At 67.0% G+C, this 57,671-nt stretch carries 52 protein-coding genes and 3 tRNA genes (1 of these 55 only partly in view); 21 read left to right on the top strand and 34 right to left on the bottom strand.

The window, feature by feature from the left end; translation table 11 throughout:
- Positions 1 to 154 precede the first annotated feature (154 nt).
- A complete protein-coding gene (locus tag CA982_RS00725; protein WP_086533432.1) occupies positions 155 to 829 on the top strand; it encodes a winged helix-turn-helix transcriptional regulator in 675 nt (224 codons plus the stop codon).
- A gap of 16 nt (positions 830 to 845) precedes the next feature.
- Here the strand turns inward: CA982_RS00725 and CA982_RS00730 are convergent, their stop codons facing one another.
- The 3 genes from CA982_RS00730 to CA982_RS00740 all read right to left on the bottom strand — a co-directional run bounded on the left by CA982_RS00730 (position 846) and on the right by CA982_RS00740 (position 3,832).
- Positions 846 to 1,646, bottom strand: coding sequence for an ABC transporter permease subunit (locus CA982_RS00730; RefSeq protein ID WP_086533433.1), 801 nt, complete (start codon positions 1,644 to 1,646; stop codon positions 846 to 848).
- A complete protein-coding gene (locus tag CA982_RS00735) occupies positions 1,643 to 2,611 on the bottom strand; it encodes an ABC transporter ATP-binding protein (protein WP_086533434.1) in 969 nt (322 codons plus the stop codon). The genes CA982_RS00730 and CA982_RS00735 overlap by 4 nt, the downstream gene beginning before the upstream one ends.
- A gap of 132 nt (positions 2,612 to 2,743) precedes the next feature.
- On the bottom strand, positions 2,744 to 3,832 hold the full coding sequence (locus tag CA982_RS00740; RefSeq protein WP_086533435.1) for a magnesium transporter CorA family protein: 1,089 nt from the start codon (positions 3,830 to 3,832) through the stop codon (positions 2,744 to 2,746).
- Between the two features lie 152 nt (positions 3,833 to 3,984).
- Between CA982_RS00740 and CA982_RS00745 the strand changes: the two genes are divergently transcribed.
- A complete protein-coding gene (locus CA982_RS00745; RefSeq protein WP_086533436.1) occupies positions 3,985 to 5,232 on the top strand; it encodes a hypothetical protein in 1,248 nt (415 codons plus the stop codon).
- Here CA982_RS00745 and CA982_RS00750 read toward each other — a convergent pair.
- Positions 5,206 to 5,715, bottom strand: coding sequence for an acyl-CoA thioesterase (locus CA982_RS00750; protein WP_086533437.1), 510 nt, complete (start codon positions 5,713 to 5,715; stop codon positions 5,206 to 5,208). The two genes, CA982_RS00745 and CA982_RS00750, sit on opposite strands and share 27 nt — an antisense overlap.
- A 189-nt stretch (positions 5,716 to 5,904) precedes the next feature.
- On the opposite strand from CA982_RS00750, the gene CA982_RS00755 reads away from it, so the two are divergent.
- Entirely contained in the window at positions 5,905 to 6,882 is a 978-nt protein-coding gene (locus CA982_RS00755) for an alpha/beta hydrolase (protein WP_086533617.1), read from the top strand.
- Positions 6,883 to 6,925: 43 nt separating this feature from the next.
- Here the strand turns inward: CA982_RS00755 and hisC are convergent, their stop codons facing one another.
- Positions 6,926 to 7,993: a histidinol-phosphate transaminase gene (gene hisC / locus CA982_RS00760; RefSeq protein ID WP_086533438.1), complete on the bottom strand. Its 1,068-nt coding sequence runs from the start codon at positions 7,991 to 7,993 to the stop codon at positions 6,926 to 6,928.
- A gap of 118 nt (positions 7,994 to 8,111) precedes the next feature.
- Here hisC and CA982_RS00765 point away from each other — a divergent pair.
- A tRNA-Ser gene (locus CA982_RS00765) sits at positions 8,112 to 8,203 on the top strand.
- A 52-nt stretch (positions 8,204 to 8,255) separates the two neighbouring features.
- Positions 8,256 to 8,331, top strand: a tRNA-Arg gene (locus CA982_RS00770).
- Positions 8,332 to 8,541: 210 nt separating this feature from the next.
- On the opposite strand, the gene helR is transcribed toward CA982_RS00770, so the two are convergent.
- On the bottom strand, positions 8,542 to 10,716 hold the full coding sequence (gene helR, locus CA982_RS00775; protein ID WP_425269016.1) for an RNA polymerase recycling motor ATPase HelR: 2,175 nt from the start codon (positions 10,714 to 10,716) through the stop codon (positions 8,542 to 8,544).
- Positions 10,717 to 11,245: 529 nt separating this feature from the next.
- Between helR and CA982_RS00780 the strand changes: the two genes are divergently transcribed.
- Together CA982_RS00780 and CA982_RS00785 are read left to right on the top strand one after the other, a co-directional pair.
- Positions 11,246 to 12,031, top strand: a complete 786-nt coding sequence (locus CA982_RS00780; RefSeq protein WP_086533618.1) for a hypothetical protein — start codon at positions 11,246 to 11,248, stop codon at positions 12,029 to 12,031.
- Between the two features lie 160 nt (positions 12,032 to 12,191).
- A complete protein-coding gene (locus tag CA982_RS00785) occupies positions 12,192 to 12,746 on the top strand; it encodes a putative glycolipid-binding domain-containing protein (protein WP_086533619.1) in 555 nt (184 codons plus the stop codon).
- A 27-nt stretch (positions 12,747 to 12,773) separates the two neighbouring features.
- Here the strand turns inward: CA982_RS00785 and CA982_RS00790 are convergent, their stop codons facing one another.
- Positions 12,774 to 13,748: a prephenate dehydrogenase gene (locus CA982_RS00790; protein WP_086533440.1), complete on the bottom strand. Its 975-nt coding sequence runs from the start codon at positions 13,746 to 13,748 to the stop codon at positions 12,774 to 12,776.
- Positions 13,749 to 13,826: 78 nt separating this feature from the next.
- On the opposite strand from CA982_RS00790, the gene CA982_RS00795 reads away from it, so the two are divergent.
- The 5 genes from CA982_RS00795 (at position 13,827) to CA982_RS00815 (ending at position 15,911) form a co-directional block, all read left to right on the top strand.
- Positions 13,827 to 14,369, top strand: coding sequence for a tRNA adenosine deaminase-associated protein (locus CA982_RS00795; RefSeq protein ID WP_086533441.1), 543 nt, complete (start codon positions 13,827 to 13,829; stop codon positions 14,367 to 14,369).
- Positions 14,370 to 14,388: 19 nt separating this feature from the next.
- Positions 14,389 to 14,853 carry a nucleoside deaminase gene (locus tag CA982_RS00800; RefSeq protein ID WP_208617845.1) on the top strand — a complete coding sequence of 155 codons (465 nt, stop codon included), beginning with the start codon at positions 14,389 to 14,391 and terminating at the stop codon, positions 14,851 to 14,853.
- A gap of 122 nt (positions 14,854 to 14,975) precedes the next feature.
- Entirely contained in the window at positions 14,976 to 15,245 is a 270-nt protein-coding gene (locus CA982_RS00805; RefSeq protein WP_004021788.1) for a hypothetical protein, read from the top strand.
- A 172-nt stretch (positions 15,246 to 15,417) separates the two neighbouring features.
- A complete protein-coding gene (locus CA982_RS00810; RefSeq protein ID WP_064570850.1) occupies positions 15,418 to 15,627 on the top strand; it encodes a CsbD family protein in 210 nt (69 codons plus the stop codon).
- A 196-nt stretch (positions 15,628 to 15,823) separates the two neighbouring features.
- Positions 15,824 to 15,911, top strand: a tRNA-Ser gene (locus CA982_RS00815).
- A gap of 66 nt (positions 15,912 to 15,977) precedes the next feature.
- On the opposite strand, the gene CA982_RS00820 is transcribed toward CA982_RS00815, so the two are convergent.
- Together CA982_RS00820 and CA982_RS00825 are read right to left on the bottom strand one after the other, a co-directional pair.
- Positions 15,978 to 16,688, bottom strand: coding sequence for an MspA family porin (locus CA982_RS00820; protein WP_086533443.1), 711 nt, complete (start codon positions 16,686 to 16,688; stop codon positions 15,978 to 15,980).
- Positions 16,689 to 16,705: 17 nt separating this feature from the next.
- A complete protein-coding gene (locus CA982_RS00825) occupies positions 16,706 to 17,374 on the bottom strand; it encodes an MspA family porin (protein WP_086533620.1) in 669 nt (222 codons plus the stop codon).
- A gap of 295 nt (positions 17,375 to 17,669) precedes the next feature.
- Between CA982_RS00825 and CA982_RS00830 the strand changes: the two genes are divergently transcribed.
- The gene (locus CA982_RS00830; RefSeq protein ID WP_244176076.1) at positions 17,670 to 18,464 is read left to right on the top strand and encodes an AMP-binding protein; all 795 of its coding nucleotides are present in this window, start codon (positions 17,670 to 17,672) and stop codon (positions 18,462 to 18,464) included.
- Here the strand turns inward: CA982_RS00830 and CA982_RS00835 are convergent.
- On the bottom strand, positions 18,369 to 19,874 hold the full coding sequence (locus CA982_RS00835; protein WP_086533444.1) for a sigma factor-like helix-turn-helix DNA-binding protein: 1,506 nt from the start codon (positions 19,872 to 19,874) through the stop codon (positions 18,369 to 18,371). The genes CA982_RS00830 and CA982_RS00835 overlap by 96 nt on opposite strands.
- 274 nt (positions 19,875 to 20,148) lie before the next feature.
- Between CA982_RS00835 and CA982_RS00840 the strand changes: the two genes are divergently transcribed.
- The 4 genes from CA982_RS00840 to CA982_RS00855 all read left to right on the top strand — a co-directional run bounded on the left by CA982_RS00840 (position 20,149) and on the right by CA982_RS00855 (position 26,360).
- On the top strand, positions 20,149 to 21,615 hold the full coding sequence (locus tag CA982_RS00840) for a class I adenylate-forming enzyme family protein (RefSeq protein ID WP_086533445.1): 1,467 nt from the start codon (positions 20,149 to 20,151) through the stop codon (positions 21,613 to 21,615).
- Positions 21,616 to 21,760: 145 nt separating this feature from the next.
- Complete coding sequence (locus CA982_RS00845; protein WP_086533446.1) at positions 21,761 to 23,623, top strand: DUF3556 domain-containing protein; 1,863 nt, start codon at positions 21,761 to 21,763, stop codon at positions 23,621 to 23,623.
- A complete protein-coding gene (locus tag CA982_RS00850; protein WP_086533447.1) occupies positions 23,620 to 25,041 on the top strand; it encodes a phytoene desaturase family protein in 1,422 nt (473 codons plus the stop codon). Before CA982_RS00845 ends, CA982_RS00850 begins: the two co-directional genes overlap by 4 nt.
- Positions 25,038 to 26,360: a PucR family transcriptional regulator gene (locus CA982_RS00855; protein WP_086533448.1), complete on the top strand. Its 1,323-nt coding sequence runs from the start codon at positions 25,038 to 25,040 to the stop codon at positions 26,358 to 26,360. Before CA982_RS00850 ends, CA982_RS00855 begins: the two co-directional genes overlap by 4 nt.
- Positions 26,361 to 26,384: 24 nt before the next feature.
- On the opposite strand, the gene CA982_RS00860 is transcribed toward CA982_RS00855, so the two are convergent.
- The 3 genes from CA982_RS00860 to CA982_RS00870 form a co-directional block, all read right to left on the bottom strand.
- A complete protein-coding gene (locus CA982_RS00860) occupies positions 26,385 to 28,121 on the bottom strand; it encodes a SulP family inorganic anion transporter (protein ID WP_086533449.1) in 1,737 nt (578 codons plus the stop codon).
- Positions 28,122 to 28,194: 73 nt separating this feature from the next.
- On the bottom strand, positions 28,195 to 28,671 hold the full coding sequence (locus CA982_RS00865) for a hypothetical protein (protein ID WP_244176077.1): 477 nt from the start codon (positions 28,669 to 28,671) through the stop codon (positions 28,195 to 28,197).
- A gap of 101 nt (positions 28,672 to 28,772) precedes the next feature.
- Complete coding sequence (locus CA982_RS00870) at positions 28,773 to 29,369, bottom strand: TetR/AcrR family transcriptional regulator (protein ID WP_244176078.1); 597 nt, start codon at positions 29,367 to 29,369, stop codon at positions 28,773 to 28,775.
- 36 nt (positions 29,370 to 29,405) lie between these two features.
- Between CA982_RS00870 and CA982_RS00875 the strand changes: the two genes are divergently transcribed.
- A complete protein-coding gene (locus tag CA982_RS00875) occupies positions 29,406 to 30,368 on the top strand; it encodes a DMT family transporter (RefSeq protein ID WP_086533451.1) in 963 nt (320 codons plus the stop codon).
- A gap of 309 nt (positions 30,369 to 30,677) precedes the next feature.
- On the opposite strand, the gene CA982_RS00880 is transcribed toward CA982_RS00875, so the two are convergent.
- The gene (locus CA982_RS00880; protein WP_086533452.1) at positions 30,678 to 32,450 is read right to left on the bottom strand and encodes a DUF3556 domain-containing protein; all 1,773 of its coding nucleotides are present in this window, start codon (positions 32,448 to 32,450) and stop codon (positions 30,678 to 30,680) included.
- A gap of 221 nt (positions 32,451 to 32,671) precedes the next feature.
- On the opposite strand from CA982_RS00880, the gene CA982_RS00885 reads away from it, so the two are divergent.
- Positions 32,672 to 33,619 carry a hypothetical protein gene (locus CA982_RS00885; RefSeq protein ID WP_086533453.1) on the top strand — a complete coding sequence of 316 codons (948 nt, stop codon included), beginning with the start codon at positions 32,672 to 32,674 and terminating at the stop codon, positions 33,617 to 33,619.
- 19 nt (positions 33,620 to 33,638) lie between these two features.
- On the opposite strand, the gene CA982_RS00890 is transcribed toward CA982_RS00885, so the two are convergent.
- The 4 genes from CA982_RS00890 to CA982_RS00905 all read right to left on the bottom strand — a co-directional run bounded on the left by CA982_RS00890 (position 33,639) and on the right by CA982_RS00905 (position 35,917).
- A complete protein-coding gene (locus CA982_RS00890) occupies positions 33,639 to 34,364 on the bottom strand; it encodes a GNAT family N-acetyltransferase (protein ID WP_086533454.1) in 726 nt (241 codons plus the stop codon).
- Positions 34,365 to 34,386: 22 nt separating this feature from the next.
- Entirely contained in the window at positions 34,387 to 34,797 is a 411-nt protein-coding gene (locus CA982_RS27145; protein WP_086533455.1) for a DUF3761 domain-containing protein, read from the bottom strand.
- Between the two features lie 84 nt (positions 34,798 to 34,881).
- On the bottom strand, positions 34,882 to 35,400 hold the full coding sequence (locus tag CA982_RS00900) for an OsmC family protein (RefSeq protein WP_086533456.1): 519 nt from the start codon (positions 35,398 to 35,400) through the stop codon (positions 34,882 to 34,884).
- Between the two features lie 292 nt (positions 35,401 to 35,692).
- Entirely contained in the window at positions 35,693 to 35,917 is a 225-nt protein-coding gene (locus CA982_RS00905; protein WP_086533457.1) for an amphi-Trp domain-containing protein, read from the bottom strand.
- A 133-nt stretch (positions 35,918 to 36,050) separates the two neighbouring features.
- On the opposite strand from CA982_RS00905, the gene CA982_RS00910 reads away from it, so the two are divergent.
- Positions 36,051 to 37,646 (top strand): alkaline phosphatase D family protein, encoded by a 1,596-nt coding sequence (locus tag CA982_RS00910; protein ID WP_086533622.1) that lies wholly within the window; start codon positions 36,051 to 36,053, stop codon positions 37,644 to 37,646.
- A 69-nt stretch (positions 37,647 to 37,715) separates the two neighbouring features.
- On the opposite strand, the gene CA982_RS00915 is transcribed toward CA982_RS00910, so the two are convergent.
- The 3 genes from CA982_RS00915 to CA982_RS00925 form a co-directional block, all read right to left on the bottom strand.
- The gene (locus CA982_RS00915) at positions 37,716 to 39,488 is read right to left on the bottom strand and encodes a penicillin-binding transpeptidase domain-containing protein (RefSeq protein ID WP_086533458.1); all 1,773 of its coding nucleotides are present in this window, start codon (positions 39,486 to 39,488) and stop codon (positions 37,716 to 37,718) included.
- Positions 39,489 to 39,588: 100 nt separating this feature from the next.
- On the bottom strand, positions 39,589 to 40,515 hold the full coding sequence (locus CA982_RS00920; protein ID WP_086533459.1) for a serine hydrolase: 927 nt from the start codon (positions 40,513 to 40,515) through the stop codon (positions 39,589 to 39,591).
- Positions 40,512 to 41,390, bottom strand: a complete 879-nt coding sequence (locus CA982_RS00925) for a LysR family transcriptional regulator (RefSeq protein WP_086533460.1) — start codon at positions 41,388 to 41,390, stop codon at positions 40,512 to 40,514. Before CA982_RS00925 ends, CA982_RS00920 begins: the two co-directional genes overlap by 4 nt.
- 55 nt (positions 41,391 to 41,445) lie before the next feature.
- On the opposite strand from CA982_RS00925, the gene CA982_RS00930 reads away from it, so the two are divergent.
- Positions 41,446 to 42,285 (top strand): alpha/beta fold hydrolase, encoded by an 840-nt coding sequence (locus CA982_RS00930; RefSeq protein ID WP_086533461.1) that lies wholly within the window; start codon positions 41,446 to 41,448, stop codon positions 42,283 to 42,285.
- A 350-nt stretch (positions 42,286 to 42,635) separates the two neighbouring features.
- On the opposite strand, the gene CA982_RS00935 is transcribed toward CA982_RS00930, so the two are convergent.
- The 13 genes from CA982_RS00935 to nuoF form a co-directional block, all read right to left on the bottom strand.
- The gene (locus tag CA982_RS00935; RefSeq protein ID WP_244176079.1) at positions 42,636 to 43,124 is read right to left on the bottom strand and encodes an HD domain-containing protein; all 489 of its coding nucleotides are present in this window, start codon (positions 43,122 to 43,124) and stop codon (positions 42,636 to 42,638) included.
- Between the two features lie 91 nt (positions 43,125 to 43,215).
- Positions 43,216 to 43,506 carry a hypothetical protein gene (locus CA982_RS00940; RefSeq protein ID WP_086533463.1) on the bottom strand — a complete coding sequence of 97 codons (291 nt, stop codon included), beginning with the start codon at positions 43,504 to 43,506 and terminating at the stop codon, positions 43,216 to 43,218.
- Positions 43,507 to 43,521: 15 nt separating this feature from the next.
- On the bottom strand, positions 43,522 to 43,968 hold the full coding sequence (locus tag CA982_RS00945) for an LpqN/LpqT family lipoprotein (RefSeq protein ID WP_244176080.1): 447 nt from the start codon (positions 43,966 to 43,968) through the stop codon (positions 43,522 to 43,524).
- 86 nt (positions 43,969 to 44,054) lie between these two features.
- On the bottom strand, positions 44,055 to 45,350 hold the full coding sequence (locus CA982_RS00950; protein WP_086533465.1) for a phage head morphogenesis protein: 1,296 nt from the start codon (positions 45,348 to 45,350) through the stop codon (positions 44,055 to 44,057).
- 537 nt (positions 45,351 to 45,887) lie between these two features.
- A complete protein-coding gene (gene nuoN / locus CA982_RS00960) occupies positions 45,888 to 47,675 on the bottom strand; it encodes an NADH-quinone oxidoreductase subunit NuoN (RefSeq protein ID WP_086533467.1) in 1,788 nt (595 codons plus the stop codon).
- Positions 47,675 to 49,279, bottom strand: coding sequence for an NADH-quinone oxidoreductase subunit M (locus CA982_RS00965; RefSeq protein WP_086533468.1), 1,605 nt, complete (start codon positions 49,277 to 49,279; stop codon positions 47,675 to 47,677). Before CA982_RS00965 ends, nuoN begins: the two co-directional genes overlap by 1 nt.
- Positions 49,276 to 51,189, bottom strand: a complete 1,914-nt coding sequence (gene nuoL, locus CA982_RS00970) for an NADH-quinone oxidoreductase subunit L (RefSeq protein WP_086533469.1) — start codon at positions 51,187 to 51,189, stop codon at positions 49,276 to 49,278. Before nuoL ends, CA982_RS00965 begins: the two co-directional genes overlap by 4 nt.
- Positions 51,190 to 51,199: 10 nt before the next feature.
- The gene (nuoK, locus tag CA982_RS00975) at positions 51,200 to 51,499 is read right to left on the bottom strand and encodes an NADH-quinone oxidoreductase subunit NuoK (protein ID WP_006358927.1); all 300 of its coding nucleotides are present in this window, start codon (positions 51,497 to 51,499) and stop codon (positions 51,200 to 51,202) included.
- Positions 51,496 to 52,284 (bottom strand): NADH-quinone oxidoreductase subunit J, encoded by a 789-nt coding sequence (locus CA982_RS00980; RefSeq protein ID WP_086533470.1) that lies wholly within the window; start codon positions 52,282 to 52,284, stop codon positions 51,496 to 51,498. The genes nuoK and CA982_RS00980 overlap by 4 nt, the downstream gene beginning before the upstream one ends.
- On the bottom strand, positions 52,281 to 52,850 hold the full coding sequence (gene nuoI / locus CA982_RS00985) for an NADH-quinone oxidoreductase subunit NuoI (protein WP_086533471.1): 570 nt from the start codon (positions 52,848 to 52,850) through the stop codon (positions 52,281 to 52,283). Before nuoI ends, CA982_RS00980 begins: the two co-directional genes overlap by 4 nt.
- Positions 52,843 to 54,120: an NADH-quinone oxidoreductase subunit NuoH gene (gene nuoH / locus CA982_RS00990; RefSeq protein WP_086533472.1), complete on the bottom strand. Its 1,278-nt coding sequence runs from the start codon at positions 54,118 to 54,120 to the stop codon at positions 52,843 to 52,845. Before nuoH ends, nuoI begins: the two co-directional genes overlap by 8 nt.
- Positions 54,117 to 56,525 carry an NADH-quinone oxidoreductase subunit G gene (locus tag CA982_RS00995; RefSeq protein WP_086533473.1) on the bottom strand — a complete coding sequence of 803 codons (2,409 nt, stop codon included), beginning with the start codon at positions 56,523 to 56,525 and terminating at the stop codon, positions 54,117 to 54,119. Before CA982_RS00995 ends, nuoH begins: the two co-directional genes overlap by 4 nt.
- A protein-coding gene (nuoF, locus tag CA982_RS01000) for an NADH-quinone oxidoreductase subunit NuoF (protein ID WP_086533474.1) crosses the window boundary here: on the bottom strand, positions 56,522 to 57,671 show its 3' portion. It continues 899 nt past the right edge of the window; only the last 1,150 of its 2,049 coding nucleotides appear in the window; the start codon falls outside the window, past its right edge; its stop codon occupies positions 56,522 to 56,524. The genes CA982_RS00995 and nuoF overlap by 4 nt, the downstream gene beginning before the upstream one ends.

The raw sequence follows: 57,671 nt of genomic DNA on the forward strand, positions 1-57,671 counted from the left end.
CCCGGCCCGCCCTCCAGCCCAAGATCTGTACTGGCGGCAGTTCAGTTTCTGTACTGGTCATCAGCTGACCACGGGTGTGTACTGGGTCGAGGAGGTTTCGACACGGCGCCTCGTTTCGCTCGGGGCCGGCTCGACCAGCAGTGGGGAGGCTGCGATGACATCGTATGGACAGTTCTGTCCGGTTGCCAAGGCGATGGAGCTGCTCGACGAGCGGTGGACGATTCTCATCGTTCGCGAACTCCTCTTGGGCAGTCGGCATTTCAACGAATTGCGACGCGGGGTGCCGAAGATGTCGCCGGCTCTGCTCACCAAGCGCTTACGCAGTCTGGAACGTGCCGGGGTGATCAACCGCAGAGTTGTCGGCGGACGTTCGGTGTACACACTGACGACGATGGGCGCGGAGCTCACCACGGTCGTAGAGGCTTTGAGCGCGTGGGGCATCCGCTGGATCGGCGAGCTCGGCGACGCCGACCTGGACCCTCATCTGCTCATGTGGGACATGCACCGCACCATCCCGATCGACCGGTGGCCGCGTCGACGCACCATGGTGCAGTTCACTTTTCGTGATGTGATCGGCAAGGCGCGTACCTGGTGGCTGGTCGTCGCCGGGGGTGAGGCGCAGGTGTGCGACTTCGACCCCGGTTACGAACTCGACGCCTCGGTGATGACCGATCTGCGGACGCTCACCGAGATCTGGCGCGGCGACATCGACTGGCGTCTCGCGCTCGCCGCCGACCGGGTCGAGATCCTCGGCCCCGCCGAGGTGGCACGGGATGTGCCGTCGTGGATCGGTCAGAGCCTCTCGTCGGCGGTTCCGCGACCGGCGTGAGGGCGCCCGGCCTGGCTCAGGCGATGTCCCGACGGAACGTCGTGTAACGACCGATGATCGCGAACGCGGCGATGTAGGCGAGCATGACGAGCGCGCCTGCCCATTGCGGGAGCAAGTCGTTGCTGCCGCCGCCCATCGTTGCGAAGAAACTCGATCCGACGAGGGCGTCGGCGGCCGACCCGGGCAGGAACTTCGACACCGAGGACGTGACGTCGAAGGTCGCGAGTGCGATGCGTGCGATCGGTTCGACGAGCTGGGTGAACGCCAGCAGGATCACGATCGCGGCGACCTGGTTGGACACCACCGCGCCGAACGCCACGCCCATCGCGGTCCACAGCACCATCACCAGCATCGACAGGCCGATCACCTCGAGGGTCGAGCTGTCGCCGAGGAACGCGCCGTCCCCGACCGTGGCGAGGATCGGTGCCGCCGTCGCGACGACCGCCAGCGTGCCGAGGACGCCGTACAGCAGGCCCATCGGGATACCCGCGATCAGCTTGGCCACCAGGAGAATTCCGCGGCGAGGCTCGACGAGCAGACTCGCGGTGATGGTCTTGTGCCGGAACTCACCGGTCACCGCGAGGCTGCCGATCACCAGGGCGAACACGTAGCCGATCGGGCTGGTGAGTGCGTAGATCGAGCGGGCGAGGTCGGCGCCGACCAGAGTCGTCGGTTGTTGCATCGCGTTCTCGGTGGTCATCGAGAAGGCCAGCGCCGCACCGATGAAACCGAGGTAGACGACCATGGCGACGAGCAGTACCCACCACATCCTGGTGGAGGTGAACTTGCGGTACTCGGCGATCAGCGCGGCCCTCATCGGACGGCCTCCGGCGAAGTCGGGCCCGCGGCCGGAGGACCGGGTGGACCGCTCGGGAAATGGCTCGTCGGTGCGTCCGACGACTTCGTGAGATTCAGGAAGACCGCCTCGAGATCGGCGCCGACGTCGGCGAGCTGGTGGAGTTCGATGCCCGCGGTGAAGGCCGCCGTACCGACCGTGGCGGCGGTCACGCCGGGAATCCGGAAACCGTCGTGGGTGTCCTCGATTTGCCAGCCGCGCTCGCCCGCGAGCGCGACGAACGACGCCCGCGACGGGGTCCGCACCACGACGGCATGTTCGGCCAGTGCCTCGAAATCGGAGAGCGTCGACGCCCGGACCAGCTTGCCGTTGCCGATCACCACGACGTCGTCGACGGTGCTCCGCACCTCGGCGAGCACATGGCTGGAGACGAGGACCGTTCGTCCCTCGTGGGCCAGCGAGCGGAGCAGGCCGCGCAACCACACGATTCCCTGGGGGTCGAGTCCGTTGGCCGGCTCGTCGAGCAGGATGATCTGTGGGTTGCCGAGCAGCGCGGTGGCCAGGCCGAGGCGTTGCCGCATGCCCATCGAGTAACCGCCGACCCGGCGGTCCGCTGCCTGGGAGAGTCCGACGAAGTCGAGCACCTCCCGGCATCGTGACGTCGGGACGCCGACCTGCGGGGCGAGTGCCTTCAGGTGCCCGATCCCGGTGCGCCCGGGGTGGAAGCTGGACGCCTCCAGTGCTGCGCCGACGTGCTGCGCGGGGTGCGGGATCTGCCGGAACGGACGGTCGCCGATCAGCGCCCGGCCGGAGGTCGGTTCGACCAGGCCCAGGAGCATCCGCAGAGTCGTGGTCTTGCCGGAGCCGTTCGGTCCGAGGAACCCGGTGACGCGACCGGGGGCAACGGTGAACGAGAGGTCATCGACCGCGGTCAGGCTGCCGAACCGCTTGGTGAGACCGTCGATCGTGATCGCGGGTGACTCCATCGGTGCCTTCCGTAGGTGGGTTGGGCACCTACGCTATCAAACGTGCACGTGGTCAACCATTTTCGTGCGATGAGTCGAAAATGAAGTCCGTTCGTGTGAGATAGGTTGCGGTACAACATGACAACGCTCTGCTCACAGCCAGTCGCGCTTGCGAAACGACAGGTAGAGGCCGACCACCACCACGACGATCAGCGTCGTGCTGGTGATGAAGCCGAGTAGTCGCTCGAAACCGGGGAACGGCACGTTCTGCCCGTAGAAGCCGGTGATCGCCGTCGGTACGGCGATGATCGCGGCCCACGCGGTCAGCTTCTTCATGACGGTGTTGAGTCGCGCGTCGGCGAGGGTCAGGTTGGTCTCGAAGACGGTGGTGATCATGTCCCGCAACGACTCCGTCCACTCCGATGCCCGCAGCGCGTGGTCGTAGAGGTCGGAGAAATGCGGGTCGAGTTCCGGTGGCGCGTGGTTGTCGAACCGCCGTCGTTGGATGCCGGCGATCACCTCGCGCATCGGCAGGACCACCCGTCGAAGGACGACGAGGTCCTTGCGCAGGTCGTAGGTTCGGCGCTGGAGTTCGCGGCCGGGGATGCGCTCGTCGAAGAGCAACGCCTCGAGATCCTCGATCTCGTCGTCGAGGCGCTGCACGGCGTCGAAATGCCCGTCGACGACGACGTCGAGCAGTCCGTGCACGAGCGCGCCGATCCCGTACTGCATGGCCCCGCTGTCCGACCACCGCCGCATGACCTCGTCGATGTCGAGCGCCGGGGTCGGTCGCACGGTGATGAGCGCATTGCGTTTGACGAAGATCGAGATGCGGTGCAGGTCGAACATCCGCGCCCGACCGTTCGCGGAGGCGCGGAAGTCGGTCGCCGCGGAGCCGTCATCATCGTCGTCCTGGTTTTCGGACGGTGTGTCGCCGTCGTGCAGCGAGACCGCGTAGACCATCACGAAGGTGTGGCCGGTGTAGGTGACGGTCTTGACCCGTTCGGCCGCCGCGACCGTGTCCTCCATCGCGAACGGGTCGAGTTCGAGTTCGGCGGCGAGCCGGGCCAGCGTCTCGTGCGTCGGGCATTCCAGGTCCGCCCAGATCAACTTCTCCGGGTCCTCGAGACAGGAAGAGATCTCCCCGAGGTCGAAACCGTCCACCGGGTCGCCGTTCCGCCAGATCTGACCGCGGATGCGTTCGACGCCGCGAGGTTCCGACACATCCGAGGGCACTGTCATGTGGCCATCGTGACACCGCCGGACGGTTTGGGGCGGCGCGACAGGCAGGCGCGATGTCGGCCACACCGGGCGGTCGTCGGCCGCGGGTAGCATCGAAACCGGTGTCTGTGGACGGGCGCGGACACCGATTCTCCAGGTAAGGCGGCGGCAACATGGTCGACAGCAGTTCCCGCGGACATCGGTTGATGCCCGCGCGCACGAGCGAACAGATCCGCGAGTGGTGCGATCGGTCGGCGGTGCCGGGCGAACGGCGCGAATTGTCGGACACCGCGGCGCTGCTCATCGCCTCCGGATATCTCACCCCGGGCGGGCGTGCGATCGTGGTGCGCCGGATCTCCACCGGCCGGCCGATGCCGTCGATGTCCTCGGGTTTCGGCGATCTCCGCCGCATGCAGCGCGCGATCGTCCAGATCGAACATCAGCTGTCGAGTCCGGTGGTGCCCGGCGTGGTCGGCGCTGTCATGCGCAACCGGCTCAACGGCCTGCAGCGCCGCCGCGAGGACGCCCGGAAGCAGCTCGTCGCCGCCAAGGGGGTGTTCGCGTCGGGGACCAGGGCGATCCGGCGCGAGCGGCGGGAGAACGTCTACCTCGAGATCGAGGAACGGGACCGGCTGTTCGCCGGTCTGCTGTGCACCCCGACCCCCAACGTCAACACGTCGAGCTACGTCCGTCGCGCCGGAACCGCCGCCTTCGACCGGATCGCCGGCGTCGTCGGGCAGGTGGCCGCGAAATCGGGCAACTCGCAGGCGGGGCAGTGGGCGGACCAGTTCCTGTCTGGCGTGCGCGAGGCGCCGGGCGGTGCCTCCCAGGCCGGTGCGCCGCGTGCCGCGGCCTTCGTCGACGGCTACGAGACCCTGCTGTTCATCACCGGCCATTACTACGACCGCATCCTCGGCAACCCCGCGTGGCGCTCCGACCACTTCGAGGTCCAGCGCACCCAGGTGAACCTGCATGCCGAGGTCGCCGAGATCGCCGCCGACGTCATCGCGCTGCGAGCCGTCCGCATCGACCTCGACCGGGCCAAGCGCAACGGCGGCTTCGACCGCACCTTCGCCGCGCAGATCGATCAGCGTGAGACGACGCTGCGGCCGGTGTGGTCCGAGCTCATCGACCGTGTCCAGGCGCTCGGCGAAGTCGCGCACGTCGTGGAGTCCGCGGCCGTCGAGCTCCAGGTCCTCGCCGAGTACAACAAAGCGGCCACACTGGACGACCGCATCGACGCGCTGATTGCGAGATCGGGCGACCGGGAGATCTCCGTCGACAACGCCAAGCGACTCACCGAGCAGGTGCGCAGCGGCGAAGAGCAACTGCGGATCTATCGAGATGTGTTGCAGGGCAACATCGCGCGCATCTCGCCGGCTGTGCCCCGCGAGCTACCCGCCCGCTACGAGCCCTCGTGACCACGTGCTGAGGTAGTCCTTCTCGGTGGGGGTCAGCCTCCGCAGGGTGTGCTTCTCGATGTCGACGACGGCCATCTGTGTGCTGGCCACGCACGCCGGACGGCTGGCGGCGTCGGCGCCGGCACCACGGATCTCGTATCCGATGGTGAAGTCCACCGAACGAAAGTCCTTGATCCACATCCCGATTCGCAGTGGCGAGTCGTCGTGGCGCAGCTGGGCCCGGTATCGGATGTCGACGTGCACGATCATCGCGCTCGTGATCAGCGGGGCGTAGTCCTCGCCGGCGCTCAACAGCCACGCGATGCGCGCCTCCTCCATGAGGGTGACCATCCGCGCGTGGTTGATGTGGCCGAAGGCGTCCATATCCGACCATCGCACCCCTATTTCGGCGGCGAACGCGAAGTCGTGCCGGCCGAGCCTCTCGGTGGACGCGGTCTCGTCTCGATCGGGACGCTGGGGGTGAACAGAAGGTGAACTGGGCATCGTCGACTTTCCTCGGCGGTCCCGGTGACCGTGAGACGCCGTGGTCACGGCCTTCCACTCCGCTGGACGCCGGGTAGTCTGTGAGTCTAGATGTCCGCGTCGCTCCGATCCGATCGGCGCGGGCGCGCACGTGGGGACACGACGGGTCCGGGTGCGCTCGGGGGGACTGTCGGCGAGGGAGTGGGCTGGATGTCGAGGCGATTGATCGCGGGTCTCGTGTGCCTGATGGTGGGGATTCTGTCGACCCCGGCCATCGCCGACGCGGCTCCCCGGCAGGTGGCGCGTATCGCCAAGTCCGAGAAACTGAGTGCCCTGCGCACCGATATCTGGGTGTTCTCGCCGGCGATGAACGAGCGGATCAAGCTCTCGGTCCTCACGCCGGTCGGCGGTTCGGCGCCGCGTTCGACGGTCTACATGCTCGACGGCGCGGGTGCCGAGGGCGAGGTCAGCGACTGGATCACCAAGGGTCGGGCCGGCCGCTTCTTCGCGGACAAGAACGTGAACGTCGTGCTGCCCACGGGCGGCAAGGGCACCTTCTACACCGACTGGCAGAAGAAGGACGCGGCGCTCGGCAAGCCGATGTGGGAGACCTTCCTGACCAAGGAACTGCCGCCGCTGATCGACGCGAGGTTCGACGGCAACGGGCGCAACGCCGTCATCGGTCTGTCGATGGGCGGCCAGGCCGCCTTCTCGCTGGCGATCCGTCACCCCGAGATGTACACCGGTGTCGCCTCGCTCAGCGGTTGTCCGCCGGTGTCCGGACCGGTCAACGAGGCCTACGTCCGGGGCACCGTCGGCCGCGACGGCGGCGACGCCACCAACATGTGGGGCCCGTTCGGGTCCGCGGGCTGGCGGGCACACGACCCGAGCCTGCATCTGGACCGGTTGCGGGGTAAGAACATCTTCATCTCGGCCGGGTCGGGTGCGGTCGGCCCTCTCGACCTCCAGCGACAGATCGAACCGGAAGAGGGTCCGCGCGAGGTGGTGACCGCGTCGTCGTCGGCGCTCGAACTGGGTGCGTACCGGTGCTCGCTCGAGTTCGCCATCACGCTGCGCGCCGCGGGGGTGCGATACACCGACGGGTTCCGGCTCATCGGGACCCACACGTGGGCGTACTGGGAGCGTGATCTCGAGGTCCTCTGGCCGACCATCGGCCGCGGGCTGTAGTCGACCGCGAGCCCACGGTCACGCGACGGACCGTCGAGAACCGTCAGCTCCGCGGACCGTCCCAGCTCTCGGCGAACCGCAGGAACACGTCGTCCTCGGCGGTGTTGGTGACGGTCACCCGCACGCCGTCACCGTCGAAGGGGCGGACCACCACCCCGGCGTCGACGCAGGCGCGTGCGAACTCCATCGACGCCGCCCCCAGGTCGAGCCAGACGAAGTTCGCCTGTGAGTCGGGCACCCGATATCCGGCGTCGCGTAGTCGCGCGGTGACGCGGGCGCGTTCGGCGACGACCGCGTCCGTGCGGGCCAGCAGTTGCTCGCCGGCGTCCAGGCTGGCGAGTGCGGCGGCCTGTGCCACGCTGCTGACCGAGAACGGGATGTGGACCTTGCCGAGGGCGGTGATGACCTCCGGATCACCGATCGCGTAGCCCACGCGCAACCCGGCCAGTCCGTACGCCTTGGAGAAGGTGCGCAGCACCACCAGGTTCGAGAACTCACGCCGGAGCTCGAGTGCATCGTAGGCCTGGTTCGACGGCAGACGCAGATACTCGAAGTACGCCTCGTCGAGAGCGACGACGACGTCCGACGGGACGCTCTGCAGGAAGTCACGAAGGTCGGTCGCCTCGACCACCGTGCCGGTCGGGTTGTTCGGGTTGCACACGAAGATCAGGCGCGTGCGGTCGGTGACGGCGTCGGCCATCGCGCGCAGATCGTAGGTCAGGTCGCCGGTGAGCGGGACCTGTACCGGTGTCGCGCCCGCGACCCGGGTCGCGAGGGGATAGGTCTCGAAGGACCGCCACCCGAAGACCACCTCGTCGCCCGGTCCGCTGGTGATGAGGATGAGGTTCTGGCAGAGGATGACCGACCCGCATCCCACCTGGACCTCGTCCTCGGTGACACCGAGGCTCTTGGCCAGTGCGGCGGTCAGCTCGACCATCCCGTTGTCGGGGTAGCGGTTCACCGCTGCGGCGGCGGCGCCGATGGCGTCGACGACGCTCGGCAGCGGACCCTCGGTGACCTCGTTGCTCGCGAGTTTCACCGCTCCCGGAAACGTCTTGCCCGGCACGTATACGGGAAGGTCGTCCAGGTCGGGGCGGATTCGCAAGCTCACCCGACCAATGTAGGCCGCGGCCCCGAACAGGCAGAAACCGGCTCTGACCAAACGGTTTGCTTGTGGACGCGAAGGGTGTGTAACCTTTCGACTCGGCAGTTCGAAAGGACTCCGCCAAGGAGGCGTGCCAGAGCGGCCGAATGGGACTCACTGCTAATGAGTTGTCTCGCTAAAACGGGACCGGAGGTTCAAATCCTCTCGCCTCCGCCACCGCAGTCGGCCGACGGCGGTACAACTGAAGAGCTGTACAACTGAATAGCACGCGCCCGTAGCTCAACGGATAGAGCATCTGACTACGGATCAGAAGGTTTGGGGTTCGAATCCCTACGGGCGCACCACAGAGGCCCGTCACCGATTCCGGTGGCGGGCCTCTTCTGTGTGCGCCGGAACCCTGGGTGGGTGGACGAGGCGCCGGCACACACGATCTGGGTCGCGACGGTCACCGGGAGGACTCGATGCGCCGATGGTCCGTCGTGATGTCCTCCATCCTCGTCGGCGTCAGTGGTGTCGACACGAGTACGGCACTACCCCACTCGGCGAGGGGGTGACTACCCGCGGAGGATCACCAGCTGCTGGGTCGCCCGGGTCATCGACACGTAGCGGTCGACCGCGCCCTCGATGCCCGCGCCGAAGGAGTCGGGGTCGACGAGCACCACGAGATCGAACTCGAGACCCTTGGCGAGGGTCGGAGTGAGCGACCGGACGCGGTCGGTCCCGGCGAACCCCGGTTCCCCGATCACGCACGCGATCCCGTCTCGATGCGTCGACGTCCACTCGTCGACCACGGTGCCGAGGTCCGCGCGATCACCGTAGGTGACCGGAATCCCCGCCCGTCGAACCGACGTCGGCACATTCGCGTCGGGGAGCGCGGCACGGATGACGGGTGCCGCGGCAGCCATGATCTCTTCGGGTGTCCGGTAGTTGATCGTCAATCCCGCCTCGGCGACGTCACCCAATCCGACCCGCCGCAGTCGCTCGGCCCAGGATTCGCCGAATCCTCGCCGGGCCTGCGCGCGGTCGCCGACGACGGTGAAGCTCTTCGACGGGCAACGGTCGATCAGCATATGCCACTGGGCGTCGGTCAGTTCCTGGGCCTCGTCGACGACGATGTGCGCGAACGGCCCGTCCAACGGGCCGGCGGTCGCACCGACGAGTTCGTCCCCGAGGTTGTGGCGTAGGTTCTCGTGCCGGAGCATCGCCATCACTCCCTCGCCGTCGTCGTGGACCTCGGCGGCGATCAGGTCGTCGACCACCTGGTCGATCTTCTCGCGCTCCGCCTCCCGGTCGGCGCGCTGCCTGCGACGACGGGCCGACGCCGCCGGGTCGCCGATCCGGCGGTGGGCGCGGTCGAGGATCGGTAGGTCGGCATCGGTCCAGGCGTCCGGGATGCTGCGCTGGAGTGCGCGTACCTCGGCGGGAGTCAGCCAGGGCGCGCACATGCGGAGAAAGGCCGGCACCGACCACAGGTCACCGACGATCTCCGCGGCGTCGAGCACCGGCCACGCCCGCGAGAATGCCGTCACGAGTTCGTTGTTCGCCGCCAGCGCACGACGCAGTGCGTGGTGCGGCACGTCGTCGTCGTGCCGCGACGCGATGATCGACACCAGTTCCTCCCAGACCTCGTCACGGGCATCGTTGTGCGCCGTGCCGCGTTCCGGTACGTCGAAGGCCTCCGCCCAGTCGGTCGGGGTCAGAGTTGTCTCCGCCCAGGGTGTTTCGACGACGAAGGGTGCTGTGGGTGGTTGTTCGTAGAACCGGACCGCCGGTTCGACGGCCTCGACCATGCGAGCCGACGACTTCAACCGTGCCACGTCGGCCTCGGCTTCGATTGTCGCCGAATCGCCTTCGCCGACGAGATCGGCGAGAGTGCACGTCTGGACGCTCTCCTCACCCAGGCTCGGCAACACATCGGCGACGTAGGCGAGGTAGGGCCGATGGGGCCCGACGACGAGCAGCCCGCCCCGATTGCCGGCGAGGCGCGGATCGGCGTAGACGAGGTAGGCGGCACGATGCAGCGCGACGACGGTCTTACCGGTCCCGGGCCCGCCGTCGACGACGAGGGCGCCGTGTGAACCGGCGCGGATGATCGCGTCCTGATCGGTGGCGATGGTGCCCAACACATCTCGCATCCGGGGAGAACGACTGGCACCGAGGTCGGCGAGGAACGCCGACTGCTCGTCGAGTGCGGCGTGTGAGGCGAGCACCGTGGGGTCGTCGACGAAGACCTCGTCCCAGTAGTCGGTGATCCGGCCGTGTGTCCAGCGGTATCGGCGCCGGCTCAGCAGACCCATCGGATCCCGGCGGGTGGCGGCGAAGAACGGCGCGGCCAGCGGGGTGCGCCAGTCGACGAGCAGGGTGTCACCGGTGAGATCGGTCAGGCCGAGTCGGCCGATGTACAGGATCTCCCCGTCCTCGCGGACCAGACGTCCCAGACACAGGTCGAGGCCGAAGCGTCGCAGGGATCGAATACGCGAGCCGAGCTGGTGGATCTCCATGTCGCGGTCGACCGCTCGGCGGCCTTTGCCACCGGCTTCGCGTCGTAGTCCCTGCAAGCGTGCGTCTGCGTCGGCCAGTGTGCGGCGCAGATTCGTGGTGATCGAGGTGAAGTGCCGGGCGTCATCGGCGATGCGGGCGGGATCGTTCTTCGGGGACAGGCGGTCCGGAAGGGCGAACACCGCGGTGGTCGTCGAAGTGGGGGTGTGGGGGACTGAGGGCACAGACAGGGCTCCGAATCGGCAGGCGGCAGGGGCGGTCTCGGCAGGTGAGACAGCGATTCTGCACCGCGTGGGGGGCCTTGCGGCAAGCCCCTGTCCAGGGCTTATGGTGGAAGGGGAAGAGAGATCGCCGGGGGCGCAGGTGAAACGGACCCCGATCCCACTTGTCCCGATCAGTCCGCCAGCTGTTGCAGCGCGCGATGCTGTATGTGAAAGTACTTTCAGTTCACTACGGTGAACTTCTCTCGGTGGGGCCTGTCAGGGGGCTGCCGCCCCCGAGCGCACGGGGGTGGGGCGGCAGCGCGGCCACAGCTCTCCGGGTTTTCGGGTCGTTCCGTTCGGGACTCATTCGACCGACTGGTCGCCATCTCCGCGCGGTATCGTCCTGGCCAGCGGCTTTCGGATCGTCGACCTGAGCATCCGAGCCCGGGCCGTAAGGTCGAGTGTGGAATGACACGCGGCGGTGCGCCCGTCCGCCGGTTTCGGCCGGCGCTTCGACGCGTCGACGATGACGCAGGATCTCGACCGGAGGCCGACGATGGGACAGCCGTACGGGGAGCCGAACCACGGCGCCCGTGATCCGCGGCTCCGGGACGACACCGGCAGCCAGTCCGGTGGGTCGTCACGTGATCTGTACGGCCGGCCCGTCGCGCCGCAGCTCTATCCCCCGCTCGGGTATGCCTCCGACGGCACGCCGATGTTCCGTCCCGGCCAGCCGACGAACACCGAACTGCATATGGCCGAACGCGCCGAGCGTGCCGAGGCCGAACGCGTCGCGACCGCCGAGCGGGAGGACGACGGCCGAGACGGCCGAGCGGGTTCGCGGATTCCCAAGGTGCCCACCGCGACCCTGGTCCTCACCCTTGGGCTGGTGGTGCTGCTCGTGGTGGCGTTCGTCGGTTTCCTCGGGCTTCGCGCCGGGTCGGCGGAAGATCCGGTCGCGGATTCGCCGCTCATCACCGACACGATGCCGATCCCGCGCACCTTCGAACCGCCCAGCCTCAGCCCGCCCGAACCGGGACAACAGCTTCCGGGTCAACCCCGCGAACGGATCGATCCGCAGAACAAGCCGGTGACCTACGAGGCGACCATCGACGGTCAGGCGACCATCCTGTACGTCGACGATGCCGGCCTGCGCTCCGAGTTCGCCCCGACGAATCCGTGGACCGTCCAGTTCACCGGCGGGGTGAATCCGCTGCGTCTGCTGGTGATCGCGGGGACGGGTAGTGCGGTGAGTTGCTCGATCACGGTCGACGGGGAGAAGGTGGTGGAGGACACCGTCACGCCGTCGTCGACGCGCCGAACCGCGTCCTGCATCGCCTAGGTGTTCCGTCGCGGTCACCGCGAATACCGCGCGTCGGTGGGGTGACCTGCTCGTCCGATGTGTGATCGGGGCCGTGGCTCGCTACCGTGGTCACGTGAGTTCTCCGCAGACAGCCCCTGACAGCGGTCAGTCCTCCGCCTCCACCGACGAGTTCAAGACGATGCTCACGTGGCGAGGCGAAGACACCGATCGACTCGAGCAGGTCCGCCTGGTCGTGTCCGGCGCGCGCCTCAAGGCATACGGACGGATCATCGCCGCGGCGACTGCCGACCACGAGGCGTTCTCCGCGTCCTACGAGCTGCAGACCACCGATGCCGGTGTGGTCAAGCGTCTGACCGTGCACCTGGTGCGCGCCGACGGCGAGACGCAGTTCGGCATCACCCGCGATGACGAGGGCACGTGGCTGATCCGTCGTCCCGACGGGGAGACCACCCGCTCGGATTTCGGCGGCGCCGAAGACGTCGACCTCGCGCTGTCGCCCATGTTCAACGCCCTGCCGATCCGGCGGCGTGCCCTGTCGGCGTCGAAACCCGGAACGGTCCAGGTCCCGGTCGCCTACATGTATCTGCCCAGCGGAGACGTGAAGCCGGCGACGATGTCGTACACCCCGGGCGAGGACGGATTCCGGGTGGTCTCGCCGCTGGCGACGACCACGATCACCGTCGACGAGAACAACTTCGTCGTCGACTACCCGGGTCTCGCACGCCGGGTCTGACCACACCGGGTCCGGCCACCGTCGGGTTCAGCCCACCCACACCCGGCCCTGGTGGGCCTGCCTGCGGAGTTCCTGCTGCCAGCCGTCGTCACCGACGGTCACCCCGGAGATGACCTCGGCGGCCCCGGAGTGCAGTTGCTCGTACGCCGCGCGGGCGCGGTGCCCGTCGTCGACGAGCACTTCGACGGTCCCGTGGTCGCGGAGTTCGTCGCGCACGGCGACCAGGCGGTCGATGGTCTCGCTGAGGACGTTGAGCACGGCGATCCCGTTGGCCTCGATCATCGCGCGCTGCAGGGCGGGTGCGGTGCCGGCGACCCGGGTGCCGTCGCGGAAGCTGCCGGCCGCCAGGCGTAGGGCGAGGTCGCTCTCACCCGCTCCGACGGCGGCGGTTGCCGCCGCGGTGAGGTGGGGGAGGTGGGAGATCGCGGCGACCGCCCGGTCGTGCGCGTCGGGAGCCACCGGCACCACTCGCGAGCCGACGGCCACGGCCAGCGAGGCCACCGTGAGCCAATCGTCGGCCGGGGTGTCGTCGGTTGTGGTGACCGCCCACATGGCCCCATCGAAGAGGGTGGCGTCGGTCGCCGCCCAGCCCGACGAGCTGGTCCCTGCCATCGGATGGCCGCCCACGTATCGACCACCGGGGTGCAGCCGGCCGAGCACGTGTTCGACCTGCTGCTTGACGCTGATGACGTCGGTGACCAGGACGCCGGGGGCGTGCTCGGCGAGCGCGGTCACCAGCGGCTCGATCGTCGTCACCGGTGTCGCCAGCACGACCAGCGCATCCGACGACGCGGCGCGCCCCAGTGTCGCAACGAGATCCGAGGACGCGTCATAGCCGTCACGAGTGGCGGCTTCGACGGTCGCCGTGGACCGGTTGTAGCCGAACACCTCATGTCTGGCGTCGTGCAGGGCCCGCACCAGCGACCCGCCGATCAGCCCGAGACCCAGCACGCACACCGGTCGGGGGAGGACGAGAGCGGGGGACGACGGCGCGGCAGTCACCCTGACACGTTCCCATACCGGTCACGCACGGTGAACCGGGACTTGGGAGTACCGGTGATAGGGGCTACGGTTTGCTGCATGGCCGGTGCCGGATTTGGGAAGTCGGGGTCGAACGCGCAGGACGTGGACGACGACATCGACGGTTTCGCCGTGGCGGTCGTCCGCGACGAGGGTGGCTGGAAGGTCACCGCGATGAAACCGTCGGCGCTCTCCGATCTCGAGGACGCCGAAACCCAGTTGCGTGAGCTGCGTTCCGCGGGCGCGGTGTTCGGGCTCCTGGACGTCGACGACGAGTTCTTCATCATCGTGCGGCCGTCCCCGACGGGAGCGCGTCTACTGATCTCCGACGCGACCGCCTCCATCGACTACGACATCGCGGTCGACGCGCTCGACGCGTTGAACGTCGAGGTACCCGACATCGACCCGGACGAACTCGATCAGATCGATCCGTGGGAGGAAGGGGATCTCGGGTTGCTCGCCGACCTGGGACTTCCGGACGCGGTCATGAGCATCATCGTCGGCGACACCGATCTCTATGCCGACGAACAACTCGGCATGATCGCGGCACGGCTCGGCTTCGCCGACGAGCTGGGCAAGGTCCTCGATTCCCTCGGCCACTGAGTCGGTCAGAATTCGCTCGATGAGTGCGCCCGCCTGGGAGGCCATGGTCCGTGCGGCACTCGACGCGGCGGCGTTGTCGGGGACCGACGACGTGCCCATCGGCGCGGTCGTGTTCGACCCGGAAGGCGTCGAACTGGCCCGCGCCGCGAATCGCCGCGAGGCCGACGGTGATCCGACCGCACACGCCGAGGTGCTCGCGCTGCGTGCGGCGGCGCGGGCGTTCGGGGACGGCTGGCGGCTCCCGGGGTGCACGATCGCGGTGACGGTCGAACCCTGCACCATGTGCGCGGGCGCGATCACCCTCTCCCGGGTCGAGTCCGTCGTGTTCGGGGCGTGGGAGCCCAAGACCGGAGCGGTCGGCTCCCTCTGGGACGTCGTCCGCGATCCGCGCCTGTCGCATCGGCCCCAGGTGAGGGGCGGCGTCCTGGAAGACGAGTGTCGCGCCCTCATGGTCGACTTCTTCGCCACCCGACGACATCCGTGACCGCGGTGTCTCGGGGTCGTGACACAGCAAGATCGGTGAGATCTCAGGGTCGAGTCCGGTGGTCGTGGGCGCGCGGTCCTGGCAGATTGGACAGCAGCACCCCCGACCCGCGAGGAGTAGTCATGACCGATCCGTCCGACAAGGTGACCGCGGCCTTCGACACCGCGAAGGCGAAGATCAACGAACTCGCCGAGAGCGGAAAGGTGCAGGAAGCGCTGGGTACTGCGCGCGACAAGATCGACGAGTTCGTCGAGAGCAAGCAGGTCCAGGACGCCCTGGGCACTGCGAAGGACAAGCTCAACGATCTGGCCGAGAACGAGAAGGTCCAGGAGGCGTTCACCACCGCCAAGGACAAGCTCAACGAGGTGTCGCAGAAGTTCAACAACCGCTGACGGGTCGCTGACCTGCGGTCATGCAGCTCAGTGCACACCTGTGGCACGGTGGGATGCGGGAGTCCGCTCCTTCAGGCGGCGCCAGTGTCGAGCAGCCGGCGCATCGGTCGTCGCCGAGTTCTTCCACATCGGACGGCACCCGGCCGCGCCGAACCTCAACCGAGGAGGCTTCATGGGAACCACGGACGACGCCAAGAACAAGGCCGAAGAGCTCAAGGGCCGCGGCAAGGAAGCCGCGGGCAGCCTCACCGACGATCAGGACCTCAAGAACGAGGGCAAGGGTGACCAGGCGCAGGCTCAGGGCAAGCAGAAGATCACCGAGGCCGCCGACGCCGTCAAGGGCAAGATCGACGACGTCAAGGACAAGCTGACCGGCCACTAGGTCCGACTGCTCTCCAAGGTGCGGAGCGCGACGTGTCCCCTGCTCCCTGAAGGTGTGGGGAGCGCGACGTGTCCCCTGCTCCCTGAGGTGTGAGGAGCGAAAGCGACGAGCCTCGAAGGGCAGGTGACGGGCGCCGACACCCACGCCTGACCAGCCGATTTAAGCCTGACCGCGGGTCTGCGGTACAGTTTTCGGCGGTGGCGTGTCCGAGCGGCCGAAGGTGCAGCACTCGAAATGCTGTGTGCGGTAACCCCGTACCGAGGGTTCAAATCCCTCCGCCACCGCCGGAAATGACCCCCCATCCTCACGGATGGGGGGTCATTTCGCTCCTGCGGCCGCGGTTCGGCGGATCAGCCCATGCTGAACGGCTTCCCGTAGACGGCGATCGACTGCGACACATTGTCGGTCGTGATGCTCACCTTGGCGTAGGAGCGGGCCTGCGCATAACCGGCACAGCCGTTCACCATCATGGTCTCGTTGGTGTACGCGAGCGTGCCCTTGCCGCCGGAGAAGCTGATCGACGACGAGTGTCCGGCCGCGCCGAACGCGTCTTTGTACTCACGGTCGTTGATGACGTAGTTGACCGCCTGGCCGGGGCCGATGGTCACGCCGGCGCCGGTCTCGGCTGTCGTGGTCGCACTCTGGAGGTCGAAGTTGGGTGCGGTCGCGCCAGCCCGGCTGTTCGAGTTGCCGCCGAGTGTGAGCTGGCAGCCGACGATGTAGCCCGAGCCGACGCCGATCTTCGCCGCCTTGTCGGAGGTCGTCACCACGTATTTGCCGGAGACCCATGCATTGCGGTGTAGGGGTGTGCCACCCATCGAGGGATTGATCCGCGCGGATTCGTTGCTGCGCGTGATGGTCACCGTCGTACCGTCTTTCAACTTCTTCGTGACGGACTGTCCGGGGAGTTGGACGGTGGTGTCGGCCTGCGCCGGTGAGGCGGTCAACGCGGGCACCAGTGCCGCGCAGGCGAGTGCGGTCGTGGCCGCGATGATCCGGGTGCGCGTGATGTGGCGCTGGGGGGCGGTCATGGGAGCTCCGATTCGGCGAGTCGTGGTCATGGTCAACGGGTTCGCGGTCAGCCGATGGAGAACGGCTTGCCGTAGAGGTTCACCTTCTGGTGCACCTCACCGGTGGTCTCGATCGTGGTGAATGCACGTGCCTGGGCATATCCGCCGCAGTTCTGTACGTCGATCTGAGCGTCGTCGTAACCGAGGTGGTAGGTGCCGGCCTTCTCGATGTTCTTTGTGTTCAGCACCACGAAGGTGACGTCGCCGGCGGCCAGCGGAACGGTCAGGGTGCCCGACAGCGACGGTGCGGTCGGGGTCAGCGATCCGGACAGACCGCCTTGCAGGCCCTTGATGTTCACCTGGCATCCGATGATGTACCCGGTGGAGAGGGTGGCGGCGGCGCCGTTCGTCGCTGTTCCGTTGCTCCCGGGAAGGGTCGTCTCGCCGGCCGCGCCGACACTCGGGCCTGCCTTGGCGGGCTTGAGATTCGGTGCGTACAAGGTGATCTGACCGCTGACCCAGGTGGTCCTGGATACCCCGTTGGCGGCCATCGACGCCGAGACCCGGGCGCTCTCCTCGGACCGGACGATCTGGATGCCCTCACCTTTCGCGGTGCCGCCCGGAAGCCGCACGAATGCGTCAGCACCCGCCGACGCGGAGCCGGCCAGCAGCGCGGCAGTCACCGAACCGCCGATGAGTGCGGACAGTCCGACGGCCCGCAAGGTTCGTTGTGTCATCTCGTGCTCTCCTCGTTTCATCTACCCGTCCGCGGACGGGGTGTCGCACTGCGTCGAGAACTCATCGCAGGGGGATGGGCCCGTCAGCTGCGGCAGGGGTGGCGATCGTAGGTGAACGTACCCTAAATACAAGATGAGTGAAAAACTATGTACGGGGTTGACACGCACCCGTCAGCTAAAGGTAGCCTAACCTCTGCAAGGCGTGGGGATCGTGCCGGTGCCGCCGGCGGAATCTCACGCGAAGGCTCCGGGTTCGATTGCATCGCAGGCGAACTCGCTCTGCGTACGAGGATGTGTGAGTCAGACACCGGCGTCGTGCTCGTTGCTGAGTGCCGCCCACGATTCCCACGGTGCACTGCCCGCGGTGCACATCGGCGACGCCGTCATCGACTTCGAGCGCTTCTACGAGTCCGTGGAGTGGATGGCCGAGCAGCTGGTCTCGTGCGGCGTCACTTCCGGGAGTCGGGTGGCTCTCGCGATCCACACGGGTTGGGAGTTCGTCCTCGCCTGGCACTCCCTGCTCGAAGCCGACGCCGTGACGGTCCCGATCGTCCTCGGCTCCCACTGCGATCCTGCCGGGCCTCATGGCGTCGGCTTCGTGTTCGCCCACCTCGACCAGTGCGCGGAGATCGAGGATCTCCTCGACGTGGTGTCGCCGAATCCATCCCGGGTGCTGTATCGGGTTGCCGGTGACTTCGTGCTCGTCGCTCTCGGAGGTGCCGGTCCCGCGCACGACGAGGGCGGCCTCATCACCGATCTCGAAGCCGGATTCGTCGACACCGCATGCCGTCTCGTCGCCGAGGCGGAGTGGATGGCCGAGGACGACGGATTGCGTCGGGGTGCCCGTGTGCGACTCGAAGGGGATCTCGGCGCCCGCGAGACGATGGTCCGGATTCTCGCGTGCGCGTCGGCAGGGGCGTGCGTGGCGGTCGACGCCCCCTTCGGAGTCCCCCACTGGGGTGCCCCGGCGCTCGGTGACCGGGAGCCGATGGCCTCAGCGCAGCGCGGAGGCGACCCGGTCGGCGAGGTCGGTCTCGCGACGACTGACGAGGAGGTCGACAACCCGGTCGGAAGTGGACTCCGGTGGTAGCCACAGCGATTCCGCGAGTATGCGGGTGAGCCGGGGCCTGCCGACCCGTTCCGGACGTCGCCCCAGCCGAGTCAGGATGGCGGCGGTGGGTGACGCACCGGAGTGCTCGGCGCGCCGAACGGCGAAGGTGCCCGGTCCGAAGTCGAGGAACACCGCCGCACCTGCGGTGAGTTCGAGTGCGTCGATGAACCGCTTGATCGAACCCGACCGCGCCTGAACCGACGCCCACATGAAAGTCTGTGGTCCCAGCGGGGTCTCGAGGCTGATCGGGGCGCCGGGGCCGATGCCGAGGAGGCCGGCGAGGGCACTGGGGATGGTGAATCCTGTTCCGCGACACTGCGCGGGTGTGATCGTCGTGGCCCAGTGCACGGCGTCGTCCTCGCGGTACAGGCCGCGGGTCCGTCCGGGGGTCCGCCGGGGCCGATAGGTCCGCTCGCGTCGGGTGACCAGGCCACCGCGGATCTGGAATTCGCCCGCCCCGGCGTACGCGCGGATCGTGGCCTCGCTGACGTCGTGACGACCGCGGATCGTCGCGATGACATCGTCGAGGGGCGCGGCCCCGCCGCGGTCGGAGAGAATCGCATCGATCTGCAGATGGACGGGCTCGTATCGTGGAAGGCCCCACTCGGCAAGGCCGTATCGGGTGCGATCGGTTTTGACGATACGCGCGTCCGAGGCGAGTGCGTTTCGAATACTGTTGTGGGCACGGGGGATCGCCGAAGTCGCGTCGACGATCTCGTCGAAGGTCAACGGCGCGCCGCGGATCGAGAGCGCGGCAGCGACGATCTCACCCGTGGTCGACCGGGTGGCGATCGCGTGGTCGTCGAGTAGTTCGTATCCCACCCGCCGTAACCATCGTGCGGCCGAATCTCCGGACAGGCCCAGGTGATCCGCGATGGTGACGACCGAGGCCACCTCGCCGGGGCGCGCCGCCGCCGCGACCGCCGACTTCGTGAACTCGGCGACCGAGCGCAGGCTGCCCCGGATGATCCAGTTCTCGCTCGTGCGCAGACCCGACGCCGCGGCCACCACCCGCCAGCACGGGGCCTCGACGTCGCCCACCGGAGTCCCGGCGAGCGTCGAGTCGGCCATGAGCGCAGCGGCGTCCGCGACCGGAGCGGCCCGGCGGTTGATCATCGCCGACAGCTGGGCGAGGGCCGGGTCTGCGTCGATCAACGAGCGCAGGCGGTGTCGGGTGGAGCGATCGATCTGGGTGACTCGCTCGCGGGACAACCCGAGGAGGTCGGCGACCTCCGACTGGGTGCGTGGGTTGGCAGCGTAGACGCGCTCGGTCAGCACCCGCCGCTCCTGGTCGGACAGTCCGGCGTCGAAGGCGGTGACCGCGTCTTGCGCGCGCCCGTCGTCCGGCGGCCGTCTCGACGACAAGGGTCCGTTGGCGTGCGCGGTCATGGATGGTGCTTTCTCGGCGGGTCGGGTGACGTCGGTGCAACGGTGGCCCGCCTCGGGTTCGCCGACCGCTCGCGAGGGCCTGCGCGGAGCACCTCACAGGCTACCGGGACACCGCGTACGCAGAGCTCGACCGGACCGACGACGTCCGGTGTCGGATTGTCCCCCGAGCACAAAGGTCCGGACGAAGTCTGGCCTCCGCGACCGTTTCCGTCCGCCTCTCGATTTCATAGTGTTCTGGATCACATCGACCACGACGATTTCGGAGGCAAGCCCGGTGACCAGCACGTACTTCGCATGGGACCTGACCCATCGCGCCGACGCCCCGTGTGTTCGCGATGACGTGGTCGCCCTGGACTACGCCGGTTTCGCGCGGCGCGTCGAGGGTGTCGCCGAACAACTGAGCCGTGGTGGCGTTCGACCCGGGGATGTCGTGGCGACGTTCCTGCCCAACCGGATCGAACTGCTGATCGTTCTGATGGCGGCATGGCGGATCGGCGCGGTTGCCACTCCGGTCAACCCGGCATTCACCCCGGAGGAAGCCGAGTACCAGCTGGCGGATTCGGGAGCACGGGTCGTCATCGGCACCCGCGCAGCAGAACTGGGGTCCGGCCCTGCCCGGTTCGACGTGGAGGATCTCGCGACGGCGCCGAGCGCGGACTGGCGGGGCTCACTGTCACCGGCCGCCGGTGACGACGCTTTGCTCATCTACACCTCCGGCTCCACGGGCAGGCCCAAGGGTGTCCGGTTGTCGCACGACAACCTGCACTACATGGCGTCGACGATGGTCACGCATTTCGGTCTCACCGCGGCCGACCATGCCCTCCTGGTGCTGCCGCTGTTCCACGTGAACGCCATCTGCGTGAGCTTCCTGGCGCCGATGCTCGCGGGCGGACAGCTCAGCATCACCGGGAAGTTCTCGCCGTCACGGTTCTTCGACGACGTCGCACGACTCACCCCGACGTACTTCTCCGCCGTACCGACCATCTACGCGCTCCTCGTGTCGCAGGACGGTCTGACGGCCGAGGCCACCGGGTCTCTCCGGTTCGCGGTCTGCGGGGCCGCCCCGATCTCGAGAGAACTGCTCGACCGGGTCGAGGGTGCCTTCGGGATACCTGTCGTCGAGGGTTACGGCCTGACCGAGGGTACCTGTGCGTCGGCCTGCAATCCGGTCGTCGGGGTACGCAAACTCGGGACGGTGGGCCCCGCGCTGCCGGGCCAGCGGATCTCCATCGTCGACGAACAGGGCACGGAGGTGCCCACCGGCGAGATCGGTGAAGTCGTCATCAGCGGGCCGAATGTCATGCGCGGCTACCTGAACCGTCCGGAGGCGACCGCGTCGACCATCGTCGGCGGCCGGCTGCACACCGGCGATGTGGGCCGCCTCGACGAGGACGGCTACCTCACCCTGGTGGACCGCATCAAGGACATGATCATCCGCGGCGGGGAGAACATCTACCCCAAGGAGATCGAGAACGCACTGGCGACGCATCCCGACGTGCTCGAGTGCGCGGTCGTGGGAGCACCGGACGAACTCTACGGCGAGTTGCCCGTCGCGTTCGTCGTCGCCTACCCACACCGTGCTGTCGATGCGGGGAAGCTGGCTGACCACCTCGCCGGACGGTTGGCAAAGATCAAGCAGCCGAGCACGATCCACGTCGTGGACCAACTGCCGCGCAATCCGGTCGGGAAGATCGACAAACCGGCGCTGCGCTCCGGTCTCCGCAGTCCGCAGCCCATCTGATCCCCCGATTCGGCCCGAACTCGACGTCCCACGGCGGACGCCGAGCCGATGACCCGCGCGCCGAGACCGGCGATGCCGGTACCGCCCACACCACAACCCGCCCACACCACAACCGACCCATTCACACGACAAGGAGTGCGCACCAATGGGACTCACCCAACCAGACTTTCCCCAAGTGGACCCGGAGACATTTCTCCAGCGGCCGTTCTTCGATCGGATCCGCGTGCTGGGAGCCCACTGGGCAGATCATGGCTTCGGCACGCCGAAGATGGTTCATCTGATCTATCTGATGAAAGTCTTCGTCTTCTACGGCGGTGTCGGGATCGTTCTCGCGACGCTGACGTCCGGACTCAACCCGCTGCACGTGACCGAGTGGTGGAACCAGCCGATCGTCTATCAGAAGCTGGTCTTGTGGACCGTGCTGGTGGAGGTCCTGGGCATCGGAGGGTCGTGGGGGCCGCTGGCCGGCCATTTCAAGCCGATGACCGGCGGCTTCCTGTACTGGCTGCGGCCACAGACTATCCGGCTCCCACCGTGGCCCGACACGGTCCCCTTCACCAAGGGTGACTCCCGCACCGCGTTCGACATCGCGGTCTATGCACTCATCCTGGCGAATCTTGCTGTCGCGATAGCACTCCCGGGTATCGCGTCGAACTCGCTGGACTCGGTGGTGGCCGACAACCAGGGATTGGTGAACCCCGTTCTGATGTACCCGCTCATCGCGCTCTTCGTCGTGATCGGCCTGCGGGACAAGGTCATCTTCATCGCGGCTCGCTCCGAACAGTATCTCCCGGCGATGATCTTCTTCGGCGTCCTCCCGTTCGTCGACATGATCCTGGCGCTCAAACTGCTCATCGTGTCGGTGTGGGTCGGTGCCGGGATTTCCAAGCTGGGACATCATTTCTCGATGGTGATCCCGCCGATGCTGTCGAACACCCCGTGGTTGCCGAGCAAGAAGATCAAGCGGGCGCACTATCGCGACTTCCCCGAGGACATGCGGCCGTCGAAGCTGGCCGGCGGCGTCGGGCACGTCCTGGGCACCATCGTCGAGGTCGTCACCCCACTGGTCTTGCTGTTCTCGACGAGCAAGTCGCTCACCGTGGCGGCCGTCGTCCTCATGGTGTGCTTCCACTTCTTCATCCTGTCGACGTTCCCACTGGCCGTTCCGCTCGAATGGAACCTGCTCTTCGCGTACGCCTCGGTGTTCCTGTTCCTCGGATTCCCGGCCTGGGACGGCTACGCGCTGACCGACACGTCGATGCCGTGGGCGATGGTGCTGATAGCCGCCGCCCTCTGCTTCTTCCCCGTGCTCGGCAACCTCCGTCCGGACCTGGTCTCGTTCCTCCCGTCGATGCGCCAGTACGCGGGGAACTGGGCGTCGGCCACGTGGGCTTTCGCGCCCGGTGCCGAGGAGAAGCTCGACAAGCACATCGTGCGGCCCGCGAAGAACACCCGCACCCAGCTCCTCGCTTCGTACCCGGCCGAGGTGGCCGATGTCGTGATGCACCAGCTGCTGGCCTGGCGGTCGATGCACAGCCAGGGGCGTGCCCTGTACTCGCTGATGATCCGTCATCTCGGTTCCGACATCGACAGCTACACGCTGAGGGAGGCGGAGTTCTCGTGTAACTCGCTGGTCGCCTTCAACTTCGGTGACGGGCATCTCCACGACGAGCGGCTCATCGCGGCGCTGCAGAAGCGGTGCGGCTTCGCGCCGGGCGAGTTCACGGTGGCCTGGATCGAGTCCCAACCGATCCACCGGGGCACGCAGCGGTTCAAGGTGATCGACGCGGCGCTGGGCGTCATCGAGACCGGGACCTACCGGGTGGTCGACGCGGTGAACGAGCAGCCGTGGCTGCCCAACGGGCCCATCCCGTTCCAGGTCGACTGGACTCTCGACGTTGACGCTCGCCGCGCCGTCACCGATCCTGAGGTGGTGCATGAACCGAAGATGCGCTCCGATGACCGCAGCGCGCCACCGGTCCGGTTGACCGATCAGGCGCCGCAGTGACCACAGCTGTCGTGGTCGGCGGCGGGCCCAACGGGCTCGCCGCCGCTCTGCACCTGGCGCGCAACGGTGTCGACGTCCAGGTCCTGGAGGCGGCCGAGGTCGTCGGTGGTGGGGCCCGGTCGGGCGAACTGACGGTCCCGGGCGTCATCCACGACCACTGTTCGGCGTTCCATCCGCTGGGCGTGGGATCGCCGTTCTGGGCGGAGGTCGGTCTCGAGCGGTACGGGCTGGTGTGGAAATGGCCCGACGCCGACTGCGCGCATCCCCTCGATTCCGGCGACGCCGGATTGCTGTTCCGGTCGATCGGTGCCACGGCGGCGGGACTGGGCTCCGACGGATCGCGCTGGCAGGCGATGTTCGGTGATCTGGCCGAGCATTTCGACGATCTCGGCGACGATCTGCTCCGCCCGGTCGTGCACGTTCCCGGTCATCCGGTTCGCCTCGCATCGTTCGGCCCGCGGGCCATCCTGCCGGCCACCGTGCTCGCGCGTTGGTTCCGTACCGAGCGTGCCCGTGCGCTGTACGGCGGGATCGCGGCACACCTGTTCTCCCGGTTGGACCGTCCGCTCACCGCGTCGCTCGGGCTCATGATCGCCGCGAGCGGGCACCGTTACGGATGGCCGGTGGCCGAGGGCGGTTCGGGAGCGATCACCGCGGCAATCGTCGGCGCACTGCGGGACTCGGGCGGCAAGATCGAGACCGGTGTCCGGGTGAGCTCGCGTGCCGACCTGCCGCGGGCGGACATCACGCTGCTGGACCTGTCCCCGGCGCAGGTGCTCTCGATCTTCGGCGACGAGATGCCGGCCCGAATTCGCCGCTCGTACCGGCGTTATCGAATCGGGTCGTCGGCCTACAAGGTGGATTTCGCGATCGACGGGGACATCCCGTGGTCGAATCCGGACTGCCTGCGCGCCGGGACAGTGCACCTCGGCGGGAGTTTCGCGGAGATCGCCCACACCGAGCGACAGCGCGCGGCCGGTGTGATGGTCTCACGCCCGTTCGTCCTCCTCGGTCAGCAGTACATCGCCGATCCCGGTCGCAGTGCGGGCGGGATCAATCCGATCTACGCGTACGCGCATGTCCCTCGAGGTTTCGACGGAGATGCCACCGAGCAGATCGTCGCGCAGATCGAGAGATTCGCACCGGGATTCCGCGACCGGATCGTGGCGACGGCCGGCACGGGTACCGAACAACTCCACGCGTCGAACGCCAACTTCGCGGGTGGGGACATCATCGGCGGCGCGAACGACGGCCTGCAGATGGTCCTGCGACCCCGGGCCGCGCTCGATCCGTACGCGATCGGCGTACCGGGCGTGTACATCTGCTCTCAGGCGAGTCCGCCCGGTGCCGGTATCCACGGGTTGTGCGGATACCACGCCGCCGAGTCGGCGCTGCGGTACGCACGGTCGCGACGATGACCGCGTCGCGATCGTCGCGTGCGCTGTGGACAGCGGGGGACGCCGCGCGCGACCGGTTGGCCGGAGTGCCCGCGGCGGCCGGGTCCGAGCTGCTCGAACAGGCCGCCGTGATCGCGAAGACCCTGCACGAGAACGTGTCCGACATCGTCTCCGAGTTGAGCGCCATGATGGCCCGGGAGATCGATCAGCTCGACACCGACCCCAAGCTCGTGGAGTTGCTCGAGGCGAGCGTGCACGGCAACGTCTCCACGATCATCCACGTCCTGGCCAACGACATTCCGATCGAACACCTGCAACCGACAACCGCTGCAGTGGAATACGCGCTGCGTCTGGCGCAACGGGACGTGCCGTCGAACTCGCTCGTGCGTGCCTACCATCTCGGGCAGAACAGCGTGATGCGTGAATGTTACCGACTGGTCGAGGATCTCGACCTCGACGCCGGACAGTCGATGGCGTTGACCCGGCACATCTCGGATGTGTTGTCCGGTTACATCGATTGGATCTCCCTGTACGTGTTCGAGGCGTACGAAGACGAACGCCGACGGTGGCTCGGCGTCGAGGGCAACGTGCAATCAGCGGCCATCCACTCATTCCTCGACGGCGCCGATCCCGATGGGCGGGCTTTCGAGTCCGAGACCGGTTACGCGCTCGACCGCCGGCACCTCGCGCTCATCCTCTGGTCATCCGACGACGAACCTCGCGAACTGGTCGCGCTGACCCATGCGGCCCGCGAACTCGGTACCCGGTTGGGCGGAGGCTCCCCGCCGATCGTCACCGCGATCGACCGGTCGACGGTCTGGGCCTGGATTCCGTTGGTCGGCCGGGACGTCACCGACGATTCGTCGGTGAGCACGGTGCGCTCGACCATGCCGGCGGGAATCCGAGTCGCGGTTGGTCTTCCGGCATCCGGGGCACGAGGTTTTCGGAGAACCCACGAGCAGGCACGCGCCGCCTACTCGGTGGCGACCATGCCGGGTGGTGCGGCGAATCGGGTGATCGGATTCGGCGACCGGGGTGTGGCCGTGGTGTCCCTGCTGGCGCAGGACCTCGAGTCGACGCGGGCGTGGGTCCACGAAGTCCTCGGCGGACTTGCCGAGGACTCCCCGAACGCGAACATGCTGCGGGAGACGCTGTCGGTGTATTTCGCGACAAAGGAGAGCCACCTCCACACCGCTGAACGGCTCAACCTCCACCGCAACACGGTGAAGTATCGCGTCGGCAAGGCGCTCGCCGAGGTACCGGCGGACCGTGACCGCCTGGATCTCGCTCTGGCGCTGACGGTGTGCGAATTCCTCGGGCCGGTGATCTTCACCCGTTGAGCGTCGGTGTCCGATGTCGTCGTGTCAGGCGCCGTCGTTCGACTTCTGGATGTCCCGGCGGGGTTGCCCGGTGATCTCGTCGATCTTCGCCCCGGTCGTGGGTGCGAAATGCGTGTCGTCGAACCGAGGCCTCCCGTCGACGCGCAGGTCATACCGTCGAAGTATGTCTCGCACCGGGTCTTTCATCTCCGCGAAGACGAGGGTGATGTCGTGGGTGCGGAGGTAATCGTCCAGTTCGACGAGCTCGTCGACCGCGGTGGCGTCGATGTCGACGATCGGTTCGGCGGCGATGATCACTGTGTGGAGCTCTCGCCCCGCTCTTCTCGCCTCGCGGACCTTGCCTCGGACGTAGTCGTCGAACATGCCGCCGTTGGCGAAGAACAGTGGTGCGTCGAATCGGATGATGAGCACACCGTCGATGCGTTCGGCCTCGGGATGGCGGGTCACATCGTGGTAGCCGCGCAGTCCTGGAACCCGCCCCAACTCCGTGCGGTACGGACGCCACGCGAGATTCACGAAGGCGATGAACGACAGGCCGATCGCGACCAGGATGCCCTGCAGGACACCGATCAGCGCGACACCGAGGAACGCGGCGATCGACAGCGCGCCCTCGACCCAGTTGGCGCGGAACAGCGCCACCACGCCCGAGATGTCGATCAGTGAGATGGCCGCGGCGATCACGACGGCGGCCAGGGCTGCTGACGGAAGGTAGGCGGTGACTCCCGGTGCGACGAAGATGAACACGACGATCAGGAGCGCCCCGACGACCGCGGCGAGTTGCGATTTGGCCCCGGCCTGTTCGGCCACCGGGGTCCGGGAGGACGACGCCGAGATCGCGAATCCGCTCAGGAATCCGGTGGCGATGTTCGCGGTGCCGATGGCCGCCATCTCCTGACTGCCGTTGACCTGGTCGCCGGCGCGAGCAGCGAAGGTCCGCGACAGCACACTGGTGTCCGCGAAGGCGATCAGCGCGATACCGACAGCCGGGCCGATGAGGCTGATGACGTCGTCGAGGGTCACGCCGTCGAGGGACGGCGACGGGAATCCGCGGGGCATGGCGCCGACGACCGGCAGGTCGTCGGACCATCCGAACACCGCCACCGCGACGATCGAGGCCACCACCGCGACGAGGACACCGGGAATGGCCCTGCGCCAGAACTTGAGCGCGAAGATCAGGACGAGGCAGGCGATCCCGATGGCCGAGGGGAGCAGTTCGGCCTCGCCGGACGCGACACCCTTGACGATGTTGATCGCCTCCTGGATGACCGAATCACCGTCGACGCTGAAGCCCAACAGCTTCGGCAACTGGCTGAGCACGACGACGAGTGCGATGCCGTTGAGGTAGCCGATGCGGATCGGTTTGGACAGGAGATCGGTGACGAAGCCGAGCCGGAGCAAGCCGCCGATCAGGAGGACCAGGCCGACCTCGATGGCCAGAACGCCGGCGAGCGCGATCCGCTCCTCGTCGAAGGCGGCGAGCGGGATGATCGACGCGGCGATGATCGGGGCGAGCGACGAGTCCGGGCCGAGGACCAGGATGCGCGACGGTCCGACGACGGCATAGACGAGCAGCGGTATCACCGTCGCGTAGAGACCTGTGACCGGCGGCAGGCCGGCGACTTCGGCGTATCCCATGCCCGCGGGGATGAGCAACGCCGTCAGCACGATACCGGCGACGATGTCGCCCTTCAGCCACGACTTCTCGTAACCGCGGAGCACTCCCAGCCCGGGCAGGAACCGTGAGACCGTTTCCGGTTGCATCAGGCGATTATGGGCCTTTCTGGCCGCGCCGGCATGCCTTTGCCGAGTGGATATCGTGCCGGATTCGATCGGGTCAGGCGGTGACGGTCCGGGCGACGTTTCTCGGGGCTGTTGTCCGCGGCGGGATCACGGGCGACAGAGCGAGGGCGATGGTGCCGGTGACCGTGAGGTGCGCGGGGACCTCGACGTGCAGGGTGCGACGATGCCGGGAGAGGTCGACAACGGTGAGGTCGGTCATGGTGGCGCCCGCGAGGTGTGTCCCGGGGAAAGCGACGTCGAGCAACGCGGAGTGGAGCGGAAGAGCGGCGTCGACCTGGACGACGACGCGTCCGTGTGCGGCGACCGCGGACGTGATCCGGGTGACCAGGGTGGGGAACCACATCGACGTCGGGCACAGGGACTGACAGATCGGGTGGCCGTCGGCGTCGAGGTAGAACGCGATCTTGCGGTGCAGCGATTCCGCGCGAAGGGAGAGGTCGCCGGCGACGACATCCGCGCCCGACGTGTGCAGCTCTGTTCCCCACGTTGCGGTTTCGAACGTTCTGGTCACGGTGACGCCTTTCAGTGAGGGCAGTATGGCGAACAAGGTCACCCGATCAGGTCTACTCCGCGAAGTGTTGGCGGGGAACGGATCCTGGCGCTAAGAGTTCGTCAAATCGGCTGCTGCCCGGCGATCATCTCGAGCGCGACGTCCCGAGCGGCATCGAGCGCATCGGGTTCGACGCCCATCCCGGCGGTCACCAGCGCGCCCTCGTGCAGGATGAACAACCGTTGCGCCAGTGCGTTCGCATCGGGGGCACCGGCATCCGTTGCGATCGAGCGGAGAAGGTCTCGTAGGTCGTGCTTCTGCCCGACGATGAGCGGATGGGCCGGATGAGCGGGATCGCTGATCTCGGCGTGCGCGTTGATCATCGCGCATCCCTTGTGGCCTCGGTCGGCCGACCAGTCCCGCGTCGCGTCGAAGACCGCGGCGAGTTGCGCGTCCGGTGTTGCGTCGGCTGCGTCGAGCCGGGACCGGAGGAATTCCTGCCAGGCGGCGTTGCGGGCACGTAGGTACTCGACCACCACCTGTTCCTTGGAGCCGAAACGGTCGTAGAGGGTGCGCTTCGTGACGCCCGCCGCATCCGCGATGGAATCGACGCCGACCGCATGGATTCCGTGCTCGTAGAACAGCGTGGAGGCCGCATCGAGGATGAGACGGGCCTTCGGCGTCCAGTCCACGGTCACAGGTGCGGTCTCGGCAGTCACATGACAAAGACTACACCGATCGGTAAAGTCGCCCGCATGCGAACTTCACAGATCGGTATACCCACCCGGTGGGTGACCTTCGCGATGTCGGCGGTGTTCGTGGTCTGCTGGTCGTCGGGGTTCATCGGGGCGAAGCTCGGCGCCGGTGAGGCATCGGTGCTCACCGTGCTCATGTGGCGATTCCTGGTTGTGGCGGTCGTCCTCGGGTGTGTCGTGTACGTCTTGTGGCGGCGGCGTGGTCTGGCGCCGATGTCCCGGCGGTGGTTCGGTTCTCAGCTGGTGATCGGGGTCCTCTCGCAAGCGGGGTACACCGTCACCGTGTACTGGGCGATCGCGCTCGGCGTCAGCACCGGGACGACGGCACTGATCGACGGTGTCCAGCCGCTCGTCGTCGCCGCATTGGCGGGCCCGCTGCTGGGGGCGGTCACCCATCGGCGCCAGTGGTGGGGACTGCTCGTGGGAGCCGCCGGCGTCGTCGTCGTCACCTGGTCGGACGCGGCATCGTCCGCAGGCGCGCCCTGGTGGGCGTACCTCGTCCCGTTGTTGGGGATGGCCGCCCTCGTCGCGGCCACCTTCCTCGAGCGGCGCGTCGACGACTCGCCTTCGCCCGTCATCGTCCTGGCGATCCACTGCGGCGCGTCCGCGGTGATCTTCACCGCGGCAGGGCTTGTCGCGGGCGTGGCCGAGCCGCCGGCGGATGGCACCTTCTGGTTGGCGATCGTCTGGCTGACGGTGCTGTCCACGTTCGGCGGTTACGGGCTGTACTGGGTGCTCCTACGACGATCCGGCGTCACCTCGGTGAACACGCTCATGTTCCTCATGCCGCCTGTCACTGCCCTCTGGGGTACCGCGATGTACGACGAACCCTTCGGCTGGACAACGGCTCTCGGACTGGCGATGGCGTGCGGGGCCACCTGGGTGGTGAATCGTGCGGCACCGCCGCCCGAGGGGCGTGGTCGGCGAGATACTGAAACGCGTACTGCAACTGCCGCTCCCTGATTTGAGAGAACGGCAGACCCACTGCTCCCTGAGGAGCGCCCCAAACGCCGTACTCCGAAAGTTCCGCGAAACAACTGCTCCCTAATCCGAAAGAACCGTATAGCCCCTGCTCCCTGAGGAGCGCGCGGAGCTTGCGGAGGGCGCGTCACGAAGGGTCTTCGCGAGACGAGCTTGCGAGACCCTTCGTGACGCTCGCGAGCTCGCTCCTCAGGGGGCGGGGGTGACGCTCGCGAGCTCGCTCCTCAGGGAGCGGGGGTGACGCTCGCGAGCTCGCTCCGCAGGGAGCAGTTGGAGGTCGCTTCTTTCGGACTAAGGTGCAGGGAGCGGGCCGCTCCGCTCGCTCCTCGAGGACCCGCCGTTGTCGGCGCGCCAGGTCACCGTGACCGGAACCCGGTCGTCCCACGGTTGTCGCGTGACGAGGTCGGCGACACGCACGTACCCTCGTTCGAACTCGCCGACCGCCGGGTCGATGAGACGATACTCCTGCGTCTGACGGTGAATCGGTTGCGCGTCGAGCAGCACGATCCGGACCTCACCGGGCTCGAAATGACAACGCCGCTGCAAGGATTCGATGAGCTGCTCGTTGGAGAGATGCCCGTCCCCGAAGTTCCACCCCATCGCCGTGCTGCAGATGCGCTCGCCGTCGGTCAGTACGTACTGCTCTTCCGGGGTCGGTTGCATCGCGCGGTGCGCCAACGTGAACAACGCCCGACCGTGACTGTTGAACGAGCGGAACGCATAGCCCATGTAGAGCGGGATCTGGGCTGCTTCGGGACTGCCGTAGAAACGCTCGAGTTGCGCCGCCGGCATGGACGCGATGGCGACGATGCCCTTCTCGATCTTTGCGGATGCGGACGGTTTGATGCACCACAGACCCGTGTCCCAGTTGCCGGCGTAGTACCGCATGCCCGGCAGGAATGAGACCTTGCGCGGCATCAGGTTTCCGATGGTGACCGTGCCTGCGGACACGGCGAAGAGCAGGATCGGCCAGGGCGACTGGAGGTCGGTGAGTCCGATGTCGGGGTGGCCGACGAAGATCGCCACGATGCCGAACATCATGAAGACGTTCCATTCCAGCGGCACACCCATGGGGATCGACGACAGGATGCCGAAGTGGAAGACCAGCATGATGGCTGCGGCGACCGCGGTCACCCACCCGCCATGCGAGAAGAACAGGACGAGCGGGACGAGTCCTTCGATCGCCGTCGAGAAATGGGCGATCCATCGCGAACGGCGCCCCGGTCTCAGGTCGTCGGGAAAGTTCTCGAAGAACTTCCGCTTGATCGTCGGCGACCGCCAGATCGGATTGTTGGACATCATCGTTGCGATGACGAACGGGAAGTGTTTGTTCAGCTTCGACGTCGCCGCCCCCAGCCAGATGCACAGGAACACCAACTTGGCGGCGATGACCATGTCGACGCCGCTGAACAGGAACGCCACCGTGAACGCCCCGTACACCTCGCCGCGGGCCGCCAGGAACACGGTCTTGTCGCGTAGCCCGACCGCTGCGAGCACGCCCACGACCGCCCAGATCTGCCAGCTGGGGAGGACTCCGACCGTCGTGTCCAGTTCGGGGATCGCGCCGGACCCCGGGCTGAACAACGCGATGACGAGGACGACGAGCAACGCGGCATACAGAACCACATCGACCGGACCGCGAGAATCGCCCGCGGTCAACGGGATTCGCGGCCACGGCGGTTGCCGGATGGTCTTCGGGCGCAACCAGTAGAGGATCGATCCAAGGGGCGGGAAGAACCGGTTGTTCAGCGGACCGAATCCGCAACCGAGGCCCACGACCTCGAACAGCATCGTGTACAGCACGATCTTCTGGAAGACGATCGGCTCGTTGTACCAGGTGGTGACGTCGAAGAAGCCGTCGATGCCGGGGGTGCTGATCACGATGACCCAGCCGACGAGGACGTAGGCGAGGATCTTGCCGACATAGAACAGGTGCAGTGCCACCGGCGTCCCGAACCCGACTTCGGCCCAGTGCCGGGCCATCGGTCTGATCTTCTCCGCGCGCGTTCCCCGACTCCACGTCGCGAAGTCGATGTCCGGGGTGGTCTGTTTCAGGAATCCCATCGTCGGAGAACCTAGCAAACCAAGTGCTTGCTTGGTGCCGGTTCGGTGTCCTCTCATCGACGGGCCCGCCTGGAGAATCGGCGTCCGGCAGAAGCGCAGGCGAATGCGTGCCCCGTCCGCCTGTCACCTGGGCGTCGAATCTCGGGGTCGGCACTTCACGATGATCGCTGACCTGCGCAGGAACGGACCACCGTCGTCGTGAACCGTGGTCTACTGGATGAATGATGTACGTCGTGATCGCCGTCTTCGTGGTGGTCATGGCGGCGGCCCTCATCGTGCTGTTGGGCATGGCGATCGGCGCGTTCTCGGCGATGTTCACCGGCATGCGTGATGACCTACGCACGCGGAGGTCGGCCGCACGGGCGCAGCCGGACGGTCCACACCCGGCGCGCGAACCCGAAGAATCCCCGGCTGACCCGCTGGGCGACCTCGCCGACACGCTTCGATTGGCGCAGGCGCGGCGCTGGGAGTCATGCCAGTCGATTCGACAGCGACTGGACGGCGATCCCTCCGAGCACGGGGAGAGGGATGCCGGCCGGTTCACCCTCCGTGCCCTGGACATCTGGCGAGGTCGATCGCTCGAGAGCGTCGACGAAGGGGAGGCCGGGGTTCGTCGACACGGGGGCGACACCGGCGAACTCGACCGCTTCGCGTCCGACCCGGTGGGCCAGATCGCGTGGACGACCGCGGCGGTTGCGGAGCGCATCAGTGACCTCTCCGCATGGCGGCTCGACTTCTTCGATCGTCACTCGGTGCGCGTCGACCTGGGCGGGGAGGTCACCGCCATCGCGCGCGCGGCCGTCGGCCTTCGCGACCAGTTCGTCATACTCGGCGACGCGCCGTCGGGGCACCTGGCCGCCGACCCGGAGGTGGTCTCCACGTTCGCCGAGAAGTCGCTCCTGCTGTCGGGCCGCCTCGACGAACTCGTGCGGCGCCTCGAGGCGTTCGCCGGTTACGAGCAGATCGTCGCGCAGATCCAGCACCGCCAGGAGAAACAGGCGTGGCTCGACCGTGTCGGTGGGATCGACGATGTCGAGCACGTCGTCGCCACCGAATGGGATCGGGCGGAGGCCGATCGGATGCGGCACATGGCCGACGAATCGGATGTGCTGGCCTCGATCTACCTCGATGAGATTGCGCCGCTCGCGAAGTCGCTGAAGCGGGAGTGAACGAGGTCGACGGGTCTGATCAGTGTGGTGCGGTGATCACCTGGAACAGGACCTCCCGGCGGACGATGAAGCCCAGTTGCTCATACAGCCTGATCGCGCCGACATTGCGGGCGTCAGCGTGAAGGATCGGGGTGTCGCCGCTGGTCCGGATGCGGTGTGCCAGATCGAGTACGAGTCGTGAGGCGAGCCCGTGGCCGCGAAAGTCCGGGTCGGTGCACACCGCACTGATCTCGGTGTACCCCGGAAGCCTCAGCCGTTCGCCGCCCATCGCGATGAGGCGGCCGTTGCGTCGGATTCCGAGATAGGTGCCCATCTCGATGGTGCGAGGACGGAACGGGCCAGGACGGGTGCGCTCGACCAGATCGGTCATCTCCGGTACATCCGCGGCGGTCAGGGGCACGGCCTCGTCGTCAGGCCGCGCATCGACGCCCGCATCGATCATCTGCACGCCGGGCAGGTCCATCGTCGTATCCCATTCGGCGGGCGGACGATTCGTGACCACCGGCAGGAACAGGGAACCACCCGGACCGACGAGCTCGGCGGCATCTGACCAGTCTCGTGCGGTGGGCGAGTCGGGGAGGGCCGCCATGGGGCAGACATCGGGGTGATACCGCAGAGCCGCACCGTGGCGCTGAGCGAAGGGGGCATGGGGCCCGGTGAGGGCCGCGAGGGCCGGGTTGTCGAGCACCGCGTGACCGGCGAACTCGGGTTCGGGTACCCGTTCGTCGGTGATGCGGTCGGTCACACGGTGACGATACTCGGAGAGATCAGCTGCTTCCGAAGAGGAGGGCGCCGAGGAATCCGATGCCGATCACGGAACTACCGATCACCGCGCTGCCGAAGCCGAGCTCGGCGCTGCCGCTGCCACCCGCCCCGGCGGCGCCTGAATCGTCTGCGATGCCGCCGTGCCGGGAACAGGCGCCCTGGCGGTTCTCGGCGTGGCTGTACGTTCCGTCTTTGCAGCGGATTCCAGTCGGTGAGCTGTCGGGACCAGGGACGCAGCTCCCCTCCGAATTCTCATACCACCCCGACCCGCAGGTGTAATCGACCTTGTGACCACCAGGGTCCGCGTGAGCGGTCGCGCCTCCACCGGATACGCCGGCGATCAGAACGCCGAAGGTCAACACAACTACTGCGGCGAACCCTACGAGAAGTCGCCGCGCTGTCATCGTAGGCATCGGGCCATCGTCGGCGAATCGAGCGTCGGCGTGGCAGCCTTCGACGGATCCGGCACAGATCTGCCGTCGAACGTCGGGGGCGTGTCAGTTGATGACGATCTCCACGGGCACCGCGTTGCCGAGGGTGTGCCCGACCGGTGAGCTGGCCTGGACCTTGGCGTGCAGCTCGTCGAGCTTCTCCTGCGGGGCATCGGAGTCGAGGGTGACTCTTGCGGTGATGGACTCGAACCCTGCATGGCCCTCCGCCAGGCCGAGGAAGACGTGGAGGTCGAGGTCACCCTTCAGATCGATGCGTAGATCCTTGAGTTCGATGCCCGCGACCGTGGCGTTCGCGGCATAACCCACGGCCAGGCAGTTGCCGAGGGCGCCGAGCAATTGCTCGACCGGGTTGGGTGCCGTGTCGCCACCGCCGAGCGCGGCGGGCTCGTCGGATGCGACCGGCGAGAAGTTGCGAATCCGGGCCTCGGACGCGAACGAGCCGTTCCACTGGACGTGCGCGGCCCACGTGGTCTGTGCCTTGGTGGAGTCGCTCTGGATCGCTTCGACCAGTTGGCCGACGGCGGCGATGTCCACGTCGTTGAGGCGGGTGGCGGTCTCTGTCATGGTGCTCCTTCGACGGTCCGGTTGCCGACGAAGCTAGCGGGCGCAGCCGAGTACGACGACGTTCTGCCTCACGCTGAGCCGAACACTGGGAAGCTCTCGCGACAAGGAGCATGCTGCGCGATCGCTGATCGTGATCCGCGGCGCCGGCGACCCTGACTCGCAGACGTCAACTCGACCGGCAGACCTCGATCGAAGTCTGGCGGTCGAGTCGAAGTCTGGGAGTGCGTGCCCGCAGCTGCCCGGCGGTTGATGCGCACCGACCGCGCGACCCCGCGAGCCGGGAGATCGTTGTCTACCAAGTGATCTCGATCTCGAGCTCGGATTCTTCCTCGCCCCGTTCGATCTCGATCTTCAGCTGGACCGTGGCCGGGATGTCGACGCGGACGGTCTTGTTGTTCTCCACGAAAGACACTTCGTTGTGACGCGCGATGGCGTCTGCGAGCTCGTGGATCTTCTTCGCCGCCTCCTCACGAGTCAGTTCGGTCTTGATCTTGTGCTCGAACAGTTCGTCGCTCATCAGTCCATCTGAGCCGACCGGGTATGTCGGGTCAAGCGGCACCCGTGCCCAGATACGCCGACCCGCGATACGGACACCTCCTCGTCACCCGCACTTCACGGTGCATTGGAAGTGCTGCGCAACTCTGATGACCATGACCCGATCCCGACGAACCGACACTCCGTCCCGACGCACGATCCTGCGCACCGCCGCTGCGGGAGCGCTCCTCGTCCCGATCGGGTCGGCGATGGCGGCCTGCGGGTCGTCGAACCACGGTTCGGCGGCGCCGAGCCTGGTGAGGAACCGGCCCGTCCTCACCCACGGAGTGGCCACCGGGGAGGCGACCAGTGGAGGGGCGCTGGTGTGGGCACGGTCGGACCGGCCGGCGACCATGATCGTGGAGACTGCGTCCAGCGACTCCTTCGCGGGCGCACGGAAATTCCGTGGGCCACAGCTGACGCCCGACGGAGACGGGACCGGCCGGTTACGCGTGGCGGGTCTGGAACCCGGGCAGACCGTGCACTATCGCGTCACCCTCGAAGGTGAGGACGGAGCGCTCTCCGAGCCGGTGACCGGCACCTTCGCGACTGCTCCGGTCCGAGAGGGCGACATCACGTTCCAATGGTCCGGCGACGTGGTCGGTCAGGGCTGGGGGATCAATCCCGACATGGGCGGGATGACCATCTTCTCCACCATGGCCGACCGTGACCCGCAGTTCTTCATCCACTCCGGCGACGCCATCTACGCCGACAACCCGGTCGAGCTGACCCAGGAGCAGAACGACGGCAAGATCTATCGGAGTGTCACCAGTCCGGCGAAGGACCAGGTGGCACAAACCGTCGACCAGTTCCGTGGGAACTATGCATACAATCTGACCGACAACCACTTTCGACGGTTCGTCGGCTCTGTTCCGCAGCTGGTGCAGTGGGATGACCACGAGGTCGTCAACAACTGGTTCCCCGGAGAGAGCCTCGCGGGGCAAGGGCGCGAGGACTACACCGAGATGAGCGTCGACGTGTTGGCGCGCAATGGTCGTCGAGCATGGCAGGAATGGCAACCCGTCGCAGTCGGTGCGTCGGACCGGGTGTACCGCAGCATCTCCTACGGTCCGCTGCTGGACGTCTTCCTCCTCGACATGCGCAGCTACAAGGACCCGAATCCCGATGCCTGGTCGAGAGACAACGTCCACGGCCTCCTCGGCGCCGAGCAGACGCAGTGGCTCATCGACGGGTTACGTAGTTCGCGGGCCACGTGGAAGGTCATCGCCAATGACCTGCCGCTCAGCATCGTCGTGGCAGACAAGAACACGACACCGGCCACCGGTCCGAAGGCGATGGAGGCAGTCGCTCAGGGGGACGGCGGTGATCCGCTGGGTCGTGAGATCGCGTTCTCCCGCATCCTTTCCGAGGCGAAGGGCGTGCAGAACGTCGTGTTCCTGACCGCTGACGTCCACTACACCGCCGCGATCTCCTACGAGCCCGACCGTGCCTCGTTCCGGGACTTCTCGCCGTTCTGGGAATTCGTCGCCGGGCCGTTGCATGCCGGGGCGTTCCCCGAGAGTCCGCTCGACAGCACATTCGGTGCCGAATACGAGTTCGTGCACGCGCCGACGGAGTCGAATGTGTCACCGGCCGAAGGATTTCAGCACTTCGGTGAAGTGACGATCGACGGCCGGACCAAGGTGCTGAGCGTGGATCTGGTCGACGCGTCGGGAAAGACGCTGTACCGGAAGGATCTGGAGCCGTCGTGACACACCGCTGACCGATTGCGGGTTCGGCATCGTTAATCCGGTACGTACCTCGCACTCTGCGGTGGGTGATCACTCGCTCAACGGTCGCAGGAACTCTCCCGTCACCTCGACCGCGGGGGCTGACGATCCGCCACCCACGACCAGGGTCGCGAACGCGAGGTCCCCGACGATCCCGGCGAACCAGCCATGCGGGTTCTTGTTGTCACCGAACTCTGCGGTACCGGTCTTGCCGCCGAGGCCGGGAATGTCCCGGAGCGCGGTGGCCGTACCCCGAGTGACCGTGTCACGCATCATGCTTCGAAGAGCGCGCGTCACGTCGGCGGAGATCTGCTGGGGTTCGACATCTCCCGTCGTGCGTTGGTCATGAACCAGGCGGGGGACGACGGTCTCGCCGCGCGCGAGACTCGCCTCGGCGAGCGCGAGGCCGAAGGGGCTCACGGTCACCGTGCCCTGGCCGATGCCGTTCTCCACGCGTAGGGCGGGGGAGTCGGCCCTCGGTACCGAACCGGTGACGGTCGTCAGGCCCGGAACGGTGTAATCCGCGCCGATGCCGAAGCGGCGCGCCATCGTGGTCAGGGCGTCGTCGGAGAGCTTGTTCGCGAGGGCGCCCATCGTGGTGTTGCACGACCGCGCGAACGCGGTGGGCAATGGCACTGTCCCGAGGTCGAAGTCGTCCTCGTTCGGGATGGTCCGACCCTCGATCGTGGCGCGCCCGGGGCAGGGGACCTGTGAACCTACTCGAACCGCATCGGCATCGAGCGCAGCGGCGGTCGTGATGGTCTTGAAGGTCGAGCCCGGTGGGTACAGGCCGGACAGCGACACCGACCCCGACTTGTCGGCGGCGTCGTTCTGTGCGACGGCCACGATGCTTCCGGTCGAGGGTTCGAGCGCGACGATCATGGCCGCACGTCGTTCACTGTCGACGGCGAGCTGCGCCCGGGTCTGGATGTCCCGGTCAAGAGTGGTCCGCACCGGCGGTGTCGGACGGGGTTGAGCCGAATCCACGAGGTGGGTGGAAGTGCCCTCGGCATCGACGATCTGAACGGACCACCCGGCCGTGGCGTCGATGGCCGTGCGCCAGATGTCCTCGAGTCCCGACATCGCCGGCGAATGGAGAGCTTTCGTCGCGCTGAGGAGTGCGCCCTGCTCAGCGAGTGTCACACCCGGAATGTCTCTCACGGTGCGTTCGACCCGGCCGAGGTCGGATTCACGGAGTCGGATCACCGTGTGTTGCGCAGCGTCATTGCCCTCGAAGTTCGCGCGGATCCCTGCTGCCGTCATCCCGGGTTCGACGGTCCGGAGTGCGCGTGCGAGTGCGTCCGCCGAATTCAATTGGGCGCGAGACAGGCTCACCAGCGTCACGGGCTGCCACGTCATGAGAGGTCGACCGTCGGCGTCGAGCACGGGGGTTCGGTACGCGCGGTCGTCGCTGTAGGAGAACGATTCCCCGGCACGGAGCTGCCGATGCAGCACTGACGGCTGCCACCGGACTCGCCATTCCGAATCCGACTCGACGAGCGCCACGGAGGTCTGATACTCGACGCTGCGGTCGCGGATCTGCCAACGATGGCCGAGTGTGCCGCTGACCTCCTTGTCGTCGACAAGGCTGCCGGTGACCGAGAGCTTGGGTGTTGTGCCCATCCCGTCGAACATCGCTGCGATCGCCGTGCTCGCCGCGGCCGGGTCGTCGGTGAGTGCCGCGGCGCCTGCGGCATCACCCTTCTGGAGGGCGGCGGCGAACGAGCGCAACGCCTGCTCCGGCGAGCCCGATGACAGGAAGCAACCCGACACCGTACCCGCGATCACCGCACATGCACTCAGGAGTGCCCACCATCGACGCATGTCCCCGAGCCAACGCGGCGAGACGCCGTGATGCCAAGTTTCGGCACGCGATCGGTCGATAGCCACTTGCTATCACTCCTGCTGGGGTGTGCCTTTCTGATCAGTCATCCGGGGTTCGGAGTTCGGTGACCGCGACGCGGGCGACTTCACCGATGGCGCGATCGACCTCGGGCAAGGCCATCTCGGATCTCGCGCTCGTCGTGAACACCGCGACCGCCACCGGCAGTTCGCCGGGAAACTCGATGACGCCGACCTCGTTGCGGACGGCGACGAGCGTGCCCGTCTTGCCCGCGACGCTGACCCGGCGGAACGGAAAGCCAGACGCGAGGCGCGAGGTGCACACCTGCTTCCGCATCGTCTGGCGGATGAACTCGCACGACGGCGCGGACGCTGCGCGATCGGTCCAGATCGCGTCGAGCAGGGTCGTGCAGTCTCGCGGTGTTGCGGAACTGGAGTAGGCGGCGTCATAGGCGCTGACCGATGCGTCGGAGTCGGGATCGGCCAGGGCGGCGAACGCCTCGGCGACGGTGCTCGTACCGGTCTCCCGCTGCAGACGCTCGTGCAGTTCTGCGACCCCACCGACGATCCGGGTGTTCATCAGGCCGAGTTCGACCAGGTCGTCGTGGATGCGCGGCAACCCGACCTGGCTGAGGATGACGTCGGCGGCGACATTGTCGGAGACGGTCATCATCGACGTGGCGAGGTCACGCCACGACGTGGTCACCGGGTCCATGAACAGTGCGAGTCCGGTCGGGCCCTGAGCCCATCGGGTGGGGTCGACCGTGATCGACGCGGCGAGGTCGATGTCACCGCGATCCGCCATGCGGCACAGGGAGATCAGTACCGCCAGTTTGTAGACCGACGCGAGGACGACCGGCGTGTCGGCGTCGTGGCAGTACTCGACGGGCGTCGGACCGATCGTCCGAACATGGACGCGGCCAGAACATCCCGCATCGGCGAAGATCTCGCGGACAACGCGATCAAGGTCGGTGCGGACAGACTCGGGGAGGGTCGCGGGTGCGCTCACGAGGCTTTGCCCATCCGATAGAGGGCGGCGGTGACGACGTCGGCGACCTCGCCGAGGCCGGGTTCGCGATGCACGACCCGTAGGCGCAGAGCGGTGGCGTCTCGACCGATGGGAAGGCAGCGGATGGCCTCGACCGCCGCGAGAGGGGCACGATCGACGGTCAGCGCGAAGGCGTGCCCGGCGGCGACCGCGGCCAGCACTTGGTCGGCGGCGGTCACCGGATACAGCTGCGGGTCGAGTCCCGATTCGCGAAGCCGGTCGATCAGTTGATCGTGCGCGGGCGGGTTGAACGACCGAGGCGTGTGGCAGAAGCGCAGGCCCGCCAATTGACGCAGGCGGGGCCGGTCGGCAGATGCCACCGGATGCGTCGCGGGAACCACCACCGAACGCTTGAGTACGACGACCGGTCCGGTGGCCAATGAGCCGGTGACACAGGGGGCTTCGACGACGGCGAGATCGAGCGAGCCGGCCGACACCTGTTCGACGAGATTCACCGTCGAGGCGCTGACCGTCTCCTGTCCGGAAGCGACTTCGGCGAGGCGTTGTGCCAGAGTGGCCGTCACCGTCGAACCGGTCAGTGATGCAGCACCCCATCGCAATACCTCGGTGCGCTCGTGCAAGCGGCGAGCCTCGCCGATGAATCTCGAGGCATCGTCGACGAGCAGACGAGCGCGGGGCAGGAGTTCGCGGCCGGCGTCGGTGAGCTCGGCGCCGCGCGTGGTGCGTCGGATGAGCTGGAGTCCCAGCTGCTTTTCCAGACGTCGCAGACCTTGCGACACCGGCGGCTGCGTCATCTCCAGGCGGGCCGCGGCCTCGCCGAAATGACCCTCTTCGGCCACGGCGACGAAGAACCGCAAGTGCCTGATCAGATCCACGGGTTCCAGGATGGCATGGTTGGTGCAGCGAGTGTCTCAGCGAGGAGGAGCAGGCGTGGATACGTTCCAGACCGACGGACTGATCTTCGAGGTGACCGATCTGGGAGCCGTCGACGACCCGACTGTAGTTCTCCTTCACGGATTCCCCCAGGACCGCACCGCGTGGGACGAGGTAGGGCAGTCGCTTGCCGACCACGGCTTTCGGGTCCTGATCCCGAACCTGCGCGGTTACTCACCTGAGGCGTGTCCGCGGCCGGTGTCGCGGTACGGGTTGCCACGCCTCGTCGCCGACGTCATCGCGTTGCTCGACGCGGCCGAGGTGGACAGTGCTCACCTCGTGGGCCACGACTGGGGAGGGGCTTTGGTGTGGACGATGCGCAGAACTCATCCATACCGACTGCGTACCGCCACCATCGTGTCGACCCCGCACCCCCAGGCCCTGACATGGGGGATGGTGCGGACAGGGCAGGCGCTGCGTAGCTGGTACATGCTCGCGCTGGCGCTGCCGGCCGTGCCGGAACACGTCTTGACACGACACCTGGCTCGATTCTTGAAACGATCAGGTCTTTCCGAGGACCGTGCGAACCGCTATCAGCAACGTATGAAGAGAGAAGGTGTCGCGCGGGGCGCAGTCAACTGGTATCGGCGGATGCTGTTCGAGCAGCTTCGCCCGCCGAAGCATCCCCGGACGTCGTCGCAACGGGCGGTGCCCACGGTCTACATCTACGGTCGGGATGATCCGTTCTTCAGCGTAGCTGTGATGCGCAAGACCGCCGAAGTTGCTCGCGGCGTGGAAGTCCGCGAGTTGCGCGGCGGACATTGGCTTCCGGAGTCCGAACCGGAGGCGCTGTTGCACAGCATTGTTCGGCAGGTCTCGAATCCCAGTACCGACTGAACGGGCCGGCGCATATATCGCTCTTTACTGCGTGGGGCCCCTGGTGTGCTGCGCAGCAGATGGGTGTGTTACCGACTTCTCCTCCGGCAGAAGAAGTCCCCGGGTCGATCGGCGTGGAGATCGGGATGATTCTTGTTCCCGGTGCAGCTGCAGCTCATCGACGTTGCGGCAGTTTGCGCCGGACTTTGGACACAACTGCCGCAACTCGAACCGCGGCCCCGAAACGGGACCGTGCATGGCCTTCACAACACCACAGTGACTAGCGAATCGTCGCTAACAACCGCATGTTGGTTGTTCGCTGGACTGGGCCATGGCTAAGGTGTGTGGACCCCATGTCGAGCCGTCGTCGCTCATCCTCTGAGCCGGGCGAGTTCGTCCCGGAGGTTTTCGCGAGCACGACGTTCCCAGTGGGTCCGGCCGTAGTCTGTTTTGTACAGCGAGTCCATGTCAAGTAGATGGTTGAGAACGGTAGTCCGACCTGCTTTGTAAGCATCGTCTTCGACGCCAGAGTATTCGTCGCGGACACTGGAGTTGTAGGCGGCATACTCGCTCGGGCTGCTCGCCAGTATCGACAAGTCCGCGTCGCACAGTGCCGCCGCGTTCTGGTCGCAAATGTCGGCGGTGTGCGTAGCGGTGACTCGAACAAGCCGTGCGACCTCGGGCGCACACGCACGGCCGGTCAGCACCGTCTCGGCGAGGCTGGCGGACCTTTCTTCATTGTCTGGGGAGCCGATCTCGTAGACGGAATCGTGAAACCATGCCGCGAGCTGAACTGCTTCTTCATCGAAGGGAGTACCGGCAGAGCGTAGTACGGAAAGCGAGCTGATGACTTGATTCAAGTGTCGAACGTCATGGTACTTCCGATGGGGTTCGCTCCATCGGCTGATCAGCGCATCCCGATCCTGTGTGTTTAGGTATGCGGTTCCATGCTCAGGCATGAAACTCGCCCTTGGGTAGGCGTTGCCGAGCCGTTGACGGCCACCCTTCCGCTGGGGTGGTAATGGTCCAGTTGTCGGGAACTCGGCTGAAATCCATCCATCGACCATGTCCCAAGTAGAGCGAGTACGCCTCTTCGTCCGGGAAGTTGCCCATTCGCACATAGACTGACTCGCCGTCGAAGTTTCCGACGTACCACGAGCTGTCGAGCGGATCGGCAACAAAGTCGATCTGTGTGGCGAGCGCTTGGTCGAGGTCTGCAACGACGGACGCACGTGTTACCACTCTGACTCCTATGTGTTAATCGTCGAAGTGTGCGGAACTGACCATATCGTTCAGGGCTGACCACTTCTCAAGGCGAGTTGACATGGTGGTACCCGTGCACTGCAGGAGGTAGGCCACATTGCCCCGTCGATATGCCTCGAACTTATTGACCGTGTAGAGCCATTTGCCATCTTCTCGATGACTGCCTGCTTGTATGGTCGCTCCTTCGGTACGCGTACTTATCGGATACCGGTCCGCGCGTTGCTCGGTCCACTCCGGAAACTCGCGAGCCTCGACGAAGGCGTGATCGAACAAGTCGTTGATATCAACCGTCGCGTCCACTATGAAACGTGTCAGGATCACGGTGACGTTGTCCGTAAAACCCCCTTCATGGGCTTGTTGCGCTAAGTACAAGGCTATGAGCCCCATTTTCGCACCTGCGGGGTCGGCTCGATATTCGACAGCGTCTACCTCGATGCGCACGTCACCCGGGAGTGTTAGAGGATCGGCGACGCGTGATTGAACTACCGCCATCCGCTCAAGTCTGTCGTACAAAGTCCAGTTCTCGCTCAATCGAACAAGCCACCAATCTGCTTTCCGAATGTTCCTCCGACAAGTCCACCGGCAAGGCCACCGACGACTACCCCGATGCCGACACCGATAGGACCACCTGCTGCGCCTGCCAACGCACCGTACTCGGCGCCCGCCCACGCACCACCGACGGCACCTACGCCACTTCCCGCCGCTTCAGGGACGCTCTCCTCGCCATTCTTGACTTGGTTGTACCCGTCGTAGACCTCGTAGGCCACTGCCGCTGGTAGGGCGATCTTCGCCGCAACCTTCGTGGCTGTTGCGCCCATGCGGTCGGGAGCTACTTCTACTGGGCCAGCTCGAGGCGCCCGTGATTCAACCTCCCTTGGATCCGGCAGAACCGGCCTGTCCGGGTCTATCCCGAGACGCGTGTTCACGGACTCGCGGCTTGTGGATGAAGACCTGATGATGTCGTCAAGTGCCTGCTCGCGGCTCATCCCGTATTTTCGAGCTTTGTGCTCGATCAGTTGTTCCAAATTCTTGTTTGGCTCTTCGCGAAACAGCTGGGATGCGAGGTTTTGATCCGCCATAAGGGCGCGAGCCTTCGATCGGATCTCGTTCCGCAGCTCTTGCGCAATCAGTGCCCGCTGATCCAATGGCATATCAGACTTTGCCAAAGTGTCATTGAGGGACTTCAGTCTCCGTTCGGCTTCTGCGTAGTAACTCCTAGTCTCGGAATTCGTTAGTGATCCATCCGGGTAGTGTGGAAGACCAAGCGATGCAATACCGAAGACGCCCGCGTAGGTACCGTCAAATGCTCCCGGTGGAATCTGTTCAGGACGAAGTTCTCCGTCTGCTGCTCTGATCGCCGCGGCCAGATCATCATCCGCAGCCTCTGCATTGATCAACAGTTGGTTGACTCGAATCTGAAGCGCCGTCCGAAGGGACTCCCTCTTCTCCGAGTCCTCGGCGGACATCACGGTCTGTAGGGTGGAGGCCACTCTGCCGCTATCCTCGACGATAAAGCTATTGCTAAACGCGTCGCCGCGGATCTGGCCGAGGACTCGCTTGATGGTTTCGATCTTCTGTGCCGCAGCCTGCGCGGCCGCAGCTATCGTGGCGAGTTGGTTTCCGTGAGCATCGAAGTCAACCCGGGCCCGACCAATGGAACGCTTTGCGGCTGCGGCCGCGTCACCGTCCCATGAAGAGAACGTATCCAGGTTCTTCAGATTAGTTGACTGAGTCGTGCAGTGTTCTGCTTGGCCAGCGCACACGCGGAAAACCGCTTCAATGTCCGCTACATTCCAGCGATCGATATCGGATATCGATATCACAAGTTGAGCATTCGGTCCGAGACCGGGGGAGCGACGTCCGCTTGGCCGTCGCTAGGCGGTTTCGCGAGGTTGGCGGCTGAAATGCTGTCATCGAGTTCGAACTTGTACGCCGCAGCTACGAACCGAGCTGAGTTCTCTCCGAGACGTGCGGTCAGGTCCCGCGCAGACGCCTGCAGTCCACCAACTTGTTCTGCCAATGCTCGAGCCGACGCGCCCACCCAGCCAGCTTCAGCGGCCTCCGTCAAGGTCCGGAACCCGCCATGAAAAACGTCGATGGCCTCGTCGTGCCAACCGCCTAGCTGTTGACCCCCATACCGCAGATTGACAGGATCAACCGACACTCTCTCGCTCATTGCGACCCCCAGCCATCGACGAGCATGCGACCCGAGGTATTCGGACCCGTATCGATAGTAGGTGGGCAGGCCCTTCCGTACGGGGTGCACGTTGCTTCTGGGGATGGACCGGACACAAGTCGGTTACCCGGCATGGGACGCGGCTACCAGCATTGCGTTCCACAGACGGGCGCTTGTTGCCAAATCAGCGCAGGAACACCGCTGCCGAATCGGCGAGATCGAGGAGCGGCTGTGGGAAGACGCCGAGCGCGACCGTCACCAGGGTGCACAGGGCGATGCCAGACGTCGTCAACATACTCGGTTTCACCACGTGTGGGGCACCGGCGGTGGGGACGTCGTCGAAGAACATGGCGACGATGATGCGGATGTAGACGTAGGCGGCGATCGCGCTGCTGATGACGCCGATGACCACGAGGACGCCGCCGCCGGACCCGGCGGCGGCGGCGAAGACGTCGAACTTGGCGATGAAGCCACTGGTCAGCGGGATGCCCGCGAAGGAGAGCAGGTAGACCGCGAACATGGCGCCCACCAGCGGGTAACGGCGTCCCAAGCCCGACCACTGGGTGAGGTCGGTGGCCTCGCGTCCGGAGAGGTGTGGGTTCCGCGGGGCCGGTGCCGCACCGTGGATGGCGACGCTGCGAGCCGACGTCCCGCTGTCGGTGTCGGGCTCGCGGATCACGGCGACGGTGGCGAAGGCGCCGAGAGTGGTGAAGGCGTAGGCGGCCAGGTAGAACAAGGTGGCGCCGAGTCCGGCGTCGTCGAAGGCGATCAGACCGAGCAGGATGAAGCCGGCGTGCGCGATGGACGAGTACGCGAGCATCCGTTTCACGTCGTTCTGCGTCACCGCCATGACCGAGGCGATGACCATCGAGGCGATCGCCACGGCCCACAACGCGGGCTCCCACTGCTCGCGGAGCCCCTCGAAGCCGACGTAGAACACTCGCAGCAGTGCCCCGAAGGCGGCGACCTTGGTCGCTGCTGCCATGAACGCGGTGACCGGTGTCGGCGCGCCCTGGTAGACATCGGGAATCCACGAATGAAACGGCACCGCACCCACTTTGAAGAGCAGGCCGACGGCGAGCAACGCCAGCCCGATGAGGGCCAGCGTGGTGTCGCCGCCACTGTCGGCGGCCGCCGAGATCGACGCACCGATCGTCGAGAGGTTGAGCGAGCCCGTGGCGCCGTAGACGAAGGCCGAACCGAACAGGAAGAACGCCGACGAGAATGCGCCCAGCAGGAAGTATTTCAGCGAGGCCTCCTGCGAGATGAGGCGCCGGCGCCGCGCGAGTCCGCACAGCAGATACAGCGGGAGCGAGAACACCTCCAACGCGACGAACATCGTGGGCAGGTCACCGCATGCCGGGAACAGCATCATCCCGCCCACCGCGAGCAGCGCCAGCGGGAAGACCTCTGTGGTGACCGCGCCGGCGCGGGTGGCCTCGAACTCGGCGTCGGTGTTGGGCACCGATGCCCCGGACGGGGTGAACATGTCCGCGTCGACGCCACCGCCGGCCGGGCCGCCGCTGGTGATGCCGTTGCCGGTCGACGACCCGTCTGGTCCGCCGACCCCGGCGAGCTTGCGCATCGTCACGGGTGCCACGACACGTTCGAGGCGACGCTCGGCCATGAACCCGACCGCAACGATGGCGATGATCAGCAGCAGCCCTTGCAGATACAGGGTCGGGCGGTCGATCACGACCGCGCCGGACATCGCGAACTCGCCGTTCCCGCCGTCCCGCGTCTGCGCGACCGCCACCGTGACCAGCGCGGCGAAGCCGATGACCGGTGCGCCCAGCGAAAGCGACAGTTGGAGCGGGTATCGGAGCCGGCGTGGTGCGAAGGCCTCGACGAGCACCCCGATGACCCCGGCACCGAACACGATGAGCATCGGAGACAGTGACGCGTACTCGATGTTGGGAGTGTCGATGGCGGCGAGCGTCAGCGGACCGTCGGTGACGGTTGTCGGGTTCATCAGTTGCCCTCCGCATCTGGTTCGGCGACCGCCGGTTCGGGCACCTCGACGCCGACGGTGGTGAGCGTTGCCTGCACTGCGGGATCGATCAGGTCGATCATCGGCTTCGGGTACACCCCGAGTGCGAGGAGCAGCGCGAGCAACGGGGCGACGACCACCAGCTCGCGACCCGCGAGGTCCCGCATCGACGACGCCCGGGCATCAGACGTCTTCGGCGGCCCGCCCATCATGCGCTGATACGTCCATAGGATGTAGATCGCTGACAGGACGAGTGCCGAGCAGGCGATGACCGCCGCAACCGGGTAGCGGGTGAAAGTGCCGATGAGGACCAAGAATTCGCTGATGAACGGCGCGAGACCGGGGAGCGAGAGAGTTGCGAGTCCGGCGACGAGGAATGTGCCCGCGAGGACCGGCGCGACCTTCTGTACGCCGCCGTAGTCGGCGATCAGGGTGCTCCCACGCCGCGACACCAGGAATCCGGCGATGAGGAACAGTGCGGCGGTGGAGATCCCGTGGTTGACCATGTAGAGCGCCGAGCCGGTCTGACCCTGGTCGGTCATCACGAAGATGCCGAGGATGATGAAGCCGAAGTGGGAGATCGACGTGTAGGCGATCAGCCGCATCACATCGGTCTGGCCGATCGCCAGCACCGCGCCGTAGACGATGCTGACGACCGCGAGCCCGCAGACGAGCGGAGCGAAGTACTGGGACGCGTCCGGGAACAGCTGCATGCAGAATCGCAGCATCGCAAAGGTCCCGACCTTGTCCATCACGGCCATCATCAGTACGGCCGAAGCGGGCGTGGCGGCGACGGCGGCGTCGGGCAACCACGAATGCAGCGGCCACAGCGGCGCCTTGACCGCGAACGCGAACAGGAAGCCGAGGAACAGCAGCTTGGCCAGTCCGGTCGAGTCGTCGATCTGTCCGCTCGCGACAGCGGCGGCGATGTCCTGCAGCGCGAACGTCCCGCCACCGTCCGTGCCGACGCCGTTCTGGGCGGTCACCACGTAGAGCCCGATCACCGCGGCCAGCAGAAGGAGGCCGCCGAAGAGGTTGTACAGCAGGAACTTCACCGCCGCCGCCGATCGATGGGGTCCGGTGCCGAACCCGCCGATCAGGAAGTACATCGGGATGAGCATCGCCTCGAAGAAGATGTAGAACAGCAGCACGTCGAGCGCGACGAAGCTCATCAGTACCATCGCCTCGGTCGCGAGGAACAGCGCCAGGTAGATGTGCGCGCCCTTCTGCGCGCGGCCGCCCGAATCGTCCAGCGAGCCCGATGGTTCGACATCGCGCCAGCCGGCGACGAGCAGCAGCGGCAGGAGCGCCGCGGTCAGCAGGACCAAGACCAGCCCGATGCCGTCGAGCCCGAGTGCATACCGTGTGCCGAGCGCCGGAATCCAGCTGACGTCCTCCACGAACTGGTAGCGCTCGCCGCCCGGATCGAAACCGATCGCGAGACCGATCGACAGGACGAGGACGGTCACCGACACCATGAGGGCGAACCACTTCGCCGCGGTGGTCCGATGCGCCGGGACCGCGAGGACGAGTGCCGCACCGACCGCGGGCGCGACCCAGAGGACGGTCAGCCAGGGGATGCTCACAGGACATTCACCGCCATCACCAGGGCGACGATCACGGTGGTGCCGGCGAACATCGACAAGGCATAGGACCGGACATATCCGTTCTGCCACCCGCGTATTCGACGCGACGCGCCGGTCACCACATCCCCGACGGCGCTGGTGAGCGCGTCGACGCCGTCGGACTCGACCGCTACGAGGCCGGCGGTGACCCGCCGGCCCGGCCGCATGAGCAGTTCCTCGTTGACGGCGTCGCCGTACAGATCGCGCCGGGCGGCGACGGTGAGCACGGACACGTCCTGCGGTGCGGTCACCGGCACCGGCCGGGTCGCGTACTGGCGGTAGGCGACAGCCACGCCGACGGCGACCACGAGCAGGATGATCGCCGTCATGGCCCACACCGGGAGGAGATGGTGTGCGGTGTGTTCTCCGACAACGGGTTCGAGCCACGTCTCCAGCGATCCGCCGATGGCCAGGACGCCGCCCGACGCGACCGAGCCGAGCGCGATCAGGATCATCGGGCCGGTCATGACCCGCGGTGACTCGTGCGGGTGCGGTTGCGGCGCGTCCGTGCCGTCGTGCCAACGCTTCTCACCGAAGAAGGTGAGCAGCATGACCCGGGTCATGTAGAACGCGGTGATCCCGGCGCCGAGAAGAGCTGCGCCACCGAGGATCAGGCCCTTCGCCCCACCGGCGCCGAACGCGGCCTCGATGATGTGATCCTTGGAGTAGAAGCCGGCGAATGGTGGCACACCGATGATGGCGAGATACCCCACGCCGAAGGTGACGAAGGTGATCGGCATCAGGGTGCGCAGACCACCGTAACGGCGCATGTCGGTCTCGTCGTTCATCCCGTGCATCACCGAACCCGCGCCGAGGAACAGTCCGGCCTTGAAGAATCCGTGGGTCAGCAGGTGCAGGATGGCGAACGCGTAACCCGCCGGCCCGAGCCCGGCGGCCAGCACCATGTACCCGATCTGACTCATCGTCGACGCGGCGAGCGCCTTCTTGATGTCGTCTTTCGCGCAACCGATGACGGCGCCGAACAGCAGGGTGACCGCACCGACGACCACGACCCCGACCTGGGCGGCGGGGGCGAGGTCGAAGATCGGGCCCGAGCGCACGATGAGGTAGACGCCCGCGGTCACCATGGTCGCCGCGTGGATCAGCGCCGACACCGGAGTCGGGCCCTCCATCGCGTCGCCGAGCCAGGACTGCAGCGGCACCTGCGCCGACTTGCCGCATGCGGCGAGAAGCAGCACGAAACCCAGTGCGGTGAGGGTGCTCTCGCCTGCCTGGGAGACGCCGTCGAACACAGCGGTGAAGGCCACCGAACCGAACGTGGCGAACATGATCATCAGGGCGACGGCGAGTCCGATGTCGCCGACCCGGTTGACGACGAATGCCTTCTTGGCCGCGGTGGCCGCCGACGGCTTCTGCTGCCAGAAGCCGATCAGCAGGTATGACGCGAGCCCGACGCCCTCCCAGCCGAGATAGAGCCCGAGGTAGTTGTCGGCCAGGACCAGCACGAGCATGGCAGCGAGGAACAGGTTGAGGTAGCCGAAGAATCGGCGACGATCGGGATCGTGCTGCATGTAGCCGATCGAATAGACGTGGATGAGCGAACCGACACCGGTGATCAGCAGGACGAAGCACATCGACAACTGGTCCAGTCGCAATCCGAAGTCGACCTGGAGCTCACCCACCGGCACCCAGTTGAACAGGATGTCCGACACCGCGCGCTCGTCCGCGGAACGGGACAACATCCCGGCGAACATGATCAGCGCGACCGCGAACGACGCGATCGCAAGACCCGTGCCGAGCAGATGTCCCCACCGGTCGGTGACGCGGCCGCCGAGGAGGAGGACCGCCGCACCCAGGAGCGGCAGGGCCGGGATCGACCAGAGCAGTGACGCAGTGAGTTCGGAGTTCACCAATCCTCCTCTACCGCTTCAGCAGATCCGCGTCGTCGACCGACGCCGAGCGGCGCGATCGGAAGATGGTCATGATGATCGCCAACCCGACCACCACTTCCGCGGCGGCGACGACCATCGTGAAGAAGGCGATCACCTGGCCGTCGAACGACTGGTTCATCCGGGCGAAGGTGACGAAGGCGAGGTTGGCCGCGTTGAGCATGAGCTCGATGCACATGAACACGACGATCGCGTTGCGCCGTAGCAGTACTCCGGCGGCGCCGATGGTGAACAGCAGCGCCGCGAGGTAGAGATAGTTCTCCGGGTTCACCGGGTGCTCCCGGGGTCCTCGGGTGGGCGGCCCCGGAGCGTCCGCGCGGCCAGGATGGCGTTCACCGACAGGTCCGACGGCGACCCGTCGGGCAGGCGTGCTGGTACGTCGACGGCGTTGTGGCGTGCGTACACACCGGGCGTCGGCAGCGGGGTGAGGTTGACCCCACTGCGGAACCGGGCCTGCGACAGCTCTTTCTGAGTGAGTCGCGGTCCGAACCGTTCCCGGTGCGCGAGCACCATGGCGCCGAGCGTGGCGGCGATGAGGAGGGCCCCCGTCAGCTCGAAGGCCCACAGGTAGCGGACGAAGATCAGCTCGGCGATGGCTTCGACACCGGCGTCGCTCTGCGCGGCCACGACGCCGGGATTCCGGGCGCCGGTGACCACACCGACGGTGGCGCTGCCGATTCCGGCGATCAGCAGAATCCCGAAGCCGAGCCCGATGAGAGCTGCGGACACGCGCTGACCGCGCAGCGTCTCGCGCAAGGAGTCGGAGGAGTCGACGCCGATCAGCATGATGACGAACAGGAACAACATCATCACCGCACCGGTGTAGACGACCACCTGCACCACGCCGAGGAACAGCGCGCCCTGCGCGACGTAGAAGACGGCGAGCACGATCATCGTGGTGGCCAGGAAGATCGCGGAGTACACGGCCTTGGTGGCGAACACGACACCCAGTGCGCCCGCGACCGCGACCGCCCCGAGAATCCAGAACTGGATCGCCTCGCCGGTGGAGGTGCGCACCACCTCGTCGGCGAGCCACAGGGTGCCCACGGGGGTCATGGCTGTGTCTCCCGCGCGGTGCTCTCCCGCACGGTCGGATTCGGCAGGGTCACGCGCCCGTCGGCTGTCACCTCGCCCCGGTAGTAGTTCTCCTCGATGGAACCCGGCGCCATCGCGTGCGGCGGCGCGTCGACGCCGGGTTGCAGCGGGGCCAGCAGACGGTCCTTCTCGTAGATGAGGTCGGCGCGGTTGTCGTCGGCGAGTTCGTAGTCGTTGGTCATCGTGAGCGCGCGCGTGGGGCACGCCTCGATGCAGAGCCCGCAACCGATGCATCGCAGATAGTTGATCTGGTAGACGCGCCCGTACCGTTCGCCGGGCGAATAGCGCTCCTCGGGTGTGTTGTCGGCGCCCTCCACATAGATGGCGTCAGCCGGGCACGCCCACGCGCACAGCTCGCACCCGATGCACTTCTCGAGACCGTCGGGGTGCCGATTCAGTTGATGGCGGCCGTGATAGCGGGCTGCCGTGGGTCGCTTCTGCTCGGGATACTGCTCGGTGATCGTCGGTTGGAACATGCCTCCGAAGGTGACGCGCAGACCGCTCACCGGCTTCAGGAAGTCAGGCATCGGTCGTCTCCCTCACGGTTCGGGGCATCGGCGGGACCGGGAAGCCGCCGGCCATCGGGTCGACCGCCTCGGGTGCGGCCGGGTCGGCGGTCTCCTGCGGCGGGTCCGGGATGTCGGGGACGCGCATCAACCGCCAGACCGCGTAGGCGATCAGTCCGGTGACGACCAGCCCGGCGCCGGCGGACACGAGCGCGCGCGTGAGGTCGGCGTCGTCACCCGCGAAGGCGGCGCGGATGATCGCGACGACCATCACCCAGGTGAGCGAGATGGGGATCAGGACCTTCCAACCCAGATTCATGAACTGGTCGTAGCGCAAGCGCGGCAGGCTGGTTCGCAGCCAGATGAAGACGAACAGGAACGCCCACACCTTCAGCGTGAACCAGAGGACCGGCCACCATCCGGAGTTCGCCCAGTCGAAGGTGCTGACCGGCCACGGCGCCTGCCATCCACCGAGGAACAGCGTGGTGGCCAGCGCGGAGACGGTGACCATGTTGATGTACTCGGCGAGCATGAACATCGCGAACTTCAACGACGAGTACTCGGTGTGGAACCCGCCCACCAGCTCGCCCTCTGCCTCGGGCAGGTCGAAGGGCGCCCGGTTGGTCTCGCCGACCATCGAGATGGCGTAGATGACGAACGAGGGCAGGAGCAGCAGCACGTACCAGTGGTGCTCCTGCGCGGCAACGATTCCCGAGGTCGACATCGTCGCGGCGTCGAGGAACACCGCGGCGAAGGTGAGTCCCATCGCGATCTCGTACGAGATGACCTGGGCGGTGGACCGGAGTCCGCCGAGCAGCGGATAGGTGGAGCCCGACGACCAGCCGGCCAGCACGATCCCGTAGACGCCCACCGACGTCACCGCCAGGACGTACAGGACCCCGACCGGGAGATCGGTGAGCTGTAATGGCGTCTGGTGACCGAACACCGACACCATCGGACCGAACGGGATGACGGCGAAGGCCATCACCGCCGGGACGACCGCGATGATCGGCGCCAGCAGGTAGATCACCTTGTCGACGCCGGTGGGGATGATCCCCTCCTTGAGGGCGAGCTTGACGCCATCGGCGAGGCTCTGCAGGATCCCCTTGGGGCCGACCCGGTTCGGCCCGATCCGGGTCTGCATGCGCGCCATGATCTTTCGCTCGAGCAGGATGGCGACGAGCGGATTGACCACGAGGAACACGAAGACGGCCAGCGCCTTGGCGACGACGAGCCAGATCGGATCGTGCCCGAAGTCGTCGAGTGTGGGGAAATCGGCGGCGAGTGTCATGCGGCACCCCCCTCGGTGTCATCCTGCGCCGGCGCGAGGGCCACGAGGTCACCCTCCTGCGCGCGGAGCGCGGCGTGGACGTGCGAGCCGCGTGAGAACAACGGGAGCCACACGACCCGGTCCGGCATATCGGTGATCTCGACCGGCGCGATGACGGCGCCGTCGGCGGTACTGACGCGGAGAAGATCGCCCGCCCCGACCCCGGCTTCGGCGGCGGTCGACGGCGCGAGGCGGGCCACCACCGGCCGGGCGGTTCCGGCGAGGTGCGGTTCCCCGTCTTGCAACCGGCCGTCGTCGAGCAACATGTGCCACCCGGCCAGAATCGCCTGACCGGCGGCCGGAGCGGGGTGCGGCCTGTCGGCGACGCCGATGGGGGATCGACGGCCCGACCATGCACCGATCCGCCGCAGGTCGATGTGGATGGTCGCCACGTCGGCGCAGCGGAGGTCGACGCCCATCTGGCGGGCGACCGCGTCGAGGATGCGATGGTCGGGCAGGTGGCCGGACTCTTTCAGAGCGGCGGTGAAGCTCCGCGGCCGCCCCTCCCAGTCGACGAACGTGCCCTCCTTCTCGGCGACGGCGGCGACCGGGAACACCACGTCGGCGAACGGTGTGACAGCGCTGTGGCGCTGCTCGAGGCTGACGACGAACGGTGCGGCGGTCAGCGCCTCGGCCGCCGCGACGGGGTCGGGGAGATCGCCGACGTCGACGCCGGCGATCAGCAGCGAGAGTCCGTGGTAGCGGGCGGCATCGATGACCCCGGCGGTGTCGCGTCCGGGCCGCGGGTCGAGATCGGTGCCCCAGACCTCGGACACCGGTGCGCGGGCGTCATCGTCGTCGAGCGGCCGACCGCCGGGGAGGAGCCCCGGCAACGCGCCCGCTTCGAGCGCGCCTCGCTCGCCGGCGCGGCGTGGAATCCAGGCCAGCCGGGCGCCGGTGCGGTCGGCCAGCTCGGTGGCCGCGAGCAGGGCGCCGGGCCGGCTGGCGAGCCGTTCGCCGACGAGGATCACCGAACCGGGTGGCTCGAGGTGGGCGCGGATGGCGTCGGACCGGAGCGCCCGCGCTTCCTCGCCCGGCACGACGGGAAAGAGCGCGGCATCGAGCTTGGCCGCGCCGCGGCTGACGAACGGGGCGAGCGTGGCGATGCGTTGACCGGCGGTGCGTACCGCGCGGCGGAGGCGGAGGAAGACGATCGGCGATTCTTCCTCGGGTTCGAAACCGGCGAGCAGCACCGCGGGTGCGGTGGACAGGTCCGCGTACGTCGTCTCGAGTCCGCGCCCGGCGACGTGCGCGGCGAGGAAGTCGGCCTCCTCGGCGCTGTGGCTCCGGGCGCGGAAGTCGATGTCGTTCGTGTGCAACACGGTTCGTGCGAAACGGGAGTACGCGTAGGCGTCCTCCACGGTCAACCGGCCGCCGGTGAGGACACCGACGTCGCCCACGGCGCGGGAGAGTCCCTCGGCCGCGGCGCGCACGGCGTCTGCCCACGACACCTCGCGCAGCTCACCGTGTCGGTCCCGGACGAGCGGGGCGGTGATCCGATCAGTGGACGACGCGTAGGCGAATGCCCATCTGCCCTTGTCGCAGTTCCACTCCGAGTTGACCTCGGGATCGTCACCGGCGAGCCGTCGCAACACCTTGCCGCGACGGTGATCGGTGCGCTGGGCGCATCCACTCGCACAGTGCTCGCACACACTCGGCGTCGACACCAGGTCGAAGGGGCGGGCGCGGAACCGGTACTGCGTCCCGGTCAGCGCGCCGACCGGGCAGATCTGGACGGTGTTCCCGGAGAAGTAGGAGTCGAACGGTTCGTCGGCATAGATGCTGACCTGTTGCAGCGCACCGCGATCCGCGAGTTCGATGAGCGGGTCACCGGCGACCTGCGTGGCGAAGCGGGTGCAGCGGGCGCACAGGACGCAGCGCTCCCGGTCGAGCAGGACCTCCGACGACAACGGAACCGGTTTCGTGAAGGTCCGTTTGACCCCGTCGAACCGTGATTCGGCGCGTCCGGCCGACATGGCCTGGTTCTGCAGGGGGCACTCGCCGCCCTTGTCGCACACCGGACAGTCCAGCGGATGGTTGATCAGGAGCAACTCCATCACCCCGCGTTGCGCTCCCGCCGCGATCTCGGAGCTGAGCTGCGTCCGCACGACCATTCCCTCGGTGGCCACCGTCGTGCACGATGCGAGCGGTTTTCGCTGCCCCTCGACCTCGACGAGACACTGGCGGCAGGCGCCGACCGGTTCGAGGAGCGGGTGGTCGCAGAAGCGTGGGATCGTGATGCCCATCTGCTCGGCTGCCCGGATCACCAACGTGCCCTTCGGTACTCGGACCGCGTGGCCGTCGATGGTGATGCCCACCAGATTGTCGGTCGCGGCCGCCGGGTCGCTGTCGTGGGTGAGTGTCATCGGACGCCTCCTGCCCAGACGGTCGACCGCGAGTGGTCGAACGGGCACCCGTGGTCGAGGTGGGCCAGGTACTCGTCGCGGAAGTACTTCAGCGACGACACGATCGGACTCCCCGCGCCGTCCCCGAGCGCGCAGAACGACTTGCCGACGATGCTGTTGGTGACGTCGGCGAGGGTGTCGAGGTCCGCGGCGCTCCCACCCTCGTGCTCCAGCCGGTGGAGCAGTTGCACCAGCCAGTACGTGCCCTCGCGGCACGGGGTGCACTTGCCGCAGGACTCGTGCTCGTAGAACTCGGTCCATCGCAGGACCGCACCGACGACGCATGTCGTCTCGTCGAAGATCTGCAGGGCCTTGGTGCCGAGCATCGATCCGGCCGCGGCGACGCCCTCATAGTCGAGCGGCACGTCGAGGTGCTCTGGCGTCAGGAGCGGCGTCGACGACCCGCCCGGCGTCCAGAACTTCAGTTCGTGACCGGCGCGAACGCCGCCGGCGCGGTCGAGCAGTTCTCGTATCGAAACCCCTAGGGGCGCTTCGTATTGTCCGGGTCGAGTGACGTGACCCGACAGTGAGTAGAGGGTGAATCCGGGCGATTTCTCGGTGCCCATCGAGCGGAACCAGTCGACGCCGTTGCGGATGATCGCCGGGACGCTCGCGATCGACTCCACGTTGTTCACGACCGTCGGGCTCGCATACAGCCCGGCGACCGCCGGGAACGGTGGGCGCAGGCGCGGCTGTCCCCGGCGGCCCTCGAGCGAATCGAGCAGCGCGGTCTCCTCGCCGCAGATGTAGGCGCCCGCGCCGGCATGGACGACCACTTCGAGATCGAAGCCGGAACCCAGGATGTCGGTGCCGAGATAGCCTGCGGCGTAGGCCTCGTCGACGGCGGTGCGAAGTCGCCGGAGAACCGAGGCGACTTCGCCGCGTACGTAGATGAACGCATGATGGGCGCGGATGGCGTACGCCGCGATGATCACGCCCTCGACGAGGGTGTGTGGCGACGCGAGCATCAACGGCATGTCCTTGCAGGTGCCGGGCTCGGACTCGTCGGCGTTGACCACGAGGTAGTGCGGGACGGACGGGTCGGCCTGGGGAATGAACGACCACTTCATCCCGACCGGGAACCCCGCGCCGCCGCGGCCGCGGAGA

Source organism: Gordonia lacunae, assembly GCF_002149015.1.
GTDB classification, from domain to species: domain Bacteria; phylum Actinomycetota; class Actinomycetes; order Mycobacteriales; family Mycobacteriaceae; genus Gordonia; species Gordonia lacunae.

Bases quoted from the DNA above. Each gene is read 5' to 3' on its own strand.
- CA982_RS00725 (WP_086533432.1), top strand. From the start codon at position 155: ATGACATCGTATGGACAGTTCTGTCCGGTTGCCAAGGCGATGGAGCTG.
- CA982_RS00730 (WP_086533433.1), bottom strand. From the start codon at position 1,646: ATGAGGGCCGCGCTGATCGCCGAGTACCGCAAGTTCACCTCCACCAGG.
- CA982_RS00735 (WP_086533434.1), bottom strand. From the start codon at position 2,611: ATGGAGTCACCCGCGATCACGATCGACGGTCTCACCAAGCGGTTCGGC.
- CA982_RS00740 (WP_086533435.1), bottom strand. From the start codon at position 3,832: ATGACAGTGCCCTCGGATGTGTCGGAACCTCGCGGCGTCGAACGCATC.
- CA982_RS00745 (WP_086533436.1), top strand. From the start codon at position 3,985: ATGGTCGACAGCAGTTCCCGCGGACATCGGTTGATGCCCGCGCGCACG.
- CA982_RS00750 (WP_086533437.1), bottom strand. From the start codon at position 5,715: ATGCCCAGTTCACCTTCTGTTCACCCCCAGCGTCCCGATCGAGACGAG.
- CA982_RS00755 (WP_086533617.1), top strand. From the start codon at position 5,905: ATGTCGAGGCGATTGATCGCGGGTCTCGTGTGCCTGATGGTGGGGATT.
- CA982_RS00780 (WP_086533618.1), top strand. From the start codon at position 11,246: ATGGGACAGCCGTACGGGGAGCCGAACCACGGCGCCCGTGATCCGCGG.
- CA982_RS00785 (WP_086533619.1), top strand. From the start codon at position 12,192: ATGCTCACGTGGCGAGGCGAAGACACCGATCGACTCGAGCAGGTCCGC.
- CA982_RS00795 (WP_086533441.1), top strand. From the start codon at position 13,827: ATGGCCGGTGCCGGATTTGGGAAGTCGGGGTCGAACGCGCAGGACGTG.
- CA982_RS00800 (WP_208617845.1), top strand. From the start codon at position 14,389: ATGAGTGCGCCCGCCTGGGAGGCCATGGTCCGTGCGGCACTCGACGCG.
- CA982_RS00805 (WP_004021788.1), top strand. From the start codon at position 14,976: ATGACCGATCCGTCCGACAAGGTGACCGCGGCCTTCGACACCGCGAAG.
- CA982_RS00810 (WP_064570850.1), top strand. From the start codon at position 15,418: ATGGGAACCACGGACGACGCCAAGAACAAGGCCGAAGAGCTCAAGGGC.
- CA982_RS00820 (WP_086533443.1), bottom strand. From the start codon at position 16,688: ATGACCACGACTCGCCGAATCGGAGCTCCCATGACCGCCCCCCAGCGC.
- CA982_RS00825 (WP_086533620.1), bottom strand. From the start codon at position 17,374: ATGACACAACGAACCTTGCGGGCCGTCGGACTGTCCGCACTCATCGGC.
- CA982_RS00835 (WP_086533444.1), bottom strand. From the start codon at position 19,874: ATGACCGCGCACGCCAACGGACCCTTGTCGTCGAGACGGCCGCCGGAC.
- CA982_RS00845 (WP_086533446.1), top strand. From the start codon at position 21,761: ATGGGACTCACCCAACCAGACTTTCCCCAAGTGGACCCGGAGACATTT.
- CA982_RS00855 (WP_086533448.1), top strand. From the start codon at position 25,038: ATGACCGCGTCGCGATCGTCGCGTGCGCTGTGGACAGCGGGGGACGCC.
- CA982_RS00860 (WP_086533449.1), bottom strand. From the start codon at position 28,121: ATGCAACCGGAAACGGTCTCACGGTTCCTGCCCGGGCTGGGAGTGCTC.
- CA982_RS00875 (WP_086533451.1), top strand. From the start codon at position 29,406: ATGCGAACTTCACAGATCGGTATACCCACCCGGTGGGTGACCTTCGCG.
- CA982_RS00880 (WP_086533452.1), bottom strand. From the start codon at position 32,450: ATGGGATTCCTGAAACAGACCACCCCGGACATCGACTTCGCGACGTGG.
- CA982_RS00885 (WP_086533453.1), top strand. From the start codon at position 32,672: ATGATGTACGTCGTGATCGCCGTCTTCGTGGTGGTCATGGCGGCGGCC.
- CA982_RS27145 (WP_086533455.1), bottom strand. From the start codon at position 34,797: ATGCCTACGATGACAGCGCGGCGACTTCTCGTAGGGTTCGCCGCAGTA.
- CA982_RS00900 (WP_086533456.1), bottom strand. From the start codon at position 35,400: ATGACAGAGACCGCCACCCGCCTCAACGACGTGGACATCGCCGCCGTC.
- CA982_RS00905 (WP_086533457.1), bottom strand. From the start codon at position 35,917: ATGAGCGACGAACTGTTCGAGCACAAGATCAAGACCGAACTGACTCGT.
- CA982_RS00910 (WP_086533622.1), top strand. From the start codon at position 36,051: ATGACCCGATCCCGACGAACCGACACTCCGTCCCGACGCACGATCCTG.
- CA982_RS00915 (WP_086533458.1), bottom strand. From the start codon at position 39,488: ATGCGTCGATGGTGGGCACTCCTGAGTGCATGTGCGGTGATCGCGGGT.
- nuoN (WP_086533467.1), bottom strand. From the start codon at position 47,675: ATGAACCCGACAACCGTCACCGACGGTCCGCTGACGCTCGCCGCCATC.
- CA982_RS00980 (WP_086533470.1), bottom strand. From the start codon at position 52,284: ATGACCCCCGTGGGCACCCTGTGGCTCGCCGACGAGGTGGTGCGCACC.
- nuoI (WP_086533471.1), bottom strand. From the start codon at position 52,850: ATGCCTGACTTCCTGAAGCCGGTGAGCGGTCTGCGCGTCACCTTCGGA.
- nuoH (WP_086533472.1), bottom strand. From the start codon at position 54,120: ATGACACTCGCCGCCGATTTCCCCACACTCGACGACTTCGGGCACGAT.
- CA982_RS00995 (WP_086533473.1), bottom strand. From the start codon at position 56,525: ATGACACTCACCCACGACAGCGACCCGGCGGCCGCGACCGACAATCTG.